The 57,671-nt window shown below is 49.3% G+C and carries 52 protein-coding genes and 1 tRNA gene (1 of these 53 running past the window's edge); 22 read left to right on the top strand and 31 right to left on the bottom strand.

Features of this window, described 5'->3' with window-relative positions; all coding sequences use genetic code 11:
* Positions 1-129: the 5' portion of an esterase FrsA gene (gene frsA / locus ACL9RG_RS17980; protein ID WP_422794071.1), read on the bottom strand. 1,119 nt of this gene lie to the left of the window's left edge; 129 of the gene's 1,248 nt are visible here — the first part of the coding sequence; it begins with the start codon at positions 127-129; its stop codon lies off the left edge, out of view.
* A gap of 341 nt (positions 130-470) precedes the next feature.
* Entirely contained in the window at positions 471-929 is a 459-nt protein-coding gene (gene gpt / locus ACL9RG_RS17975; RefSeq protein WP_422794005.1) for a xanthine phosphoribosyltransferase, read from the bottom strand.
* A gap of 405 nt (positions 930-1,334) precedes the next feature.
* On the opposite strand from gpt, the gene pepD reads away from it, so the two are divergent.
* Positions 1,335-2,795, top strand: coding sequence for a beta-Ala-His dipeptidase (pepD, locus tag ACL9RG_RS17970; RefSeq protein ID WP_422794004.1), 1,461 nt, complete (start codon positions 1,335-1,337; stop codon positions 2,793-2,795).
* 1,026 nt (positions 2,796-3,821) lie between these two features.
* Here pepD and dinB read toward each other — a convergent pair.
* Positions 3,822-4,883, bottom strand: a complete 1,062-nt coding sequence (gene dinB, locus ACL9RG_RS17965) for a DNA polymerase IV (protein WP_422794003.1) — start codon at positions 4,881-4,883, stop codon at positions 3,822-3,824.
* A 277-nt stretch (positions 4,884-5,160) separates the two neighbouring features.
* Between dinB and dpaA the strand changes: the two genes are divergently transcribed.
* Positions 5,161-5,886, top strand: coding sequence for a peptidoglycan meso-diaminopimelic acid protein amidase (gene dpaA, locus ACL9RG_RS17960; protein WP_422794002.1), 726 nt, complete (start codon positions 5,161-5,163; stop codon positions 5,884-5,886).
* On the opposite strand, the gene ACL9RG_RS17955 is transcribed toward dpaA, so the two are convergent.
* Together ACL9RG_RS17955 and lpcA are read right to left on the bottom strand one after the other, a co-directional pair.
* Entirely contained in the window at positions 5,857-6,624 is a 768-nt protein-coding gene (locus tag ACL9RG_RS17955; RefSeq protein ID WP_422794001.1) for a class II glutamine amidotransferase, read from the bottom strand. The genes dpaA and ACL9RG_RS17955 overlap by 30 nt on opposite strands.
* Positions 6,625-6,665: 41 nt before the next feature.
* Entirely contained in the window at positions 6,666-7,244 is a 579-nt protein-coding gene (gene lpcA / locus ACL9RG_RS17950) for a D-sedoheptulose 7-phosphate isomerase (RefSeq protein WP_422794000.1), read from the bottom strand.
* A gap of 295 nt (positions 7,245-7,539) precedes the next feature.
* Here lpcA and fadE point away from each other — a divergent pair, with 295 nt between their 5' ends.
* Positions 7,540-10,023, top strand: a complete 2,484-nt coding sequence (fadE, locus tag ACL9RG_RS17945; RefSeq protein ID WP_422793999.1) for an acyl-CoA dehydrogenase FadE — start codon at positions 7,540-7,542, stop codon at positions 10,021-10,023.
* Positions 10,024-10,103: 80 nt separating this feature from the next.
* On the opposite strand, the gene ACL9RG_RS17940 is transcribed toward fadE, so the two are convergent.
* Entirely contained in the window at positions 10,104-10,574 is a 471-nt protein-coding gene (locus tag ACL9RG_RS17940) for a DUF1456 family protein (RefSeq protein ID WP_422793998.1), read from the bottom strand.
* A 348-nt stretch (positions 10,575-10,922) separates the two neighbouring features.
* On the opposite strand from ACL9RG_RS17940, the gene ACL9RG_RS17935 reads away from it, so the two are divergent.
* The 3 genes from ACL9RG_RS17935 to ACL9RG_RS17925 all read left to right on the top strand — a co-directional run bounded on the left by ACL9RG_RS17935 (position 10,923) and on the right by ACL9RG_RS17925 (position 14,905).
* The gene (locus tag ACL9RG_RS17935) at positions 10,923-12,083 is read left to right on the top strand and encodes a pyridoxal phosphate-dependent aminotransferase (RefSeq protein WP_422793997.1); all 1,161 of its coding nucleotides are present in this window, start codon (positions 10,923-10,925) and stop codon (positions 12,081-12,083) included.
* Positions 12,071-12,859, top strand: coding sequence for an amidohydrolase (locus ACL9RG_RS17930; protein WP_422793996.1), 789 nt, complete (start codon positions 12,071-12,073; stop codon positions 12,857-12,859). Before ACL9RG_RS17935 ends, ACL9RG_RS17930 begins: the two co-directional genes overlap by 13 nt.
* A gap of 771 nt (positions 12,860-13,630) precedes the next feature.
* The gene (locus ACL9RG_RS17925) at positions 13,631-14,905 is read left to right on the top strand and encodes a glutamine amidotransferase-related protein (protein WP_422793995.1); all 1,275 of its coding nucleotides are present in this window, start codon (positions 13,631-13,633) and stop codon (positions 14,903-14,905) included.
* Between the two features lie 28 nt (positions 14,906-14,933).
* On the opposite strand, the gene pucL is transcribed toward ACL9RG_RS17925, so the two are convergent.
* The 10 genes from pucL to ACL9RG_RS17875 form a co-directional block, all read right to left on the bottom strand.
* A complete protein-coding gene (gene pucL, locus ACL9RG_RS17920) occupies positions 14,934-15,836 on the bottom strand; it encodes a factor-independent urate hydroxylase (protein ID WP_422793994.1) in 903 nt (300 codons plus the stop codon).
* A 3-nt stretch (positions 15,837-15,839) separates the two neighbouring features.
* Positions 15,840-16,175 (bottom strand): hydroxyisourate hydrolase, encoded by a 336-nt coding sequence (gene uraH / locus ACL9RG_RS17915; protein WP_422793993.1) that lies wholly within the window; start codon positions 16,173-16,175, stop codon positions 15,840-15,842.
* Positions 16,175-16,669 (bottom strand): 2-oxo-4-hydroxy-4-carboxy-5-ureidoimidazoline decarboxylase, encoded by a 495-nt coding sequence (uraD, locus tag ACL9RG_RS17910; protein ID WP_422793992.1) that lies wholly within the window; start codon positions 16,667-16,669, stop codon positions 16,175-16,177. The genes uraH and uraD overlap by 1 nt, the downstream gene beginning before the upstream one ends.
* Positions 16,670-16,875: 206 nt before the next feature.
* Positions 16,876-18,129, bottom strand: a complete 1,254-nt coding sequence (gene hpxK / locus ACL9RG_RS17905; protein ID WP_422793991.1) for an allantoate amidohydrolase — start codon at positions 18,127-18,129, stop codon at positions 16,876-16,878.
* A 1-nt stretch (position 18,130) separates the two neighbouring features.
* Positions 18,131-19,372 carry a pyridoxal-phosphate-dependent aminotransferase family protein gene (locus ACL9RG_RS17900; protein ID WP_422793990.1) on the bottom strand — a complete coding sequence of 414 codons (1,242 nt, stop codon included), beginning with the start codon at positions 19,370-19,372 and terminating at the stop codon, positions 18,131-18,133.
* 114 nt (positions 19,373-19,486) lie between these two features.
* On the bottom strand, positions 19,487-20,236 hold the full coding sequence (locus tag ACL9RG_RS17895; protein WP_422793989.1) for an amino acid ABC transporter ATP-binding protein: 750 nt from the start codon (positions 20,234-20,236) through the stop codon (positions 19,487-19,489).
* Entirely contained in the window at positions 20,236-20,886 is a 651-nt protein-coding gene (locus tag ACL9RG_RS17890; RefSeq protein WP_422794070.1) for an amino acid ABC transporter permease, read from the bottom strand. Before ACL9RG_RS17890 ends, ACL9RG_RS17895 begins: the two co-directional genes overlap by 1 nt.
* Before the next feature lie 2 nt (positions 20,887-20,888).
* Complete coding sequence (locus tag ACL9RG_RS17885) at positions 20,889-21,554, bottom strand: amino acid ABC transporter permease (RefSeq protein ID WP_422793988.1); 666 nt, start codon at positions 21,552-21,554, stop codon at positions 20,889-20,891.
* Between the two features lie 25 nt (positions 21,555-21,579).
* Positions 21,580-22,371: a transporter substrate-binding domain-containing protein gene (locus ACL9RG_RS17880; protein ID WP_422793987.1), complete on the bottom strand. Its 792-nt coding sequence runs from the start codon at positions 22,369-22,371 to the stop codon at positions 21,580-21,582.
* 268 nt (positions 22,372-22,639) lie between these two features.
* Entirely contained in the window at positions 22,640-23,479 is an 840-nt protein-coding gene (locus ACL9RG_RS17875) for a MurR/RpiR family transcriptional regulator (RefSeq protein ID WP_422793986.1), read from the bottom strand.
* Between the two features lie 178 nt (positions 23,480-23,657).
* Here ACL9RG_RS17875 and ACL9RG_RS17870 point away from each other — a divergent pair, with 178 nt between their 5' ends.
* The 4 genes from ACL9RG_RS17870 to hpxZ are packed head-to-tail and all read left to right on the top strand — an operon-like array spanning position 23,658 to position 27,316.
* Positions 23,658-25,244 carry a gamma-glutamyltransferase family protein gene (locus ACL9RG_RS17870; RefSeq protein WP_422793985.1) on the top strand — a complete coding sequence of 529 codons (1,587 nt, stop codon included), beginning with the start codon at positions 23,658-23,660 and terminating at the stop codon, positions 25,242-25,244.
* Between the two features lie 40 nt (positions 25,245-25,284).
* Positions 25,285-25,485 (top strand): oxalurate catabolism protein HpxX, encoded by a 201-nt coding sequence (gene hpxX, locus ACL9RG_RS17865; protein ID WP_422793984.1) that lies wholly within the window; start codon positions 25,285-25,287, stop codon positions 25,483-25,485.
* Positions 25,482-26,879, top strand: a complete 1,398-nt coding sequence (locus ACL9RG_RS17860) for an AtzE family amidohydrolase (RefSeq protein ID WP_422793983.1) — start codon at positions 25,482-25,484, stop codon at positions 26,877-26,879. Before hpxX ends, ACL9RG_RS17860 begins: the two co-directional genes overlap by 4 nt.
* A 53-nt stretch (positions 26,880-26,932) precedes the next feature.
* Complete coding sequence (hpxZ, locus tag ACL9RG_RS17855; protein WP_422794069.1) at positions 26,933-27,316, top strand: oxalurate catabolism protein HpxZ; 384 nt, start codon at positions 26,933-26,935, stop codon at positions 27,314-27,316.
* 390 nt (positions 27,317-27,706) lie between these two features.
* Here hpxZ and ACL9RG_RS17850 read toward each other — a convergent pair whose 3' ends face one another.
* The 6 genes from ACL9RG_RS17850 to ACL9RG_RS17825 all read right to left on the bottom strand — a co-directional run bounded on the left by ACL9RG_RS17850 (position 27,707) and on the right by ACL9RG_RS17825 (position 34,736).
* Entirely contained in the window at positions 27,707-28,687 is a 981-nt protein-coding gene (locus ACL9RG_RS17850) for an ABC transporter ATP-binding protein (RefSeq protein ID WP_422793982.1), read from the bottom strand.
* Positions 28,688-28,696: 9 nt separating this feature from the next.
* A complete protein-coding gene (locus ACL9RG_RS17845) occupies positions 28,697-29,683 on the bottom strand; it encodes an ABC transporter ATP-binding protein (RefSeq protein ID WP_422793981.1) in 987 nt (328 codons plus the stop codon).
* Between the two features lie 4 nt (positions 29,684-29,687).
* Positions 29,688-30,629, bottom strand: coding sequence for an oligopeptide ABC transporter permease (gene opp4C, locus ACL9RG_RS17840; RefSeq protein ID WP_422793980.1), 942 nt, complete (start codon positions 30,627-30,629; stop codon positions 29,688-29,690).
* Complete coding sequence (locus ACL9RG_RS17835; protein ID WP_422793979.1) at positions 30,629-31,588, bottom strand: ABC transporter permease; 960 nt, start codon at positions 31,586-31,588, stop codon at positions 30,629-30,631. The genes opp4C and ACL9RG_RS17835 overlap by 1 nt, the downstream gene beginning before the upstream one ends.
* A gap of 50 nt (positions 31,589-31,638) precedes the next feature.
* A complete protein-coding gene (locus ACL9RG_RS17830; RefSeq protein ID WP_422794068.1) occupies positions 31,639-33,246 on the bottom strand; it encodes an ABC transporter substrate-binding protein in 1,608 nt (535 codons plus the stop codon).
* Positions 33,247-33,542: 296 nt separating this feature from the next.
* Positions 33,543-34,736, bottom strand: a complete 1,194-nt coding sequence (locus ACL9RG_RS17825; RefSeq protein WP_422793978.1) for an SIS domain-containing protein — start codon at positions 34,734-34,736, stop codon at positions 33,543-33,545.
* Positions 34,737-35,195: 459 nt separating this feature from the next.
* On the opposite strand from ACL9RG_RS17825, the gene ACL9RG_RS17820 reads away from it, so the two are divergent.
* The 4 genes from ACL9RG_RS17820 (at position 35,196) to celB (ending at position 38,709) form a co-directional block, all read left to right on the top strand.
* A complete protein-coding gene (locus ACL9RG_RS17820; RefSeq protein WP_422793977.1) occupies positions 35,196-35,501 on the top strand; it encodes a PTS sugar transporter subunit IIB in 306 nt (101 codons plus the stop codon).
* A gap of 136 nt (positions 35,502-35,637) precedes the next feature.
* Positions 35,638-35,952 (top strand): PTS lactose/cellobiose transporter subunit IIA, encoded by a 315-nt coding sequence (locus ACL9RG_RS17815; protein WP_422793976.1) that lies wholly within the window; start codon positions 35,638-35,640, stop codon positions 35,950-35,952.
* A gap of 1 nt (position 35,953) precedes the next feature.
* Positions 35,954-37,258, top strand: a complete 1,305-nt coding sequence (locus tag ACL9RG_RS17810) for a 6-phospho-beta-glucosidase (RefSeq protein ID WP_422793975.1) — start codon at positions 35,954-35,956, stop codon at positions 37,256-37,258.
* A 95-nt stretch (positions 37,259-37,353) separates the two neighbouring features.
* Positions 37,354-38,709 (top strand): PTS cellobiose transporter subunit IIC, encoded by a 1,356-nt coding sequence (gene celB / locus ACL9RG_RS17805; protein WP_422793974.1) that lies wholly within the window; start codon positions 37,354-37,356, stop codon positions 38,707-38,709.
* A 74-nt stretch (positions 38,710-38,783) separates the two neighbouring features.
* Here the strand turns inward: celB and puuE are convergent, their stop codons facing one another.
* The 3 genes from puuE to ACL9RG_RS17790 are packed head-to-tail and all read right to left on the bottom strand — an operon-like array spanning position 38,784 to position 41,226.
* Positions 38,784-39,731: an allantoinase PuuE gene (gene puuE / locus ACL9RG_RS17800; RefSeq protein ID WP_422793973.1), complete on the bottom strand. Its 948-nt coding sequence runs from the start codon at positions 39,729-39,731 to the stop codon at positions 38,784-38,786.
* A 1-nt stretch (position 39,732) separates the two neighbouring features.
* Positions 39,733-40,491, bottom strand: coding sequence for an aspartate/glutamate racemase family protein (locus ACL9RG_RS17795; RefSeq protein WP_422793972.1), 759 nt, complete (start codon positions 40,489-40,491; stop codon positions 39,733-39,735).
* 12 nt (positions 40,492-40,503) lie between these two features.
* A complete protein-coding gene (locus ACL9RG_RS17790; protein ID WP_422793971.1) occupies positions 40,504-41,226 on the bottom strand; it encodes a GntR family transcriptional regulator in 723 nt (240 codons plus the stop codon).
* Positions 41,227-41,401: 175 nt separating this feature from the next.
* Between ACL9RG_RS17790 and ACL9RG_RS17785 the strand changes: the two genes are divergently transcribed.
* On the top strand, positions 41,402-42,907 hold the full coding sequence (locus ACL9RG_RS17785) for an NCS1 family nucleobase:cation symporter-1 (protein WP_422793970.1): 1,506 nt from the start codon (positions 41,402-41,404) through the stop codon (positions 42,905-42,907).
* Between the two features lie 131 nt (positions 42,908-43,038).
* Here the strand turns inward: ACL9RG_RS17785 and ACL9RG_RS17780 are convergent.
* A tRNA-Asp gene (locus tag ACL9RG_RS17780) sits at positions 43,039-43,115 on the bottom strand.
* A 147-nt stretch (positions 43,116-43,262) separates the two neighbouring features.
* Positions 43,263-44,006 (bottom strand): DNA polymerase III subunit epsilon, encoded by a 744-nt coding sequence (gene dnaQ, locus ACL9RG_RS17775; RefSeq protein ID WP_422793969.1) that lies wholly within the window; start codon positions 44,004-44,006, stop codon positions 43,263-43,265.
* Positions 44,007-44,076: 70 nt separating this feature from the next.
* On the opposite strand from dnaQ, the gene rnhA reads away from it, so the two are divergent.
* From rnhA to ACL9RG_RS17760, 3 genes are all read left to right on the top strand, one after another.
* Positions 44,077-44,544, top strand: coding sequence for a ribonuclease HI (gene rnhA / locus ACL9RG_RS17770; RefSeq protein WP_422793968.1), 468 nt, complete (start codon positions 44,077-44,079; stop codon positions 44,542-44,544).
* 380 nt (positions 44,545-44,924) lie between these two features.
* Entirely contained in the window at positions 44,925-47,090 is a 2,166-nt protein-coding gene (gene pqqU / locus ACL9RG_RS17765; RefSeq protein WP_422793967.1) for a TonB-dependent receptor PqqU, read from the top strand.
* Between the two features lie 274 nt (positions 47,091-47,364).
* On the top strand, positions 47,365-49,755 hold the full coding sequence (locus ACL9RG_RS17760) for a membrane-bound PQQ-dependent dehydrogenase, glucose/quinate/shikimate family (protein WP_422793966.1): 2,391 nt from the start codon (positions 47,365-47,367) through the stop codon (positions 49,753-49,755).
* Positions 49,756-49,827: 72 nt separating this feature from the next.
* On the opposite strand, the gene ACL9RG_RS17755 is transcribed toward ACL9RG_RS17760, so the two are convergent.
* Complete coding sequence (locus ACL9RG_RS17755; RefSeq protein WP_422793965.1) at positions 49,828-50,553, bottom strand: class I SAM-dependent methyltransferase; 726 nt, start codon at positions 50,551-50,553, stop codon at positions 49,828-49,830.
* Between the two features lie 41 nt (positions 50,554-50,594).
* Here ACL9RG_RS17755 and gloB point away from each other — a divergent pair, with 41 nt between their 5' ends.
* Positions 50,595-51,350 (top strand): hydroxyacylglutathione hydrolase, encoded by a 756-nt coding sequence (gene gloB, locus ACL9RG_RS17750; RefSeq protein WP_422793964.1) that lies wholly within the window; start codon positions 50,595-50,597, stop codon positions 51,348-51,350.
* Between the two features lie 69 nt (positions 51,351-51,419).
* On the top strand, positions 51,420-52,775 hold the full coding sequence (gene mltD / locus ACL9RG_RS17745; protein ID WP_422793963.1) for a murein transglycosylase D: 1,356 nt from the start codon (positions 51,420-51,422) through the stop codon (positions 52,773-52,775).
* A gap of 75 nt (positions 52,776-52,850) precedes the next feature.
* Here the strand turns inward: mltD and trpC are convergent, their stop codons facing one another.
* On the bottom strand, positions 52,851-53,636 hold the full coding sequence (gene trpC, locus ACL9RG_RS17740) for an indole-3-glycerol phosphate synthase TrpC (RefSeq protein WP_422793962.1): 786 nt from the start codon (positions 53,634-53,636) through the stop codon (positions 52,851-52,853).
* Between the two features lie 255 nt (positions 53,637-53,891).
* On the bottom strand, positions 53,892-54,689 hold the full coding sequence (locus tag ACL9RG_RS17735; RefSeq protein WP_422793961.1) for an endonuclease/exonuclease/phosphatase family protein: 798 nt from the start codon (positions 54,687-54,689) through the stop codon (positions 53,892-53,894).
* A 311-nt stretch (positions 54,690-55,000) separates the two neighbouring features.
* Between ACL9RG_RS17735 and yafC the strand changes: the two genes are divergently transcribed.
* Positions 55,001-55,909: a DNA-binding transcriptional regulator YafC gene (gene yafC, locus ACL9RG_RS17730; protein WP_422793960.1), complete on the top strand. Its 909-nt coding sequence runs from the start codon at positions 55,001-55,003 to the stop codon at positions 55,907-55,909.
* 36 nt (positions 55,910-55,945) lie between these two features.
* On the opposite strand, the gene dkgB is transcribed toward yafC, so the two are convergent.
* The gene (dkgB, locus tag ACL9RG_RS17725; protein WP_422793959.1) at positions 55,946-56,749 is read right to left on the bottom strand and encodes a 2,5-didehydrogluconate reductase DkgB; all 804 of its coding nucleotides are present in this window, start codon (positions 56,747-56,749) and stop codon (positions 55,946-55,948) included.
* 295 nt (positions 56,750-57,044) lie between these two features.
* Here dkgB and ACL9RG_RS17720 point away from each other — a divergent pair, with 295 nt between their 5' ends.
* A complete protein-coding gene (locus tag ACL9RG_RS17720) occupies positions 57,045-57,437 on the top strand; it encodes a hypothetical protein (protein ID WP_422793958.1) in 393 nt (130 codons plus the stop codon).
* Positions 57,438-57,671: the final 234 nt, after the last annotated feature.

Raw genomic sequence — 57,671 nt, 5'->3', positions numbered from 1 at the left:
ACGCTCGCCGTCGAGTGCCGTAGGAACTTGGGTAGATTGTTGATGATGAACGCGCTGAACCAGCGTAGAAGTCTCAGGGTATTTGAATCTAGGCTTGAACAGCTTTTCCGAAAGATTGGCAGGGGCCATGGCAGACATATCCTCCTTAAACCAGCAATGCAGTGGCAGACGTACCACCTACAGGGTAAGGATTATAACAAACTCCTGAAAAGCTTGTCGGCCCAAACAGTAAGGTTATTTAAAAAATCAATCTGTTGACCTTGACCTTAGACCTTGACCTTAATAGCGCATCTTATCGGCCAAAAAAGCAAAACGCCCGGCACAGCCGAGCGTTTATATGAGTCTATACCCTAAATAATTCGAGATGCAGGTAGGCGGCAACTGAACGAATCCCCAGGAGCTTAGATAACTAAGTGACTGGGGTGAGTGAAGGCAGCCAACACCCCTGCAACTTGAATTATGACGGGTATTTATTTGCCGACTAGAGGTGGGACAAAAACAACCCCCATATCCCAAGGCTGCTCAATCCAGGTATCTTGCGGAATATCAACTACGTAGTCATCAACCAACGGGCGACCTGCTGGTTTAGCGAAAATAGTCACAAAATGCGCTTTTGGATACATTTCACGAATTGCCTGAGCGGTGCCACCTGTATCAACCAAATCGTCAATAACGATAAAGCCTTCACCATCACCTTCTGCACGTTTGATAACCTTCATCTCACGCTGGTGATCATGGTCATAACTGGAGATACACACGGTATCCACGTGGCGGATGTTCAATTCACGAGCCAGCAAAGCAGCAGGAACCAGACCACCACGGCTGACGGCAATAATACCCGTCCATTGTTCTGCTGGAAGCAGGCGTGCAGCCAACTTACGGGCGTGAATTTGTAGCATGTCCCAGGTTACAACGTACTTTTCGCTCATAACGTTTCGCTCATAACTTTTAAATATGGTATCCCCTGCCGGTCTTGATGATGGCTGTAAAATTTACTTAGGGGGAAAAGGGTTGCGCGAGATTATAGAGATTCTGCCTGTGAAAAACCAGCGGTTAAACCTCCGCCATTCGGTCTTTTTGCCCGATATTTCCCTGTCTCTGACGCGCACAGGCTGGGAGAAAGTGATATTCTGTCGCCACTCTCGCCATGGTAGCCGCATCACTCAACGATGTTGAATGATGGATAGCTATGACGAGCCTTATTCACTCTTAAACTTACAGCGCTTATTAGGCTCTATATACCCAAGAAACGTCGAGAGCAGCCAACATCCCTGCCACTCGACGTATGACGGGTATAGAGCACGCCTTAATTCGGCTGTCACAGGAGACTTACAGTGTCTGAACTGTCTCAACTTTCGCCACAGCCTTTGTGGGATATTTTCGCCAAGATCTGTTCTATTCCGCATCCTTCTTATCATGAAGAAGCGCTGGCTCAGCACATTGTAGAGTGGGCACAAGCGCAAAATATCCACGTTGAACGTGACCAAGTCGGCAATATTTTGCTGCGCAAACCAGCAACGGCAGGCATGGAAAAGCGTAAGCCTGTAGTGTTGCAAGCGCACCTGGATATGGTACCGCAGAAGAATAACGATACTGTTCATGACTTTACTAAAGATCCCATCCAACCTTATATCGATAATGGCTGGGTAAAAGCACGCGGTACGACGCTGGGTTCTGATAACGGTATTGGCATGGCATCTGCTTTGGCTGTACTGGCTGATAACAGCGTTGAACACGGCCCGCTGGAAGTGTTGCTGACCATGACCGAAGAAGCCGGTATGGACGGTGCATTTGGCCTGCAACCTAACTGGCTGCAAGCTGACATTCTGATTAACACCGATTCAGAAACCGAAGGTGAGATCTATATGGGTTGCGCCGGTGGTGTCGACTTCATCACCACCCTGCCTCTGCAACGTGACGCTATTGCTGCCGGTGCCAGCCTGTTCAAATTGACCTTGAAAGGTCTGAAAGGCGGTCACTCTGGCGCAGAAATTCATCTGGGCCTGGGTAATGCCAATAAATTGCTGGCTCGCTTCCTGTGTGAGCATGCTGATACCCTCGGCCTGCAATTGTTGGATTTCACCGGCGGTACGCTGCGTAATGCTATCCCACGCGAAGCTTCTGCTATCCTGGCCGTTGCCGCAAATCAACAAAATGCGCTGCAAGCGGCAGTTAACGAATTCCTGGCAACGCTGAAATTCGAGCTGGCTGCGGTTGAGAAAAACATCACCCTGCTGCTCGAATCAACTGAAAGCAACGCGAAGGCGCTGAGCCAAGATAGCCAAAACCGCTTCCTGGCGCTGCTCAACGCGACGCCAAACGGTGTTATCCGTATGAGCGACGATGTGAAAGGCGTGGTTGAAACTTCTCTGAACCTCGGTGTCGTTAGCCTGACCGAGAAAGAAGCGGAAATCGTCTGCCTGATTCGTTCTCTTATCGACAGCGGCAAAGATTACGTGGTCAGCATGCTGACTTCGGTAGGCCAACTGGCCGGTGCGAAAACCTCGCCAAAAGGCGGCTACCCAGGCTGGAAACCAGATGCTGCATCGCCAGTCATGGCGCTGGTACGCGAACTGTACCAAGACCTGTTCAACAAGACGCCAAACATCATGGTGATCCACGCCGGTCTGGAATGTGGCCTGTTCAAAAAACCTTACCCAGATATGGATATGGTTTCTATCGGACCGACCATCACCGGGCCACACTCGCCGGATGAGCAAGTCCATATTGAAAGCGTTGCCTTGTATTGGAAATTGCTAATCGAGTTGTTGAAGGCGATCCCAGAGAAGGCTTGAGACTTACGCAAGCTAGACCGAGCTTGATGCGGTTTTTAACACCAGAATGGTGAATATTTCGGTTTACCAAGCTGGACCGAGCTTGATGCGGTTTTAAGACCAAGACGGTGAATATTTCGGTTTTCAAAGTTCTGTGATCACATCGGCCTTCGCGCCGAAACCGAGTAAAGGGTGGTCTGGCGCCACCCTTTACAATCCCGCGCCCTTTCCAACTTTGACACCCAGTCCAGTGGAGGCCATGTTTCAGCGGCTTCTGCGATAGCGCAAATTTCATCCCATCCGGGATGCCCGGCTGCGGGATTCGAGCCAATGATAAAGCTATTGTCTCTCACCTCTTACCGGTGAAATTTTGAGTGCGCTTAGCGGCTTTTAAGGTCAAGTTCAAAGGCAGTGGCAGTTAATCTTTTGAATTTAAAAAAGCTACCTGGCGCACTCAAAATTTCACTGACGAGTGGTGGAGAGACGGCGAAGCTGGCTCGAACCCGAAGGAAGGCATGGCAGAGCCATGAAATTTGCGCCTGTCGCCGTGGTATCTGAAACATAGCCTAATTGAAATCCTATATAACACCATGAAAAGGCGCAGGATTGTAAAGGAACGCGCCTTCGTTCCTTTACTCGGTTTCGGCGCGAAGGCTGCATTGAACACCGCACTTCGGAAACCGAAAAATTCACTTTGCTATCATTTTCTAAATCTTGCCGTTGATTCGAACGCTACCTGGCGCACTCAAAATTTCACTGACGAGTGGTGGAGAGATAACGTCTTTATCGTTAGCTCAAACCCGAAGGAAGGCATGGCGGAGCCATGAAATTTGCGCCTGTCTCTGTGGTAGCTGAAACATAGCCTAATTGAAATTCGATATAACACCATAGAAAGGCGCGGGATTGCAAAGGGATGCGCCCTACATCCCTTTGCTCGGTTTCGGCGCAAAGGCCGCATTGAAAACAGCACTTCGGAAACCGAAAAATTCACCGTGCTGTTTTTAAAAATTAGGCGTTTTCAAAAAACGCACGTAATCGCGTTCCCGCTTATTCATCTAATCTTAATAATAATTGCCGCTCTATTTGCGGGTCCTGCAAGGTGACATGCAAACCAACCAGACGCACACCTCGGCCACCTCGCCGTTGTTCCCAGGCTTGTCTGGCAACTTTTAATAAATCGTCTTTATTCAGCACCGGCCAAACGTGTTCTTGGGTGGTTTGTTGAAAATCGTGGAATTTCAGTTTTACACCTTGGCGGGCAATGCGTAGCTGTGGGCTGACGCGGCTGAGGCGGGTTTCCAATTCTGGATACAGCCTCTCAATCAATTCGACACAGTGTGCCCAATCGTGAATATCTTCTGCCAGCGTACGCTCAACGCCGACCGATTTTCGTAATCTGTCGGCAGAGACTTCTCGCTCATCAATGCCCTGACAACGCTCCCATAACACGCGGCCAAATTTACCAAAATTCTTCAGCAACTGAGCTAAATCATAACGCTGGACATCGCCACAGGTTTTCAAACCGCTTTCTTGCAAACGTGCGGCGGTAACCTTCCCCACGCCAGGAATTTTACTCAGCGGCAGATCCACTAAAAAATCAGCCACTTTGTCAGGCGTAATGACATATTGCCCGTTCGGCTTATTCATATCTGAGGCGATTTTGGCGAGAAATTTAATCGGCGCAATACCGGCCGAGGCTGTTAAATTTAATTCATTGGCAATAGTCTGGCGGATCTCATGGGCAATTAGGGTGGCAGATCCGTTGCACTGAACCGAATCAGAAACGTCAAGGTAAGCTTCATCAAGCGATAAAGGCTCGATAAGCGACGTGTAGCGAGAAAATATATCACGGATATGCAGCGACGCTTGTTTATAGGCCTCCATTCGACCGGGGATTACTTTTAGATGCGGGCAAAGTTTTAACGCCATTGCCGTGGACATTGCACTGTGAACACCGTAACGACGAGCCGGGTAATTGGCGGTGCTGATCACCCCACGCCGGTCTTTGCTGCCACCAATCGCCAGCGGGATTTCGCGCAGGGAAGGATCATCACGCATTTCTACTGCGGCGAAGAAGCAGTCCATATCAACATGTATTATTTTGCGCATACCCCTCCCCAAATAACTGTATAAGTATACAGTTAAAAAGGTAAATCTCAAGGTTGTGAGAATCCCCCTGATGAGCAAAGATCAATTAATTACAAAAAAACCGGAGATAGCCGATTGAATTTTGCTATTCGTGACACATTAATCCGCGTTTGAGCATTGCTAAAAAGACAATCGGTATTAATATGACTACGTTTAAATGGTTACCCGCAGTGGCTGTCTAAAGAGGCTTACGTCCTCTACGGACCAACAGTAAAAATTATAATCAGCAGGAATTAGCATGTTAAGAATCGCGTTGCTCTTTGCGATGATCCTCAGTTTGCCTGTATTTACCATGAGCACTGCCGCAGCCAGCGAGCAGGTGCCTTTGAGTCAATTAGATAAACAGCAATTATTAGGTTCACCCGTTTATATCCAGATTTTCAAACAAGAAAGGGTGTTGGAGCTATACGCCAAAATGCAGGATCAATTTCGCCTGATTGGTGCGTACAAGATTTGCGATTTCTCTGGCGGATTGGGTAATAAACGCCGTGAAGGGGATTTCAAAAGCCCGGAAGGCTTTTACAGCATCGATATCCATCATCTAAAGCCCAACAGCAAATTCTATCGGGCGATCAATATCGGCTTCCCGAATGATTATGACCGGGCGCAAGGATATTCAGGTAACTATCTGATGATCCATGGAAATTGCCTATCTATCGGCTGTTATGCGATGACAGATAGCCAGATGGCGTCTATTTATAGCTATGTGCAGGCAGCGTTTGATAATGGTCAACGTAATGTGGAGATCAGTATTTATCCGTTCCGCATGACTGAAGCCAATATGCAATCACACCGTAACTCGACGTACATTAATTTCTGGCGTCAATTGCAGCCTGGTTATCTCTACTTTGAGAAATACCACCAACCACCGACAGTATCGGTAGTTAATGGTAATTATGTGATTAACCAGTCCTCGCCACTTACGCCACCAACCTCACAGTTGGCGTTCACCGCAGTAAAATAGGGCGAATTCACCTGGGGCAATTTTGTTCCAGGTTTCGTTGCCAGTCAGTGGCTGTGTCGCAATCACGGTGACGACATCATTAGGTGTCGTCTGCTGCTGAAAATCAATCTCCACATCCTGATCTAACAAAGTTGCCTTACCGAAAGGCGCACGCCGCGTGATCCAAAATAGGTTGGTCGAACAATAGGCCATCACAAAATGCCCGTCCGACAGCAGCATATTAAATACGCCCTTTTGGCGTAATTCGTTAGCTAATGACGCAATATAGCGAAATACGGCCGGCCAATTACCCGGTGTTCTCGGGTAGCGCTGGCTTAATTTATGTAGCAACCAACAAAATGCATATTCGCTGTCGGTTTGACCAATAGGGCGTAAAGCCCCCGTTTCTAACTGTTTATAGCCGCGAAGCTGGCCGTTATGCGCGTAAGTCCAGTTGCGCCCCCATAGCTCTCGGGTGAAAGGATGGGTATTTTCCAGCGAGACTTCGCCACGGTTAGCCTGGCGGATATGAGAGATAACGGCGCAGGATTTTATTGGATAATCCTGCACCAGTCGGGCAATCGGGGAGTTAAAGCTGGGCTGTGGATCTTTAAACGTGCGACAGCCATTACCTTCATAAAAGGTAATGCCCCAACCATCTTTATGGGGGCCGGTCAGACCACCGCGTCGTACCAATCCGCTAAAACTAAAGCAGATATCCGTCGGTACATTCGCGCTCATCCCGAGCAATTCACACATTCCAGCCCTCCCCTTATTAATACCTAATCAGTTAAAACGGGTTATTTAGCCATCTCTTTTTCGATCAACAGAATCAAAATGTGGATCACTTTGATATGGATCTCTTGCACACGATCGGCAAAACCAAAATGCGGCACACGGATTTCAACATCAGCCATGCCGTCCATCTTGCCGCCATCTTTACCGGTCAAGGTAATGACTTTCATGCCCTTAGCTCGCGCCGCTTCAACAGCTTTAATGATGTTGCCAGAGTTCCCTGACGTTGAGATGCCCAGCAGCACATCCCCTTTTTGGCCTACCGCTTCCAGATAACGGGAGAAAACATACTCGTAACCGAAATCATTACTGACACAGGAGATATGGCTAACATCAGAAATAGCAATCGCCGGATAGCCAGGGCGATTTTCGCGGTAACGCCCAGTCAGCTCTTCAGCAAAGTGCATAGCGTCACAGTGTGAACCACCGTTACCACAAGAGATGACTTTGCCACCGGCTTTAAATGAATCAGCCAGCAACACTGCCGCTTGTTGGATACGCTCAATATTGACCGGGTCGTTCACAAATTTGTTAAGCGTGTCTGCAGCTTCGTTCAGTTCACTACGAATGATATCCAGGTACATGGCAGCCTCTTTATTATGTCCTTAGTACAGTGCCCTACTTGATGACGCTTTGAATAGCGCACTGTCAGCGAGAAATGTTCCGGGTGCTAGTGTAACGGATTGCAGAAAAACCGAGAAGCGCACAAGACATTTTGCAGCAGATACTTTCAAGCTCTGGTCATTCTTACGAACGAAATGTGACCTGAGTTGTAATTAAGATGTAAGCGCATTGATAAACAATTGTTCATGAACTAAAACCATAATAACCCACTCAACAGGTCAGACCTCCTATCAGATAGGAGTCAGGAGCGTTATTATGATGGTTCTTAGCATTGTTGCTTTCTTAGTTATCATTGGGGCCCTGTTCTATCACCGGGTCAATCTGGCTCTGAGCAGTCTTATTGCACTGGCATATACTGCCGCGATGGGCTTTAGCGGCTTGTGGACGCTGTGGTTGTTAGTGCCACTTGCCATCATTTTGTTGCCATTTAATGTTGCTTCACTGCGTCGTTCTTGGTTCTCAAAACCGGCATTACGGACTTTCCGTAAAGTCATGCCAAGCATGTCTACTACCGAGAAAGAAGCTATTGATGCTGGCACGACCTGGTGGGAAGGAGATTTATTTAGCGGCAAACCTAACTGGAATAAACTGCATCATTACCCGCAGCAAATCCTGACCGAAGAAGAACAACAGTTCTTGGACGGCCCGGTAGAAGAAGCCTGTCGTATGGCAAATGATTTTGAAATCAGCCATGAGCTGGCTGACCTGCCGCCAGAACTTTGGGCTTATCTGAAAGAACATCGTTTCTTTGCGATGATTATCAAAAAAGAGTACGGCGGCCTGGAATTCTCCGCTTATGCACAGGCTCGTGTGTTACAAAAACTGTCCGGTGTTTCGGGGATTTTAGCGATTATCGTCGGTGTGCCTAATTCCCTTGGCCCGGGCGAACTGTTGCAGCATTACGGCACTGAAGAGCAGAAGAACCATTACTTGCCGCGTCTGGCACAAGGTCTGGAAATCCCTTGCTTTGCCTTAACTAGCCCGGAAGCAGGTTCTGATGCGGGTGCAATTCCTGACGTTGGCGTAGTGTGCATGGGCGAATGGCAGGGAGAACAGGTATTAGGTATGCGCCTGACCTGGAACAAACGCTATATCACCCTCGCCCCAATCGCTACCGTATTGGGTCTGGCTTTCAAACTGAAAGACCCCGATCATCTGCTCGGTGATACTGAAGAACTTGGCATTACCTGTGCGCTGATCCCAACCAATACTAAAGGCGTAGATATTGGCCATCGTCACTTCCCGCTCAACGTGCCTTTCCAAAATGGCCCAACGCGCGGTAAAGACATCTTTGTGCCAATTGACCATATTATTGGCGGGCCAAGCATGGCCGGTCAGGGTTGGCGTATGTTGGTCGAATGTCTGTCCGTCGGCCGTGGTATCACTCTGCCTTCCAACGCCACCGGCGGTTTGAAATCTGTCGCCATGGCAACCGGCGCTTATGCTTATATCCGCCGCCAGTTCAAATTACCTATCGGTAAGATGGAAGGGATTGAAGAGCCGTTGGCGCGTATCGCCGGTAACACTTATGTGATGGATGCGGCCGCGACCTTGATTACCTGCGGCATTATGCTGGGAGAAAAACCGGCGGTCCTGTCGGCTATCGTCAAATACCACTGTACTCATCGCGGCCAGCGCGCGGTAATGGATGCGATGGATATTACCGGCGGTAAGGGCATTATGCTGGGTAAAAATAACTTTGTGGCCCGTGCCTATCAAGGTGCGCCTATTGCTATCACGGTGGAAGGCGCGAATATCCTGACCCGCAGCATGATTATCTTCGGGCAAGGGGCTATCCGCTGCCATCCTTATGTGCTCAAAGAGATGGCCGCAGCACAAAACAATGATTTGGATAGCTTCGACCAGCAGCTATTCGGGCATATCGGCCACGTTGGGTCGAATATGATGCGCAGCTTCTGGCTTGGCTTGACTAACGGCCGCACCAGTTCAACGCCAGTTAATGATGCAACGCGTCATTATTACCAACAGATCAACCGTCTGAGCGCAAACCTGGCACTGCTGTCAGATATCTCGATGGGCGTGCTGGGCGGCAGCCTGAAACGCCGTGAGCGTATCTCGGCGCGTCTGGGTGATATTCTCAGCCAACTGTATCTGGCAACGGCAACCTTGAAACGCTATGAGGAAGAAGGCCGTAACGAAGCCGATTTACCGCTGGTGCATTGGGGTGTGCAGGATTGCTTGCATCAGGCAGAAACGGCACTTGATGACTTACTGCGTAACTTCCCGAACGGCTTTATCGCGGGTGTCATGCGCTTTGTCACCCTGCCGCTGGGACGCGCTCAATCTGCGCCTTCCGATAAACTGGATCATCAATTAGCACGCATTCTGCAAATCCCATCGGCAACCCGCAGCCGTCTGGGACGAGGTCAATATCTAACGCCAAGCGAGCATAACCCGGTCGGTCTGCTAGAAGTCGCTTTGCAGGATATTCTGGCCGCAGAGCCTATCCATAAACGCCTGAGCGAAAAAATGGGTAAAAAATTGTCCTTCACCCGGTTGGATGTGTTGGCACAAAAAGGTCTGGAAGCTGGGCATTTGACTGCTGATGAAGCGGCTGTTTTAACTAAAGCAGAAGAGAGCCGTTTACGTTCAATCAACGTCGATGAGTTTGAGCCACATGAACTGGCAACCAAGCCGGTTCAAGCGCCAGTATCAACCGCAACACCAGCAACTGGCGACAAACAGGAGAAGAAATCGCGTCATATTGAAGTGGCCTAATTTCTTCGTCGTTTTATAAAACAAAAAGCCTGAGTGCCAAAACACTCAGGCTTTTTTACTGCACAAAAATCAGCGTATTATCAGCCTTTTTTCGGGCGAATTCGCATCGTTAATCCTTTAAGGAAATAACGCAGAACCTGATCGCCACATGGGCGGTAGTTCTTGTGCCCTTCTTTGCGGAAGAAAGCGCTTAGCTCACCTTCCGAGACTTTAAAATCTGCGGCGGTCAGAATGCTTTGCAAATCTTCGGTTTTCAGCTCGAAAGCTACACGCAGTTTTTTTAGCATCACGTTATTAGTGACACGTTTTTCAACTTCTGGTGCCGGGAAGCGATCGTCGCGCCCGCGCTTGAAGAAGACCAAGCCATTTAAAAAGTTTGCCATCACTTCATCAGGGCAAACCATATAGCCTTCTTCATCTTCTTTCTTCAGATAACGCGACATCACCGCCGGGCTGATAATGGTATCGGTTGACGCCAGGATCTCGATAAGCTTCCCCTCGCTCAAATCGAGCATATAGCGGACGCTGCGCAAGACATCGTTATTCATCATAATTCTTGTATCCCGTGTGGGTAATGTAGTGAGTAAACCTATGTCGTTTGCTTGGCGTTTATCCAGCCCACGACTTATAGCCCGGCATTATACAAGTCTGGGCGCTGGGGTCGCGCTCTTTTGCGAAAAAGATTAAAGCTTGCCCATGCACAAAATAATTGGCGTTACATCGAGACAGCAAAGAGCCATAACCAATAAAGGGGCAACCTCAATCATAAAAACTATAGCCGTTTAAACATCTACACGTCTTTGATTGCCTCATGTTAAGCGCCTGCGGTAGACTCGATAACATTGTGTCCGACACTCTCTGTCGCTGACGTCTTACCCGTTCAGGAGCCTCCCTTAGCCATGAGCACAGCAGCTTTAGTCCCGCAAAGTAAACTGCCCGCGTTAGGCACCACTATTTTCACCCAGATGAGCGCACTGGCCCAACAGCATAACGCCATTAATCTGTCGCAAGGCTTCCCTGATTTCGACGGGCCAGAGTACTTAAAACAACGTTTGAGCTGGCATGTTAACCAAGGGGCTAATCAGTACGCACCGATGACCGGCACAGCCGCGCTGCGTGAGGCCATTGCCGACAAAACCGCGCAAGTTTATGGCTATCAGCCTGATGCCAATAGCGATATAACTATCACCGCTGGGGCGACTGAAGCACTGTATATCGCCATTACCGCCTTGGTTACCCATGGCGATGAAGTCATCAGTTTTGACCCAAGTTATGATTGTTACGCACCGGCGGTTCAACTGGCGGGCGGCGTGATGAAACGCATTCAACTGCAGCCACCGCAGTTCAAAGTAGACTGGAATCAATTCGCCAGCCAACTGAGCGACAAGACTAAAGTAGTGATCGTCAATACGCCGCATAACCCAACGGCAACCGCGTGGACTAGCGAAGATGTTGAGCAGTTATGGCAGCTTATCGCCGATCGCAATATTTTTGTGATTAGCGATGAAGTCTACGAGCACATTTGTTTTGCCAAACAAGGCCACGCCAGCCTGCTGCGTCACCCGCAATTACGTCAACGCACGGTGACAGTTTCCTCATTTGGTAAAACCTTCCATATGACCGGTTGGCGCGTCGGCTATTGCGTTGCCCCTGCGATTATCACCGCGGAACTACGCAAAGTTCACCAATATCTGACCTTTTCTATTACTACGCCAGTGCAATTGGCACTCGCCGATATGCTGCGCGAACAGCCGCAGCACTGGCAGGAACTATCTGAATTCTATCAGGCCAAACGCGATCGACTGACCGAGAAACTGGCAAACAGTCGCCTGAAAGTCTTGCCAAGTGAAGGCACCTATTTCCTGCTGGTGGATTACAGCGCAGTATCCGATTTAGATGATGTTGCCTTCTGCCATTGGCTGGTTGAACATGTTGGCGTGGCGGCGATACCGCTTTCGGTATTCTGCGCCGACGCCTTCCCCCATAAATTAGTCCGCCTGTGCTTTGCCAAACAAGAAGCCACGCTGGATGCTGCCGCGGAGCGCCTGTGTCAACTTTAAACGCATCAACCTTAAAACTCTCAGTATTACAGCAGCCTTTAGTGTGGCTGGATGGTGAAGCTAACCTGCGTCACTTCGACTCGCTGCTTGCCACGTTAACAGGCCGTGATTTGATTGTGCTGCCAGAGATGTTCACCACCGGTTTTGCCATGCAAGCCCCGGATAGCGCCCTGCCGGAATCTCGAGTGATTGAGTGGTTACAACAGTGGGCCGATAAACTCGACGCAATGGTCGGCGGCAGCGTGGCGCTTGCGACTGATAAAGGCGCGGTCAACCGCTTCCTGTTAGTCGCGCCACAAGGCAAAGTGCATTTCTACGACAAACGCCACCTGTTCCGCATGGCCGGTGAGCATCACCATTACGTCGCAGGCGATCGCCGTGAAATCGTCGAGTGGCGCGGCTGGCGCATCCTGCCACAAGTCTGCTACGACCTGCGTTTCCCTATTTGGTCCCGTAATCAGCAAGATTACGACCTGGCTCTCTATGTCGCCAACTGGCCTGCGCCGCGCAGCCGCCATTGGCAGACATTGCTGACCGCACGGGCAATTGAAAATCAGGCCTTTGTCGCAGGCTGTAACCGCGTTGGCGAAGATGCGTATGGGCATCAATACTCTGGTGATAGTTTAATTCTCAACGCCCAAGGCGAAGAACTCGCAAGAGGGGCGGCAAATGAGGACGCTATCCTCAATGCGGAATTATCGCTGCAACAGCTACAGGATTATCGGGAGGCATTCCCGGCATGGCGTGACGCCGATAGTTTCACTATCAATCATTGATCAAACCTAGGCCGTGGTTTTGGCACGGCTTTAGAACAAGTACGGTGAATTTTTCGGTTTCCGAAGTTCTGTGTTCAATGCAGCCTTCGTGCCGAAACCGAGCAAAGGGATGTAGGGCGCATCCCTTTGCAATCCCGCGCCTTTTCATTGATTTATATTGTATTCCAATTAGGCCGTGTTTCAGATACCACCGCGACAGGCGCAAATTTCATGGCTCTGCCATCCCTTCCTCGGGTTCGAGCCTGCTTCGCTGTCTCTCCACCACTCGTCAGTGAAATTTTGAGTGCGCCACCGGGCTTTTTACGTCAAAAGATAAACAGTATTTGCCTTTGAACTTAGCCTTTAAAAGCCCCCCAAGCGCACTAAAAATTTCACCGGTAAGAGGTGAGAGACAATTGCTTTATCATTGGCTCGAATCCCGCAGCCGGGCATCCCGGATGGGATGAAATTTGCGCTATCACTGAAATCCCTGAAACATGGCCTCCACTGGATGCGGAGTTGAAGTGACAAAAGGCGCAGGATCGCAAAGGAACGCGCCTTCGTTCCTTTGCTCGGTTCGGGCTACGGTGCAACATTGATAACCTTACTTTGAAGAACCGAAATTTACACCGCTCTAAGGTTTTTCAAAACCTTCTGCTGTTAGTAACAGCACCTGTCCAGCTGTTACCAACAGCAAAAATTTGCTGGCTTTTTAAAGCCATTCGCTCCACCACCGAATTGTGGTGCAACTCTTGCATAAAAGATCCTGTTGATATCTGACAGAGGCTTATCATGCTGACATTAATTGCTCACACAACGCCGGAGCCGGCGTTATACGGCGCATTGGCGGCTATTTTGGCGGAACTTCGAGCCGTGCCGCTGTGCCATCTTCCGGTCAGCTTTGATGCAAAACGTTTTGCTTATGGGCGTCAATATGTCACATCTCAAGGGCAGGAAATCGCCAGCGGCCTGCTCTGGTTGGAGCGTTTGACCGGACGCGATGCAGGAAGTGAACTGCCACTCCCCGCACTGATAAACCGAGCGATGAAAGAAGATATCGTGCTACCGGTGAACGTCGATTTACACAGTACTTACTGCGATGACATTGGCCGACTTGCCGCTGAACATGGTATTGCCATTGAACGGTTACAGGTAGTCAAACGACAAGGACGTTTCCAGTTAGAAGATGGAGATAGCGGGAAAGTCCGTAGCAATGGCTGGACTCAAGACAGTTTTGGCCGTTGGATATTAGGCGCCTGGTCGCAGCCGGTGATGCGGGCGGGCAAAAAGATACGCCTGGGGTTAGTGGGGGATGTTTGTGAACATCGCGACAGTTACCCGGCCACGTTGGCGGCACTGGGCGATGCAGCCGATGCGCTTGCGATGAATATTGAGATAATCTATATCAATCCCAGTAAGTTGGGCAGCCAGCTCGAGGCGCTATTATTTGAAGTAGATGGCATTTTATTATCTGGTTTAGGTGATATGCACAGCCACAATACCGCTGGCCAACTAACCGTCGTCCACTGGGCACTAGAGACTCACACGCCAATTATGGGCATTAATCAAGGGATGCACCTGATGGTCGCCGCCTTGGGCCAACAATATTTAGGGCATCAGCGTGTCGTTATGTCAGGCCCAGCTGCGTTAAATACACTGCAAACCAGTCTACCGGTTGATGGCGGATCGCCTCGTTTGGGCAATCATCGGGTACTAACACACGGCGGCAGCCAGCTTGGGCATATTCTCGACAGCGAAATAGATTGGCGTTACAACCAACGCTGGAGTCTGAACCCCGAGCTAGCAGATGAGTTGGCATCATACGGTTTGCAGATCGGCGCCAGCAGTGTAGATGAGGGTGCAATACAAGCAATTGAGCTTAGCTCACATCCTTTCTTTATCGGCGTACAGGGTCAGCCGGAGTTACAATCTCGTCGTGAACGTCCTTCCCATCTGCTAATGGCATTTCTGAAACAATTGCGGCAAAGCAACCAAGAACAAGAGATTAACCGCGCGACAATCACCAAAGGTATGCGTTGTAAGCACAGTAGTTTCTTAATGGGGTGATAATATCTTTACCCCATTAAGGATTTGATTAACAAAAACCAGTCACCGAAACCCATGCTTTAGGCGCTAAGACCGTGCTTTCACGCTGTACTGTGGCTTCGATCAGTCCATACGGACGATCGGCGGCATAGAATACTTCGTTCGGGTTATCCAAACCGAAGGCGTCGAGATTGACGGTAAAATGATGCTTGTTCGGCATCGAAAACTTGATTTCGGTGATTTCCGGACAGGCTTCCAGTACCGCTTTTCCCATAGCATACAGCGTTTGTTGCAACGCAAGTGAATGCAGGCTGGCAAAGGTTTCCAGCAGCAACTGTTTCACTTTTACGTATGTTGCGTTGAAATCTTGTTCTGCATCGCGATAACGCCAGTGGGCGCTGACGGAAGTAGCCAAAATGCGGTCATTGGTCGGCTGCAGCGTGGTGTAGGCATCTTGCTGGAAACCGTGAAATTCTGAGCCGGTAGATTTTAGTACGACTAAGTCGGTTAGCCCGGCAATGACCCAAGTGTTGTCACCATCAATAGTGACATTGGCGGTACGGGTTTCTTGACCATTGCGCACAAAAGCGTGATCGTGCCCTTCGCCTTTAACCTGAATACGTTGCCACTCATACTGCTCTGCGGCCCAATGCCCACCAGATACGGCGGGGTAATTGCTGCTGAAATGGCGACCCAAGCGCAATAGAAAAGCTTCTGGGGATTTCACACCATCACGGGCAAATGCGTATACCGTGTTTTTTTGCGCATCTGTCGTCAGGCAGTTCGTGTTGTCACCATATAAATGCACGTCGGAAAAGTCACCGCGTAATTGTGAGGTGATATTTAAATCTTCAATTTCATGGCGCGCCGTATCACGAGTCACTTTAACTAAACGAACTTCCGCTTTACCGTATTGATTGTCACCTAAAATAATCTTGTCATGCTCGGCCATATTTCAGCTCCCGCGATATGTGGAATAAGAGTAAGGGCTAATTAATAGTGGGAGATGGTAATGTGCCTGCCCCGAAATAATGTTCACATCAATAATAGCGAGGTTATAAAGCGTCTCGCGTCCGGTTGCAGAGAAATAAGCACCGATATCGGCAGTTAAACGATAATTACCCGGTTCTATTGGATGTGGAGTTAATTGCGCAGCACGACCATCTTCATCACTGAAAACCTGATTAATAATTTGGCTACGGCCATCAATTATCTTTTCTAACAAGATACGCACTTGTGCGGCAGGTTTACCCAGTGAGGTGTCTAAAATATGGGTGGTTATTTTGCTCATCAGTCAAATAACTCCTTAAAACGTAGCAAGGTGATTTGCTGTAATTGTTCGGTGGTTTCACGCCATTCTTGTGCGGGAGTGTTATGCAAGCGCCGCTCAAGGTTTTCCAGAATTTCCGCCGATGTCCGCCCCCTGGCGCGGATGAGAAACACCCGCGCAAAGCGCTGTTCATATTGCTGATTGCCGGTTACAAGCGCCTGTTTTATGGCGTCGCCATCAAGTTCAAGCGTAGACTGCTCATGACGAGACAGCTCAGCATGCTTGCCCTCCCCCACAGCTTGCTGACCAATTCGAGGATGCTGGGCCAATGCCTGTTCAACATCGCGTTGCTGCCACGATTGACTGGCGCTTTCTGCTCGCTGTAATGCTGCGTCTAATGAAGAAAAAGGCCGTGCTTGAGCGACCTCTTCGGCCCAGCTGGCAATATCAACACAGGGACGTAATAATGCTCTCGCCTGAGATAAAGAAAGAAGATTAAATTCAGCTATATTCATTAGTGGTTTTCCTTGTGCTTTATTTAAAATATTGCAATCGCGGAACACGTTATGAAATACAAATATCCGTCATACTTGACGTTGCTTCTGCATTAGCTGCAGTTACTTACCCAAATCACTTACCACAAGATTAATAATGCAGGGAATAATCAGCGTAATATTACTGTTTATTCCCTATCAATTAAATTTCATTAATCGTTAAGTAATTAATGTTGAAAACTCAATACACTATTAATATAAGCTTGCGTCGCCAGAGTAACATCCTCGACGGTAACCGACTCATCAGGATGATGGCTGATCCCGTCTTTGCAGCGTACAAATAGCATGGCGGCTGGCCAACGCTCAGCAATAGCAATAGCATCGTGTCCCGCACCGCTTGGTAGCGCCATTGGCTGCGCTTGCAGCTTGCTAATGCCGTCAGCGAAACGCTGTTGCAGCTGCGGGTCACAGGCAGTGGCGTTGATGCTATAGAACTGCTCGGCAGTAAAGGTTAAACCACGACGTTCAGCAATAGCCTCAGCCTGTGTCAACAGTTGGCTAAGCAGTTGCTCAAGCGGTAGATCTTCCGGCCCGCGGATATCCAGCGTCAGGTTGACCTGGCCTGGGATCACGTTAACTGCTCCCGGCAAGGCTTCAATCGTGCCCACCGTGGCAACCAGATTATTTCCTGCCGCTTCGGTGTTAGTTTCGATAGCCAGTATCCATTCAGCAGCGGCCGTAAGCGCATCCTGACGTTGTCCCATCGGCACCGTACCGGCATGTCCGGCATGGCCGACAAACTGGCAATTCAGGCGACGCGCGCCGTTAATGGCCGTCACCACACCCAGCGCTAAATCTGCGGCTTGTAAACACGGCCCTTGTTCAATATGCAGCTCCAGGTAGGCACAGAAATCGTTGATATCACGCTTTGATGCTAATACGGCATCAGGATCAAGCCCAACATTGCGCATCGCCTGCGCCACGCTGATGCCCTGCGCATCGGTACGATCTAACCACTCTTGCGGCCAGGTGCCGGTAAAGGCCCGGCTGCCAAGCAGCGCGATGCCAAAACGCGTTCCTTCTTCATCCGCAAAGCCCACCACTTCGACCGCCATCGGCAGACGAATATTGTTTTGGTGCAGATAAGTCACCACTTCGAGCGCCGTTAATACGCCCAGCGGGCCATCGTAACGACCGGCATTACGCACGCTGTCCAGATGTGAACCGAGCAGTAACGCCGGTGCCGTTGGGTCTAGCCCTTCATAGCGGCCGCAAAGGTTCCCCACGCTGTCTTGCCAGACACGCATGCCCACGGCTTCCATCCACTCGGCGACGAGACGATTGGCCTGAATATGCTGCTCGGAGAGATAAACCCGAGTCAATTGACCCGGTGTTTCAGAGATCTCAGCCAGTTGGTCGCAACGCGCCATCACACGACGCCCAGCCTCTTGGGCAGCGACTTTCACGTCGAGAGCGGTCATATTATTTCGCCTCCGGCTTAGCATAGTGATCCCACGCCGCCTGGCAGCCAGCGCCGTAGGTTGACGCAAAACCGAGACGGTTGAGAACCGCTTCCAGCGCTACCAGCGTTTGCAGCACGCAATCTTTACGCGCGTTATAACCCATGGTACCGATACGCCAAATTTTACCGGCCAGCGGGCCAAAAGAGGTACCGATTTCAATTGCGAAGTCATTAAGCATCATCTGGCGTACTTGCTCGCCCGGAATGCCTTGCGGGATCACCACACCAAGCACGTTATTCATGCGGTGGTTTAAATCACCAAAGACTTCCAATCCCATACCTTGAATACCAGCCAATAGCGCATCACCGTGCAACTTATGGCGAGCGATGCCATTGTCCAATCCCTCTTCAAGAATTACTCGGGCACATTCACGCGCAGCAAACAACATGCTGGTCGCTTCGGTATGGTGATTTAATCGCTCCGGGCCCCAGTAATCCATGATCATACCGAGGTCGAAATAGTTGGAGTAGATCATCTCTTCATCACCATCGGCGTGATCCGAAGTACGGATCCCCTGCTCGATGCATTTGCGGCGACGGATCTGCTCTTCAAATTTCGGGCTAATGGTAATCGGTGAGCTACCTGACGGGCCGCCGAGACATTTTTGCAAGCCAGCAGTGACCGCATCAATTCCCCACGCATCCGTTTCCAACACGTTACCAGCAAAAGAGGCGGTGGCATCGCAGTAAAATAATACGTCGTGGCGGCGGCAAATCTCACCCAGCTGTTCCAGCGGTTGCAGCATAGTGGTTGAGGTATCACCCTGTACAGTCAGCAACCAGCGCGGTTTAACGGCTTTGATTGCATCTTCAATCTGCTGTGGGTCAAATACTTCCCCCCAAGGTGCTTCGATGGTGTGGACTTCAGCGCGGCAACGGCGAGCAATTTCCACCAACAAGTGGCCAAAGCGACCAAATACCGGCACCAGCACTTTGTCACCGGGGCGAATGCCGGAAATCAACACCGCTTCGATACCCGCGCGGGAAGTACCATCGATTAGCATGGTCCACTGGTTGTTGGTTTTAAATACCGAGCGATACAGCGCCATCACTTCATTCATATAGCCGGTCATCACCGGATCATATTGACCCAGTAATTGGCTGGACATCGCACGTAATACGCGAGGATCGGCGTTAATTGGCCCCGGCCCCATCAGCAGACGGTGCGGTGGATTGATCTGACCCAGCGTTGAAATAGACATAACAGAATCCTTCAATCAATAGAGCAAAAAATTATTCGGAATACCCAAGCAGCGTCGAGATGCAGGTCGGTGAGCGCAGCCAGCGTCCAGGCATCTTAAAGGGCGGTGAGTCGATCAGTTCGCCGCTTCATTTAAGCCGCGCACTGACGCGATAAATTGTTTCATTTCTGCGGTTTGCGGATTGGCAAACAACGCGCGGCTTTCGCCTTGTTCCCACACGGTGCCTTGATGCATAAACACCACGCGGTCGCCCACTTCGCGGGCAAAATTCATTTCATGCGTCACCAGAATCAGCGTCATGCCTTCCGCGGCAAGCTGTTCGAGTACTTTTAATACTTCGCCGACTAACTCTGGGTCCAGCGCCGAGGTTATCTCATCGCAGAGCAAAACCTTCGGATTCATCGCCAGAGCACGGGCGATAGCAACGCGCTGCTGCTGTCCACCGGAAAGGTTGGCCGGGTAGTAATCGATGCGTTCTGCCAGCCCGACTTTGGTCAGCATTTGAATGGCCAACTCGCGGCACTCGGCGGCGCTTTTACCCAACACGCGACGCGGGGCCAACATGACGTTTTCCAATGCGGTCATATGCGGGAACAGGTTAAAGTTCTGGAAGACCATGCCGACCGAGCGGCTGATTTCTCGCGCCTGCGAATCGCGGCTGGTAATCGTCATGCCGCCAAGCTTAATGCTGCCGTCCTGATATTCTTCCAGCCCATTCATACAGCGCAGTAAAGTACTTTTTCCTGAACCACTGCGCCCAATGATGCAAATCACTTCGCCAGCATCAATGTCTAGATTCACGCCTTTCAATACGTGATTCTGGCCGTAGTATTTCTGCACTTGATTGATGGTAATAAGCGGCATTATTTCTTCTCCCCTATTAATTTTCTCTCCAGATAATGGCTGTAGAGAGAAAGCGGATAACACATCAGGAAATACCCAAGCGCCACCAATGTGAATACTTTAAACGGCTGATACGTCACGTTATTGAGCATGGTTCCAGCTTTGGTCAATTCGATAAAACCAATAATCGAAGCCAGTGCGGTGCCTTTAATCACCTGAACCGAGAAACCGACGGTCGGTGCAGTAGCAATGCGCACTGCCTGCGGAGCAATCACTCGCCACAAGGTTTGTCCGAAGGTCAGCCCCAGGCAGCGCGAAGCTTCCCACTGGCCTTTTGGCAAGGCATCAATACTGCCAGACCAGATATCAACCAGATAAGCGCTGGCAAACAGGGTCAATGCCACTGAAGCCGCAGTCCACGGGCTGACATCGATGCCAAATAATCCCAGACCAAAGAAGGCCAAAAACAGTTGCATCAGTAGCGGCGTACCCTGAAATACTTCGGTATAGACGCGCACAATCCGCATTGGCCAGCGACGACGTGTCAGGCGCATTAATAGCAGCGGCAGGCTGACTATCGTGCCGCCGACAAAGGCCACCAGCGATAACAGCAATGTCCAGCGAGCAGCTAACAGCAAATTGCGCACAATGTCCCAATCGGTGAAGGTCATCATTAGCGGGCTCCTCCAAAGTAACGGCGTCCAGCCAGCAGTAACAGTTGACGCATCACCATCGACAACATCAGGTACAGCAAGGTCGACACAAAATAGACCTCAAAACTGAGGAAAGTACGTGATTGAATCAAACTCGCGGCGAAGGTCAGTTCTTGATAAGAGACCTGTGATACCACCGACGATCCGAGCATCACGATAATGCATTGGCTAACCAGCGCCGGATAAATACGTTGCATTGACGGCGGTAAAATCACCTGGAAAAAGGTGCGAGCACGGCTAAGTCCTAATACACGAGCGGCTTCCCACTGCCCTTTCGGCGTGGCTTGAATACCTGAGCGAATAATTTCAGAACTATAGGCACCGAGGTTTATCAGCATAGCAATCAGTGCGGCTTCACCCGCGGTGAGCTTCACACCTAAGCTTGGTAAACCAAAAACAATAAAGAACAACTGCACCACAAAAGGCGTGTTGCGGATAATCTCGACATAAACGCCCCAAATACGGCGCAGCGTGGCATTTTTACCACTGCGAATAGCGGCACCGGCAATACCGATGGCGATGCCGCCCACCGTAGCCATGGCCGTCAGCTCAATAGTGGCCCACAAACCAGCCAGTAGCTCCGGCATATAAGGCCACAACGCGGCAAAGTTAAGCTGATAGGTCATGTTGACTCTCCATCACTCAGGACGCTTAAGCGCCCATGTTGGCTGGCAGTGGTGCTTTCATCCATTTTTGTGACATCGCATCCAGCGTCTTATCTTTAATGCCTTGATCGATCAACGTATTCACTTCATCTTTCAACGCGGTTTCACCTTTACGCAGGCCGATATAGCACGGTGAATCTTTCAACATCACTTTAGGCACCGGTGCTTTCTGTGGGTTTTGCTGCGCCACAGCCGCGACAACTAAGTTACCGGTTGCGATAAATTGCACCTGCCCAGACAGATAAGCGGCTAAGGTGGTGTTGTTGTCTTCATAACGCTGAATAGTGGCATCTTTTGGCGCAAGGCCCGTCAACACCAGATCTTCAACCGCACCACGAGTCACGCCAATGGTTTTGCCAGACAAGCCAGCTACATCACTTAAGTGTTCAGTTTTGCTACCAAAAATCCCCAAGAACAGCGGCGCGTAAGCATTGCTGAAATCGATAATTTTTTCGCGCTCGGCATTTTTACCGAGGCTGGAAATGACCAGGTCCACTTTATCGGTTTGCAGGTAAGGAACACGGTTAGCACTCGATACCGGCACTAACTGCAACTTAAGTTTCATCTTATCAGCCAGATAATGGGCCATGTCGATGTCGTATCCTTCAGGTTGCATATCAGTACCCACAGAACCAAACGGTGGGAAGTCAGATGGCACTGCAACCCGCAGTACACCGCGCTGTTGAATATCCTTCAGCTGATCGGCCATGACTAACGGAGCCTGAATCATCAACATCGCTGCACCAACCCATGCCAACAAACGCTTATTCATTTTCATCAAAGTGACTCCAGTTAACTAATTTATGAAACGATAGATTCTTTGGCAAGACATTCTGCAACTAATGTGCCAAAACCAATAAAAGGCAAAAACTTGCTAAAAATGCTCATATACCTGAGCGTTTCGGCAGTTCTGACGAGGTATTGAGAAAATAGATGCCCCGATGCAGGGCAAAGACATTGCGACAGAGGCAGGAGAGAGGCACCAATATTGTGCATTAGCACTATATTGGTGCCTTGTTGATACCGGATGAGTGAAAAAAATAATCTTAACGCTGTTCCAGTTCGTCCAAATCACCGTACAGGTCAGCAATTTGATGAATTCGCTGGCGACCAGAAGCCAATATTTCATGCAGCAGTGCATTGCTGATTAAGTTCACCAGACTCATCGCGCCCGAATAAGAGTCAAAGGCAGACACGCTATCCAGCGATGCTGCTAAGTGCCAGCGGGCCAAGGGGATTAATGATTGCGCCTGCGGCTCGCAGATTAATAATACCGGTACGCCACGCTGCTGAAGGTCGGCAAGAATGGCGCGCGTCGCACGAACCCGGCGGCGAAAAGCGACAAAAATCACGACATCATGGGCGGTTAAATCCACTAAATCTTCGGCCAGCGTCTGCCCCGGTTGTGGGATCATCACCACACCGGCTCGCACCTGAATTAGTTGCTGACGCAGATGCAATGCGACGGGATAGCTGTTACGGAATCCCAATAGGCGGACTTGTTTAGCCTGGCTTAACGCCGTAATCACGGCCGCAAATTGTATGCTATCAATCTGGTTAATCCACTGTGTAAGGTTGGCCATTTCCTGTTTGTAATGACGTGAGAGCAAGGTGTTGCCCTGTACCGCATCACGGCTGTCAGTCAGCGGCATACCGCTTTGGCGTAACGTACGCACTTCGTCACGCATATCGCGATAACTCGGGTAACCAAGGCGTTTAAACAAGCGACTAACCGTGGCTTTCGATACCCCGCTGAGTCTTGCCAGTTCGGCGCTGTTGTAGCTCATCAGTTCGTCGATATGGTCAAAAATAAAATCAGCGACCTTCTGCTCTTGTGGCGTCAGTTCAGCGTAATATCCACGAAGGCGCTCATCAATTTGTTTCATTTTCTGACTTCCTGTAACTAACGTTTCAGCGGAACATAACACGCGCTGGGGGAGATAATACAAGTTTATTTCTACCATTTATCATCACAACAGTGCAGATGTGGAACGCCTCTTGCTTACTAAAACCAAGCTCACTGAAAACCGCGTTAAAGAATATTAAAGAAAATAAGGACTCGTCATGATCAACAGTAATAGTGCCCCACTGGGAATGGCCGTCACCCCGCATCATCTGGCTAGCCAAAGTGCTTTAGCAGTACTGCGCGAAGGCGGAAACGCCATTGAAGCGATGGTTGCCGCCGCCGCCACTATTGCCGTGGTCTATCCGCATATGAATGGCTTGGGTGGCGATGGTTTCTGGCTTATCGTGCCACCAAAAGGAGAGCCAATAGCGATTGATGCCAGCGGTGCGGCAGGCTCACAGGCCACGCTGGCGCTTTACGCTGGAGAGAAACAAATTCCTTATCGCGGTCCTAAAGCGGCGCTGACCGTTGCGGGTACTGTTGGCGGTTGGCAAGAGGCGCTGAAAGTGTCGGCCGAATTGGGCGGTGAACAAAAGCCGCTCTCGCGTTTGCTATGTGATGCATTGCGTTATGCCGCAGATGGTTTCCCGGTTACCGCCTCACAAGAAGCCGCCACGCGGACTAAACGTCATGAGATGGAACACATCCCGTCATTTGCCGACGTATTTTTGCCTAATGGCGATGTTCCACTGACCGGTCAGCGTTTTACCCAGCCTCGTTTAGCACAAACGCTGGCGCAGCTATGTTCCGAAGGGTTGGATAGCTTCTATCGCGGCAATTTGGCAAACGCCATGGCCGCTGATATGCAGGCGCTGGGCATGCCACTAACCCGTGAAGATTTAGCCAATTATCACCCGCAGCGCCGAGTGCCGCTGCGTCTAAAACATAGCAAAGGCGAAATTTTCAACCTAACGCCCCCGACGCAAGGGCTGGTTTCTCTGGCGATCCTCGGCTTAACCGACCGCCTGCCTTTAGAAACCATGGATGAGAGCGCGACCATTCATAGCATTGTCGAAGCGACCAAACTGGCCTTTGGCTTGCGCGATCGCTTTATCACCGATCCGCGACTGATGACGCAAAATGCGCAAGATCTCTTAGATCCACAATACCTTGATGTACTGGCAACCCGCATCAATCCACACCACGCCGCCGACTGGGGCAAAGGCAAAGGTCCAGGTGATACCGTGTGGATGGGGGTCATGGATAGCAGCGGACTGGCCGTCTCCTTTATACAAAGTATTTATCACGAGTTTGGTAGCGGCATGGTGCTACCTGGCAGCGGCGTGATGTGGCAAAACCGCGGAGCATCTTTCAGCCTCGATGCCGATCATCTGCTGGCATTGGCTCCGGGTAAACAACCTTTCCATACCTTAAACCCTGCGGCAGCAAGACTGTACGACGGGCGCACTATGGTTTATGGCTCAATGGGCGGTGACGGCCAGCCACAAACTCAAGCCACGGTATTTATCCGCCACGTAGTACAGGGTAAACCGCTACAAGAGTCGATCAGCGGCCCGCGTTGGCTATTAGGCCGTACCTGGGGCGACAGTAACGATAGCCTCAAACTAGAAAGTCGTTTTAGCCACAGCACGCAAGAAGGTTTGCGTCAGCGCGGCCATGACGTCGAGCTATTAACCGATTTTAGTGAAGCAGTCGGTCATGCAGGCGCCATCATTCATCACACCAACGGTATGTTTGAAGGTGCCTTTGATCCACGCAGCAACGGCAGTGCCGCCGGTTTTTAAAACAGATGCCTGTTAAATTTTACAGAAAACGAGAGAAACCATGAACAAAGATCCCTCTGCGCTCCCTAAGGATTGGGCCGCCTATATCAGCCAGATGGAGTCCGTATTGGCGCTTGAGCTTGACGATTCACGCCGACAAGAGTTGTTGGCACAATTTACGCGTATTGCCCAAATGGCGCAGCCGTTGATGGATTTACCACTGGACTCACGTCTGGAAATTGCCGGGGTGTATCACGTATGAGTTCATTTTCCGATTTGACCATTAGCCAGTTGCAGTTGGCGCTAAAAACCGGTGAGTTTTCTGCCACCGAAATTGCCAACCAGACCCTTGATAACATTGAGAAGGCTGACCCGGTAATCAATGCCTTCACCCATGTTACGCGCGATCGCATGCTCAGCGAAGCCAGTAAAATAGACCGCCTGCGCGCCAACGGTGCCGCCCTGCCGCCGTTGGCAGCGGTGCCTTATGCGGTGAAGAATCTGCTGGATGTCACCGGTCAAGTCACGCTGGCCGGAGCCAGTCTCAATAGTGGCAATGCGGTGGCAAAACAAGATGCTTATACCGTTGCCCGTTTGGCAAGCCAAGGCGCAATGTTGTCCGGCATGCTGAATATGGATGCTTATGCGTACGGCTTTACTACCGAAAACAGTCATTATGGTGTGACGCGTAATCCGCGCGATACCCAGCGCATCGCCGGAGGATCATCCGGCGGTTCAGCCGCCGCCGTTGCGGCAGGCTTGGTGAACTTTAGCCTCGGCAGCGATACCAACGGCTCAATTCGTGTTCCCTCTTCATTAACCGGAATTCTGGGGCTAAAACCGACCTTTGGCCGTATTTCTCGCAGCGGCAGCCAGCCGTTTGTTGCCAGCTTGGATCATATCGGCCCATTAGCCCGTTGCAGCAGTGATTTGTCGTCGGTTTATGATGCGATGCAAGGCAGCGATACCAGCGATGCTTTTCAGGCTGATAAACCGGTCACCGAGACGTTTTCACATTTAACTCGCGGCCAGCAAGGATTACGTACCGCAGTACTCGGCGGTTATTTCTCGACCTGGAGTGATGATTACGCCAAAGAGGCGGTAAAACGCGTTGCCAAAGCGTTAGAAGCGCAAGAAGAAGTAGAAATGCCGCAGGCCGAACTGGCCCGCTCGGCAGCCTTTATCATTAGCGCGTCCGAAGGCGGGAACCAATATCTGCCGAAACTGCGTAGCATCCCAGAACAGTTCGAGCCGTTATCGCGTGAACGCCTGCTGGCAGGTGCGATGATCCCCTCGGCTTGGTATGTCCAGGCCCAGCGCTTCCGTCATCATTTCCAGCAGCAAATCTTACCGATGTTTGACCGTTGGGATATTTTAATTGCCCCTTCGACGCCTTGCCAGGCGACGTTAATTGGTCAGGACACGATTCATATCAACGGTACGGATTTACCGACTCGCGCCAGCATGGGTATGCTCACCCAGCCGATTTCATTCCTCGGATTACCGGTCGTGTCTATTCCCATCGAGATTAACGGCGCACTGCCGATTGGCGTGCAGTTGATTGCTCCGCCATGGCGCGAAGATTTGTGCTTGCGCGCCGCCTGGGCACTGGAAGAACAAGGTTTGGTTAAGGTGAAGAGTTCACTGATTGGTTAACAGATCAACACCGGTAAGGTGAGCTTACCGGTGATAAAACTGAGAGAAAGATGATGAAAACCGAAAATATCGATCGCCCCGCCATTTTAGCCGAAGTAAACGCGGCGTTTTATCGCTACGAGCAAGCGTTGATTACCAATGATATCGCCGTATTAGACGAACTGTTCTGGCATGACAAACGCACCGTGCGCTTAGGTGCTGGTGAGAACTTATACGGTATCGATGCCATCCGTGAATTCCGCGCCTCCCGCCCATCCCAAGGCTTAGACCGTAAACTCGCTAATACCGTCATCACCACCTACGGCGACGACATGGCGATTGCCAGCACCGAATTCACCCGCGAAGGCAGCGACAAAATCGGCCGCCAAATGCAAACCTGGGTCAAAATGCCCAGCGGCTGGAAAATCGTCGCTGCCCACGTCAGCCTAATGGTGTAAAAGATCGCAACCTTTGAAGTTAAGCCTTTGACCTCAGATCTGTTGACTTCAGTCCTTGACCTCAGATCTGTTGACCTTAAAAGCGCATCTTGTCGGCCAAGCGAATGAATGAGGCTAGGGGAAATCCGTCAAGGACGACGGATTTAGGCTGAGCCGGGCAGGACGCCCGTCTCAGCCGACCCGTCAGGCCGAAGTAGAGAGTGCGGGCAGTCGCGCAGCGACCCGACAAGCTAAGCACAGGCGTTGGGTGCAGGGGCTTTCGCCGAAAAGCCCTTGCCGGTCGCGTTCGGCAGCGCTGACATATAATAACGTATTGATAAGCGACCGAACCTGCGCCAGAACCACATAAGCCCTAGCCAAAGACACGCTATGCCTAAGCGAACAGGCTATTCAAACCAAATGACAGGCCACGCGATGCCCTGCTACATCGCCCCCACCGTCTACCTCCCGTAATATGGGGACTTCCCGCCGACAGCGCTCGGTCGCCAACGGACAACGCGTATTAAACCGACATCCCGTCGGTGGCTTTGACGGGTCAGGGATTTCGCCCTGCGCCATCGCCACCGGCCCGCTGTCAGGGTCCAGTGTGGGTACCGCTGCCAGCAGTGCCTGAGTATAAGGATGCAGCGGCTGGCGGAATAAACTATCGCGATCGGCAGTTTCTACAATTTGCCCGAGATACATCACAGCAACGTCATCACACAGATGTTCCACCACGCCAAGGTCGTGCGAGATAAACAAGAAGGTCACACCGTGATCGTCGCGTAAATCAGAGAACAGGTTAATAATTTGCGCCTGAATCGACACATCCAATGCCGAGATCGGTTCATCAGCAATAATGAAATCAGGGTTGAGGATTAGCGCGCGGGCAATACCGATACGCTGACGCTGCCCACCGGAAAATTCATGTGGGAAGCGGTTGTAGTGCTGTTCCGACAGCCCACAGATTTTCATCACCTCAATGACTTTGCTGCGCAGTTCTGCCACTGAACATAGCTTATGTTCTAGCATCGCTTCGCCAATGGCATCCCCTACCCGCATTCTTGGGTTAAGCGAGCTGTAAGGGTCCTGAAAGACCAGCTGAATTTTTGGACGCAGCGCTTTCAACTGCTTAGGTTTAAGTGAGGATAACTCTTCACCGCGGAATTTAACGCTACCCGCCGTTTTCTCATACAGCCCTAATAGCGTTCGGCCAACCGTGGTTTTCCCACTGCCGGATTCCCCCACCAGCCCAAAGATCGAACCTTTGCGGATCTTAAAGCTAACGCCATCAACGGCACGCAGTTGTCCGGTCTGCTGACCGAACAAGCCATCCTGGATCGGGAAGTATTTTTTAAGGCCATCGACCTCAATCAAATAGTCTTTATTCATCGCAATTTATCACCGTAATTCTGGCTCAGCCGTCAGTCCGCTATAGAAACAGGCCGCCTGACGATGCTGCCCGATAAGTTGCGGAATACCCTGACGACAGTGCGCGGTCGCTTTGCTACAACGATCGGTAAAAGCACAATACGCGGGCAATGCCGCCAAATCTGGCACTTGGCCAGGAATAGAATACAAGCGGCGGCGACGTTCGCCAGGTACCGGACGCGAAGCGATCAATCCTTGAGTATAAGGATGCAGCGGATGACGTAGCACGTCGGCGGTAGGCCCCTGCTCAACAATTTTACCGGCATACATCACTACGACATGATCGGCCATTTGCGCGATCACCCCAAGATCGTGAGTGATCAGCATTAGCGCCATATGTTGACGTTGTGCCTGCTCGCGAAGCAGCGTGAGGATCTGCGCCTGCACGGTGACATCCAGCGCCGTGGTTGGCTCATCGGCAATCAGCAGTTTTGGCTGACAACTTAACGCCATTGCAATCATCACTCGCTGTAACATGCCGCCTGAAAGCTGATGCGGATAGCTGTTCATCAGGCTATCGGCACGCGCCAATCCAACCTCACTGAGCAACGCGATAGCCTTGTTCCAGGCCACTTTAGGCGTATCGCCTACGTGACGAATCAAAGGTTCCACCAGCTGCTCGCCGATAGTCAGCACCGGATTAAGTGCACTCATCGGCTCTTGAAAAATCATTGCCAACTGGTTGCCGCGTAAATCCGCCATGTCTGAAGGGCGCAATGCCAGCAAGTTTTGCCCGGCGAACAGAATTTCTCCGCCGTCAATACGTGCGACTTGCGGCGGTAATAAGCCCATCAATGACATCGCGGTAACGCTTTTGCCACAGCCAGACTCGCCAACGATGCCAACAGTTTGGCCGGGCATCACCTCGAAACTGACATTTTGAACCGCACGTACCCGCCCTTGCTCACTGGCAAACGACAGTGACAAATTATTAAAACGGACTAAAGGTTGCGTCATCGATTTAGCCTCGCTTCATTTTCGGGTCAAGGGCATCGCGCAGGCCGTCACCGAGCACGTTGATGGCGACCACCGTTAAGAAGATAGCAATACCCGGTGGCATCCACAGCCACGGACGGCGCTGGAAATCGATCAGGCTATTAGCAGCATCCATCATATTGCCCCACGAGGCCGATGGCGGTACCACGCCAAGCCCGAGATAGCTAATCGCCGATTCGTTGAGGATGGCATTGGCTACGGCAACGGTCGCCATCACCACTAAAATTGGCACGGTATTGGGCAACAAATGGCCGAAAATACGGCGGTGCGATGATAGCCCGAGCACCTGGGTTGCCAGCATAAAATCACGCTCGCGTAGTGAGAGGATCTGCCCACGCACCAACCGCGCCAGCTTTGGCCATTCCAGCAGGCTAAGCATTAAAATCACCATATACACGCGCGAGTCCGGCGAGAAATCCAGCTCGGCCAGCATCGCGCCCATCACCACCAGCAACGGCAAGCTGGGGATCGTCATCATTAAATCGGCGGCACGCATGATGATTTTGTCAGTCATTCCACCGACATAACCGGATAACGCGCCAAGCAGGTAGCCCAGCGTCACCGACAGCAACATGGTTAACAGGCCAATCACCAGCGAAATACGCCCGGCCAGCAATAAGCGAGTGTAGATATCTCGCCCCAGAAAATCCGTGCCTAACCAGTGCTGAGCATTAGGCGCTTTGTTGATCATCAGCGCATCGGTCGCTTCATCACGCCACGGCGAGAACATCGGGCCGAAAATACACCACAGCGCCATGACCACCAGCAAAATCAGACTGAACATCGCCATACGATTGCGGAGCAATGCCTTCCAGGCTTGATGCAGCGGTGACGGCGTGACCTGAGCCAGGGCTGGGATTTGCGCTTTACGCAGACGGCGCTGGTTTGAAAAGAGAGAACCTAACATTACGACCTCACCCGAATTCGCGGATCTGCCCAGGCGTACAGCACGTCGGCAATTAAATTACCCAGAATGGTCAACACCGCCAGAAACAGCGTAAAGCCCATCAGTACCGGGTAGTCGCGTGCAGCCAGCGAATTAATATGAATATGACCGGCACCCGGCCAGTTAAATACCGTCTCGGTGATAATCGCCCCGGAGAACAACCCCGGTAATTCAAAACCTAACAGTGTAATGATGGGCAGCAAGGCATTACGTAGCGCATGTTTGAGGATCACCGTACGCTCACGCAACCCTTTGGCACGCGCGGTACGCACGAAGTCCATCTTGATAACATCCAGCATGCTGGCGCGGAAATAACGGGTCAGGCTCCCTGCCTGTAGCATTATCAGGACAATAACCGGCAAGATAAGATGCGCGCCAACTTCCATTATCCTGGCCCAACCCTGCGCATCGCTGCCGGTGTTGGTCATACCGCCGACCGGCAACCAGTGCAAATCTACCGCAAACCATTTAATCAGTAACAGACACAAGAAAAAGGTCGGGAAAGACATGGCGGCAAAGATCATCACGCTGACAATGTGGTCAAACAGCGAATAAGGCTTTAACGAGGAGATGACGCCAACGGCCAGCGCAATCCCCCAATAGAAGATCATCGCAATCGAGGCCAGCAGGAATGAGTTCCAGATGTACTGATTTAATAGTTGGCTAACGGGAATTTGGTATTGCAACGAGAAGCCCAGATTGCCCTGTAATAATTGGCTCAGCCAGTGCCAATAGCGAGTCAGTAAAGGCTGATCCAGACCATAAATCGCTTTGAGTTCAGCAGCGCGTTGGGCGGTTAGTGTGACGTTACCGTCAATAAAATCACCGGGAGTCAGAGCAAACAGCATGAAGATCAGTAGCGAGGTTAGAAATAACATCGGGATGGTTTGCAACAAGCGTCGCAGAATAAAATTTCTCATGGCTTTTTCATCACGGCTGCCGTCATTACCGGCAGCCGCTGGTTCTCTTATTATTTAACGACTTTCACTTCTGGCAGGCTGCCGGTCAGACCGTTATAGATGTCTGGTTTGAAACCACTAACCCGGGCGCTGCTGGCCGATAAAATCTTACGGTAGCCAAGCAAAATGACCGGCGGATCGTTCGCCAGCACTTGGTACAGTTCATGATAAATCGGTTTACGTTTTTCCACGTCCAGCTCGGCATTGCCTTTATTAATCAGTGCATCAACCTGTGGGTTGTTATAGCCGCCCTGTTTGGCCGCTGCGGTGCTGTAGAAATCCCAGACGCCATCGTGCGGATCGTTCAAGGTACTGGTGCTAAACGACGCCAGGTCATAATTTCCGGCCTTGCGTTGTGCCATCAGCGCGTTGAAATCAACAACCTGTGGTTTCAGCAAGACACCAATCTGGCGGTAGTTCTCTTTGGCGATAGGGATAAGCGCATCGTTAAGCACTTTCTTACTCAGCAGCAGCATCAACTCCAGGCGTTTACCGTCTTTCTCACGGATGCCGTCAGCACCGACTTTCCAACCGGCATCGTCGAGTAATTTCTTGGCCTGTTCTGCATCGTATTTATAGGGGTTAACGCCCTGATCGTTGTAAGCCCAAGAGATCGGTGCGATAGGCTCGTTAGCCACCTGACCATAACCTTGATAGACCACATCAATGAGTTTCTGACGATCTAAACCGTAGATCAGCGCCTGACGAACTTTCACATCCTGTAGTGCAGGACGGCGGACGTTAAATTCAATTTTGCTGTAGTCGCTGGAACCGTACAGGTTGATATTAGCGAAACCGAGCAGTTTAAGTTGTTCGATATCATCAGGACGCGATGTGAAGCTGTCATAATCGCTTTCACCGGTCTGGAACAACTGGAAGTTGGTCGACGGGTTAGTTACGCGATAGATAAAGCGCGGCGTTGGCGGCACGCCTTTGTAGTAATGCTCATTAGCGTGGAAACGGATCTCCTGACCCGGAATGTATTTTTCATACACATAAGGGCCATTACCCAGCGGTTTACCGTTCAAGGTGCGCAGATAATCGAGGTTGCCGCGGCTATAGCCTTTACCGTAATAAGCTTTCGACAGGATCGGCCCGCCGATGGTTTGCAACGTCGTCGCACCCGGTTCGGTGGTGGTCACTTGTAGCGTCAGGGGATCAATCACTTTCAGACCGCTCACGCTGTCGGCTTTACCGGCTTTGTACGCCTCTCCACCGGCAATATGCGCCAGAGAAATATCGATAACGTCACCATCATACTTCGGGTCAGACAGCACGGTCAGAGTGAAAGCGACATCTTCAGCGGTCAATGGAGAACCATCACTAAAGGTCAGGTTTGGACGCAGTTTGATGGTATAGGTTTTGCCGTCTGGCGATACCGTCCAACTTTCTGCCAGCCCCGGCACAGATTCACCGTGGCTATTCAAATCAATCAAACGGGCAAAGATGACGTTAGTGACGTTCTCATCCCAACCGTTAACAAAGAAGTAGGGGTTGAAAATACCCTGTGGCTCAGAAATACCGGCAACGATGGTGTCTTTACGTAATTTAGCCGCAGCCGGGATCTGGCTGGCGTCGGTCGCTGGCGTGATCCCATCTTTGAGCACATCATCGGCCATCGACAGTGACGAGAACAGCAGCGATCCGCACAACAGTGCAAGTTTTAACGGCGTGAAACGCGGCAACCCGCGAGCGGTAGAATAGTGCAGAGACTTGGCCAAAAGACGTTCCTCATCAGGGTGTTTGCAAAATTTTAACAAAACGTGACAAAGAGTAAGGTTTCAGTTTTCGTGTGTCTAACAACGAAAAAGTATGTCTTATAGCGAATTTGTTTTGACGATTTTATACGGGGTTATCTAAGGGGAACTCCCGCAATGAGAGGCGTAATATCGAGTTAGAAAGCGACCGCCACGCGCTACTCTTCCAGAGATTGCAGTGCGCCAGCCAGTAATGTTTTACGCGGCTCACCAGCGGATTGAGCTATTTGCGCTAAGAGCAAGTCAACGGCCAGCATCATGCCATAACGCCCGTCAGCAACCAGCATCGGTGTATCGGTTGGTTGAAGTGATAGGGTGATATCAGCGTGCTGAGCCAGTGAAGATGCCGCGGGGGTCAAGGCTACCACCTTCACACCACGCGCACGCGCCTGATTTGCCACGTTGAGCAAGACGGCGTTTTCACCTTTGGCCGATAGCAAGAGCAAAACATGGGCAGAACTGAGCGTTGAAACGGTGATACTCATCAGTTCCGGCTCTTGATAAGCCACAGCAGCATAGCTACTTCGCACTAATGTATGTTGTAACTGCTGGGCTAATAGTGACGCACTGACGCCCTGGCTAAACACAAACAATCCGCCGCTGGCCTGATTAATCGCCTCCCCGGCATCAACAAACTGCTGTTCATTAAATTGCTGCAATTGAGCTTGCAGATAATGATGCAATTGGTCGATTTTTTGCTGCCAACGAGAGGTATTAGCCGCCGTTGGAACCTGAAGATAACGTGAACCTACCGCACTGGCCTGTGCCAGTTTCATACGCAGGTCACGAATATCGTCACAACCAACAGATTTAGCAAAGCGTGTAATGGTGGCAGGACTCACCCCCGCCTGAGCCGCTAATTGCTCAATAGTCGCAGAAGAGGCAAAAGACACATCGTCTAATATCGCCTGTGCCACTTTGGCTTCCTGCTGACTTAGCTGCGTAAGCTGAGCGCGGATTTGATAGATAATGTCACCAATATCTTCAAAACCGACAGACTTAGCAAAACGGCTAAGGCGTTCTGGCGTCATCCCAGGTAGGTTGCGCATCGACGATAGCGATGCAAAAGCAACATCCATCCCGCCAAGAATGGGGCTGGCTACTGAGGCTGGCGCCGGTTTTTCATCAACAACCTGGCGGCGCATGTGGGCGATAAAGTCGTTAATATCCCGACATCCCAGAGATTTGGCAAAATGACCGACCGTTTCGGTACTCACGCCGGCATGTGCGGCTAACTGTTCAATGGTGGCGCTGCTGGCAAAGGAGACATTATCCAATATTGTCTGTGCGACTTTCGCTTCTTGCCGGCTAAACTGGTGCCGCAGGAACTGAATCTGATACAGAATATCCATAAGACAGCAACGCTCCTTTGGTTGCAGCAGCTACAACGCTGTTGTTAATTGAAAAAAGGTTAATCGGCCAATAGGTTCATCAGAGAATAAGTTAATCAGCAAGAAGAGTTAACCTCGTCCCACACGAAGGGGCTAATGATGACCAGCCTAACAAATTGAAAAAAATTTTCAACGCGTTTACTCACACTCATAAGCACAAAAAATAAATCATTTAAAATCAATTGTATAAAACAAACCAATAATGATTAATTTGAAATAAATTATCTTAATTTAGTGTTGGATCACATTGATGAAAAAAATTTTCATCAATGATTTCACGATAACCAATTGTTTTAAATGAGTTTGTTATTTCCCCATAATTAAAACATATGGCGCAACCTATTTACTTCGTTTAATCACTCCTGTTTTATTATTCAACACCCCCCATTGGGCCTCCACCAAATAATAGGGAATTTTATTATGCAAACGATCGTCCTTTGCTGCGCAGCCGGAATGTCTACCAGTATGCTGGTACAGAAAATGCAAACTGAAGCGACTAAACGCGCTTTAGATATCCATATTAAAGCGGTACCTGTCGCTGAATTCGAGCGAGTCATTGAATCGGCCGATATCGTATTACTTGGACCGCAAGTAAAATATGAACATGCGCGTTTGTCTGAAATTGCCTCCCCATTAGGTAAACGCGTTGAAATTATCGATATGATGGATTACGGCACTATGCGCGGAGATAATGTACTGAACAAAGCACTCAGCCTGATTAATTAATTTACCCTGCAACTTCATTGCAGGTAAATATCAAATCGATGTTGGCCGTGAAGAGTATTTTCACACGGTAGAGGTTATTTATTCTAAAAACATAAATAGCGCTTATAAACATTAATAACTTCGGATATTAAGATCTATGGATATTGAAAATAATGTAATGGAGTTATTGGTTCAGGCTGGGAGTGCACGTAGCACAATATTATCGGCGCTACAGCTGGCTCGCGCAGGCGATCATCAGCAAGCAACGCTGATGATGAACGAGGCGAAAACAGCTATTAGCGCCGCGCATCGTATGCAAACAGAATTAATCAGTCTTGATGAAGGAGCGGGGAAAATACCGGTCAGTTTAATTTTAGTTCACGCCCAAGACCATTTAATGAATGCCATGTTAATTCAGGACTTGGCAATCGATATGCTGGAACTTTACCGTCGCCTACCGCGAGGAGAATAGCATGACAAAGATCACCGTAATTGGTGGGGGCAGCAGTTATACCCCAGAATTAGTTGATGGCTTGATTCGCTACTTTGACGATATTGCATTGACTGAATTAGCACTGGTTGATGTGGAATCGGGTCGGGATAAAGTGAATATTATTGCCGACTTAACCCGCAGAATGTTCAAACGAAATGCTAAAGAGCAGGTCAAGGTAACGGTGCATTTCGAACTGGAAGCTGCGATTCGCGGCGCCAGTTTTGTGCTGACTCAGTTACGCGTTGGTCAGTTGGCTGCCCGTGCCGCCGACGAGCGATTAGGATTAAAGTTTAATTTATTAGGCCAGGAAACTACCGGCATCGGTGGCTTTGCCAAGGCACTGCGTACTATTCCGGTGATGCTCGACGTCGCGCGAACGGTAGAAAAAGCTGCGCCAGAAGCCTGGATTATTAACTTCACCAATCCTGCCGGGATTGTGACCGAAGCCGTCAGCCGTTACAGCAAAGCGAAGATTATCGGCCTGTGTAATGTGCCGGTCACCATGCACCATATGATCGCCAATATGCTTGACGCCCCCTTTGATCAAGTCGATTTACGCTTCGCCGGGCTTAATCATATGGTCTGGGTGCATAAAGTCACGTTGCGAGGTAAAGATGTGACAGCACAAGTCATTGACTTGCTCTCCGACGGCGAAAAAATGTCGATGAATAACATCAAAGACATTCCGTGGCCTCCGGCGTTTCTTAAAGCACTCGGGGCGATCCCCTGCCCTTATCACCGCTATTTCTATCAGACCGCCGCCATGCTGGAAGAGGAAATTGAAGCCGCAGCAGAACGCGGCACTCGCGCTGAGCAGGTGATGAAAGTTGAGGCGGAACTGTTTGAGCTTTATGCCGACCCACAACTCGACCATAAACCTGAACAGCTTAATTTCCGCGGCGGCGCCTACTATTCGGAAGTGGCGGTTGAGCTTATTCGCGCTATTCATGGCAATTCTGGCAAAGTCTTGGTGGTTAATACGCCGAATAAAGGCGCGATTCAAGGATTGCCGGACGATGCGGTGATTGAAACCAACTGTGTGATTGATGCGCAAGGCGCACATCCTTTAGCCTTTGGCCCATTGCCAACGGCAATGAACGGCCTGACTCATCAGGTTAAAGATTTCGAACGTTTGACTATCGAAGCGGCCGTTAAGGGTTGTAAAGAGAGTGCGTTATTGGCTTTGGTCGTCAATCCATTAATTGGCAATTTGGCGGTTGCTGAACAAATGCTGCAAGAAGTATTAAGTCAAAATAAACAATATCTACCGCAGTTCCAAGACTAACCATCATATAAAAATATTATACCCAATAGAATTCGAGATGCAGGTAGCGTCACCCCTGCATCTTGCAAAATAATAAATAGTAGACAGGAGGCTGTATGGTTAATATCAATAATATTATCGAACGTCATGTATTACCGGCAGCATTAAAGATTGCCGGGCAGCGACATATTCTTTCCGTGCGTGATGGCATTATTCTTAATATGCCATTTATGTTAATCGGTTCATTCTTTTTAATCTTTGCTTATTTACCATTCCCAAGCTATGCCAATTTTATGGGGGAGTTATTCGGGGCTGCCTGGCGGGATAAATTACTTTATCCGGTAAAAGCGACTTACGATATTATGGCGATTATCTCCAGCTTTGGTATTGCCTATCGCCTGGCAGAAAAATATCGTGGGCTGGACCCGCTCAGTACCGGCGCGGTTTCGTTAGTCGCTTTCATGTTGACCATTCCGCAACATACGCTATTTACCCCCGTTGTTGGCGCAGAAGCGATGATGGTTAAAGGCGTATTACCGATTAATTTCATCGGTAGCCAAGGATTGTTTGTGGCGATCATTGTCGCACTGCTCTCCACCGAGATATATCGCTTCGTTCATAGCCGCGATCTGGTGATCAAAATGCCAGAAGGTGTACCACCAGCCGTCGCAAAATCTTTTATTAGCCTGATTCCTGGGTTCTGCGTACTGGCCGTGATTCTGACATTGCGCCTGATTGTTGAAGCAACGCCTTTTGGTGATATCAATACGATGATCGCCACAGTGATCGGAATTCCGATGCACCATATTGGCGGCACCTTACCGGGGATGATCTTCTCGGTGATCCTAATTGGCATACTGTGGACACTCGGCCTGCACGGTGATGCTATCGTGCTGGTCTTTATTCAGCCAATTTGGCTGGCGAATATGTCGGAGAATCTGACAGCCTTTCAGAATAACCAACCCATTCCGCATATTATTACCCAGCAGTTTTATGATTTATGGATAGCACCTGGCGGTACCGGCGCGTTATTAGGTTTGGTAATTTTTATGCTGATCCGCGCCCGCAGCTCACAAATGAAACAACTCGGCAGAATTGCCGCGCCAGGCTGTTTGTTTAATATCAGTGAACCGATGGTGTTTGGTATTCCGCTGGTGATGAATCCGTATTTCTTCCTGCCGTTTATTTTGACACCAGTAGTATTAGTGATTGTCACCTATAGCGCGATGGCCACGGGTCTGGTTAGCCCACCGGTGGGGATTGCCCTGCCCTTCACCACACCGATTTTTATCAGCGGTTATCTGGCGACTGGCGGTCATATTTCCGGCACGGTGATTCAAGTGGTTAATTTAGCGATTTCGATGCTGATCTATTATCCATTCTTCCGCATTTGGGATCGCCAAAAACTACGAGAAGAACAGCACAGCCGTGAACAAGCAGCGCAGGCGAACCAAGCAGAAACCTTGGCATGAAGTTATAACAATACCGCCAGCCAAAGAGCCGGCTGGCGGTGATGCAACAACGCTAATAACCCGTTGTTAAGAAGTTAGGCCGGGTGATGTTTTACCCAGTGGTCAGCAATATCTTGACGTTTACAGACCCAAACTCGCTCGTGTGATTCAACGTAATCGAGGAAGCGCTGTAAAGCGCGGAAACGCCCCGGACGCCCCAAGATGCGGCAGTGCATACCGATGGACATCATTTTTGGTGACGTTTCACCTTCGGCGTATAACACATCAAAACTGTCTTTTAGATAAGTGTAGAACTGTTCACCGGTGTTAAAGCCCTGTGGCGAAGCAAAGCGCATGTCGTTCGCTTCAAGCGTGTAAGGGATCACCAGATGGGATTTCACTTCACCAGAGGCGAGTTTGACTGGCATCCAGAACGGCAGATCATCACCGTAATAGTCGCTGTCATATTGGAAACCGCCGTGTTCCACCACCAATTGACGAGTGTTTGGGCTGTCTCTGCCGGTATACCAACCCAGCGGTTTGTTACCCATTAAATCTTCAATCACCGCCACAGCACGACGCATCTCCTGCGCTTCTTGTTCAATAGGCATGGATTGATGATGTGTCCAGCGCCAGCCGTGGCTGACCACATCGTAATCTGCTTGCTTGATAGCGTTGACTATCTCTGGGTTGCGCGCCAACGCCATGGCTACACCAAAGACGGTTAAAGGTAAACCGCGGCGCTGAAACTCTTGATGAATGCGCCAAAACCCGGCGCGTGAACCGTATTCATACAGTGAATCCATCGACATATGACGATCGGGGAAACTGGCAGCGCCGATGATATCGGATAAAAACTGCTCAGAACCTGCATCGCCGTGCAACACGTTATTCTCACCGCCCTCTTCGTAATTAAGGACAAACTGCACCGCAATACGTGCATTGCCCGGCCAATTAGCATGAGGAGGACGCCCGGCGTAACCAATCAGGTCGCGGGGATAGTTTTCGGTAAAACGGTAATCAACTTTTGCATCAACTGACATATTACTTTCTCACATTCAAACCATTAAAGCGCCCGGACAGCGGTTTCTCAATCGGGAAATCCAGATCGCCATGCTTACTGGTGGTCAATTGCAGCGCACTTAGCGATTCGATTAAACGCACCGCCGCGCTGACGCCGTCGATCACCGGAATACCGAGTTCTTGCGTCAGCTCTTGTGCCAAATCCGCCATACCGCCACAGCCAAGTACAATCGCGCCGCTGCCGTCGTTATTTTTGGAACGAATACACTGCTCGCGCACTTTTTGCTGCGCCACACCGCTGCCATCTTCAAGTGACAATACCGGTAAATCGATGGCGTGCAGTGCCGCACAATGACGCTCAAAACCATATTGATGCAGCAAGTGGCGGGCAATCACTAAGGTGCGCGGCAATGTAGTCACAATGGAGAAGCGCGTCGCCACCAGCGTTGCCATGTGCATCGCGGCTTCGGCAATACCAATCACCGGTTTGCTGGCTAACTCACGCGCGGCTAGCAGGCCAGGGTCACCAAAGCAGGCGATAATATGGCCGTCAACACCGGCTTCCCGGCCAAGCTTGACCTGTTCTAGCACACCAAGCGTGGCAATGGCTTCGTCAAAATGACCTTCTATTGACGGCGCGCCTTCTCGTGGGCAAACCGCAATAATTTCCGTACCGGACGAGGCAACCTGACGAGCAGTCGTTGCCATCACTTCAGTCATCGCCAGACTGGTATTAGGGTTGATAAGTTGTATACGAAGAGGACGATGTATTGAGGACATCAGGATGGCTCCTTAAAGACTAACGCGTGGGGTTGATTTAAAGATCTCTTCAAATGCCGTCGGCGTGCCCTGATGTGGATCAAAACGCAGGCTGGCAAGAATAGCATCAAAATGTTCGGACATACGGCAAGAAAGCGCGGCGCTATCGCCCCGTTTTAGCACATCCAGCAGATCGTCATGATCGTGACAACGGCAGCCTTGTTGCCAAGGTGCACCCCAGGCAGCAATCACCAGCGAAGAGCGCAACGTTAATTGAGAAACGGTTTCGGTCAGGACTTTGTTGCCCGATATTGCCTGTAACTGGACGTGAAATGCAGCAGACAAGCGGATCGCCGCGGTGCCGTCATGGTTATCATGAGCCTGTTTTTCCTGTTCGAGGATCTTGCTTAATGCTTCTATGTGCGATGGCCGACACTGTGCAATGACCTCCGACATATTGGTGCATTCGAGGATCTTTCTGGTCGCCATAACATCGCGAGACTCGTCAGCATCTGGCGTCGCTACATGTGCACCACGTTTGGGCAAGTGTGTGACTAATTGCACCGCAGCAAGGCGTTGAAGCACCCGTCTGATCCCTGTGCGACTGACGGCAAACACGTCGGCCAATGCTTCTTCAGGAAGTTTACTACCTGGCAATAACTTGCGTTCAACGATCGCTTTTACCAGCGCCGTATAGATAGGATCGTCCTTATCCTCCGTAAAGTAAGCCGTATTCAGCCCATTCCAACCGGTCATTATCGCTGCTCCGTATACCCTTTGATTTGCTAATCGTACACATGAAAAACATTTTTTGTATACAAGAAATGAATTTTGGCCTAATTCCTGCACTACCTGAACTGAACGTATTTTTGGATGACCTTTTTTGGGTCTCCCTTTTATGACCAACAGTGTTACGACAGGAGCACGATTTATGCCAAACCAGGAAATCAACTCCGCTGCGACCTCTGAACTCAGCGCCGGCATCATTAAGCCGGGCTATAGCCCAAAGCTCTGCAACGACGACTTAGCCCCAACCCGCGATCAAAACTGGAGTTGGTATAATATTTTTTCATTCTGGATGTCGGATGTGCACAGCATGGGCGGCTATGTCGTTGCGGCCAGCTTCTTCACATTAGGTCTGGCAAGCTGGCAGGTTCTGATCTGTTTGCTGTGTGGGATTTGTATTGTGCAATTTTTTGCCAATCTGATCGCTAAACCAAGTCAGCAGGCTGGCGTGCCTTTTGCCGTTATCTGCCGCCAATCTTTCGGCGTATTCGGTGCCAATATTCCGGCGGTTATTCGTGGGATCATTGCGCTGGCTTGGTACGGTATTCAAACCTACCTGGCGGCCAATGCCATGATGATCGCATTGCTGAAATTCTTCCCGGCACTGAACCCAATGACGGTGCCAAACTGGCTGGGACTTTCTGAGCTGGGTTGGATCTGTTTTGGCGTGATGTGGGTATTGCAGGCGATGGTGTTCTGGCACGGCATGAATTCGATTAAGCGTTTTATCGATGTTGCAGGACCTGCGGTGTATCTGGTGATGCTGATGTTAGCAGGCTGGATTGTATATAAAACCGGCTTTAGCAATATCTCTTTCACCCTGGCGAGCAAAACCCTGACTGTTGGACAACAAGGTTGGGAGATGTTGACCGCGGTTGCGCTGATCGTCTCTTATTTCTCCGGCCCGCTGCTGAACTTTGGTGACTTTTCTCGCTATGGTAAAAACATGGGTGAAATCCGCCGTGGTAATCGCTGGGGCTTGCCGTTTAACTTCCTGCTGTTCTCCATTGTAACGGTCGTGACGGTCTCTGGTACCCAATCGCTGTTTGGCAGCATGATCACCGATCCGATTGAAACCGTGAGTCGTGTAGGTAACAGCGTGGCGGTAGCATTAGGCCTGTTGACTATGATTACGGCGACCATCGGTATTAATATCGTAGCGAACTTCGTCTCACCAGCGTTTGATTTCTCTAACTGTTCACCACAAAAAATCACTTTCCGCACCGGTGGAATGATTGCGGCGGTTGGTTCAGTACTGTTGACACCTTGGAACCTGTTCCACTCTCCAGAGCTGATTCACTATACGCTGGATGTGTTAGGCGCCTTTATCGGCCCAGTATTTGGTATTTTGCTGACGGATTACTACCTGATCAAACGCGGTCATCTTGATGTCGATGCGCTGTTTAACGCCAAGCCTGGCGGCCTGTATTGGTACAACAATGGCTTTAACCCGAAAGCGATTCTTGCACTGGTACCTGCGGTGTTGATCGGCTTAGCGATTAGTTTTACACCTAGCCTGAGCGACGTGGCTAACTTCAGCTGGTTCATCGGCGTGTTGCTTTCAGGTGCGTTCTATCGCTTCCTGGCTCGCCAGGATAGTAAAGCTAAAACGACGGTATCTTTTTCCAGAGTAGAATTAAGCAAAGAATAATTTCTGGGGAAAACTGAGTGAAAGCCATCGGCGAAAGTCGGTGGCTTTTTTTTTGCATAATGTAAGGAAAAAACATTCATTATGAAAACGACGAAGCCCTGAGTTATCGCTAACTCAGGGCTTCTAAATTTTGGCGGTGTGGACGGGACTCGAACCCGCGACCCCCGGCGTGACAGGCCGGTATTCTAACCGACTGAACTACCACACCGCTGTGTTTTGTTCCGGTTAAGAACGAGGTGAATATTAAGGTTCGGCGTCAGTTACGTCAATGCTTTTTCAGACATTTTTTTCCGCTTGCGCAGTTTTAGCGCACTTGGATTAAATTAGCAGCAAAGACGACGAATAATCATCCACTTCATGACTCAGTCGCCGGACGCCACAGGCAGCTACCGCCTTTTTTCATCACCAGATCTAAACGAGCTTCATGGGCGGTGAGTTCATCATTATTTGCCATCAACACTTTCAATCCCGATGCCGGACGCACGATACGTTGGATGTCCTGACTATCTCCGCCAACATTCTGATCGCCTTCATGGGAAAACGACATCGTCGTCTGCCCACCGGTCATCATTAGATAGACTTCGGCAAGGATTTCGGAGTCAAGTAATGCGCCGTGCAAAGTACGTTTGCTGTTATCTATCAGATAACGGTCGCTTAAAGCATCAAGGCTATTACGCTTGCCAGGGAACAGGCGGCGTGCCATTTGTAAGGTATCGGTAATCTGGCAAAAGGTGTCGGTCTTAGGCAAATCGCGCCCAAGCATGCCAAATTCGTAATCCATAAAGCCGATATCAAACGTAGCGTTATGGATGACCAGCTCGCCACCGCGAATATAGTCGAGAAAATCATCGGCTATGTCAGCAAAAGTAGGCTTATCCGCCAGGAATTCATCACTGATACCATGAACGCCAAAGGCTTCCGGGTCGACCAGCCGATCGGGTTTGAGATAAACGTGGAAGTTACGGCCGGTCAAACGGCGGTTAATCACTTCTACGGCACCAATTTCGATGATGCGGTGCCCTTCATAGTGGACGCCCAGCTTGTTCATACCGGTGGTTTCGGTATCGAGTACTATTTGTCGGGTTGGTGTAGTGATCATATTGCAGTGCTCATCGCGCTCGTTTATGTCAGACTTAAACTTTATATTCTGATGGAAGAGTCTACCAGAGATGCAGAAACAGGTAGAAATTTTCACCGACGGATCTTGCCTTGGCAATCCGGGACCCGGTGGTTATGGCGCAATTTTACGCTATAAAGAGCACGAAAAGCCCTTCAGCGCCGGTTATCGGTTAACCACCAATAACCGAATGGAGTTGATGGCAGCCATTGTGGCACTTGAGGCATTGAAATCGCCTTGTAAGGTGACACTCAGTACAGACAGCCAGTACGTACGCCAAGGTATCACCAGTTGGATTCATAACTGGAAGAAACGTGGCTGGAAAACTGCCGATAAAAAACCGGTGAAGAATGTCGATTTATGGCAACGTCTTGATGCCGCGATTCAAAGCCATGATTTGAATTGGATGTGGGTTAAAGGCCATGCCGGCCATCCAGAAAATGAACGCTGCGATGAATTAGCCCGTAATGCCGCTGGCAATCCAACATTGGAAGATGTCGGCTATCAGCCGGATAAATAATTTTATCTGGCTATTGTTTGCAGATATTCCACGTGTAACGTGATTTGCGTTAACCACCTGATTTACCGCCTGGCTCGTCTTAAAGGGCGGTAATTATTTCTCCCAGCGGCCCCCTCCCCGCTAATAGAAAATCGTCTCTAGAATAAAAATCCGCAGCGGGTTTAATTCAAGCCCAAGATGGCTCACCAAATAAATAATATCCCACTCTCTCTGTGCTTATTTGCTGAATATTTTTATCGCTATTTACTTGATAAAAATGAAGATGAGTTCTAGGTTTAATAAAGGTTTTTCGAATGAAATTTCACCACTGAAGGTGATATTCACGCTCTCTATCTTCATGTACTGAGCTGCATTTCCATGGAATCATCGAACTCAAAATAATGACTAAAATATCCACTACCGCCTTGTTTATATTGCCTTTAATTCAGCCAGTCTCAATCAGTTATGCCCAGTCATCTACGATAGAAAAATCAACGATAGAAAAAAAAGATAAATCAGCCTCGTCTTCCGACTCTACGATGCTAATTATTAAACACCGTGATGGCTTGTCAGAATTAGATACGCCCGCGGCCGTTAGCATAGTCAATGGTGATGACCTGCGTAATGCAACACCGCAAGTTAATTTATCAGAAAGTCTGGGCAGCGTGCCGGGACTGCAAATTCAAAATCGCCAGAATTTTGCTCAAGATTTACAGCTATCGATACGTGGTTTTGGTAGCCGTTCAACTTATGGCGTCCGTGGAATACGTATGTATGTTGACGGTATTCCAGCCACGATGCCCGATGGTCAGGGACAAACCTCGAATATTGATATCAATTCAGCCGACAAAGTTGACGTGTTGCGCGGCCCCTATTCGGCGCTGTATGGCAATGCATCCGGTGGTGTGATCAATGTTGATACACAGACAGGCTCGCAACCTGATACTTTGCAAGCGGGTACTTACTTCGGCAGTTACGACTCTTGGCGAAACAGCATTAAGGCCACGGGAGCGACGGGCGATGGGACTCACGCGGGTGATGTAAATTACGCTATTTCTGCATCGCGTTTTACCACTCAGGGTTTTCGCGATCACAGCAGCACTCGGAAAAATCTCGGTAACGGTAAGTTAGGCGTACGTATTGATGATGTCAGCACACTGACGCTGATGTTCAATAGCGTCTCAATTGATGCTGGTGACCCCGGCGGTCTGACGCAATCTGAGTGGAAAGATAATCCGCGTCAATCACCGCGTGCCGATACGTTCAATACTCGAAAAACTATCGACCAAACTCAGGGCGGATTACGTTATCAACGGCAAATGAGTGATAGCGATGAATTGACTCTGATGACCTATTACGGCGAACGACGTACCACACAATATCAATCCATTCCTATCGGCCCACAGCTTAATCCCACCCACCCGGGTGGTGTGATTGTGCTTAATCGAAAATACCAGGGTATCGATGCACGCTGGAAACATCAGGACAGTATTGCATCAATTCCAGTCACGCTGATCGGCGGGTTGGATTATGAAACCATGACCGAGCGGCGTCAGGGTTTTGAGAACTTCTATCACCAAGGCAGCCAAATTAATTACGGCGAGAAAGGTGACTTACGACGCAATGAAAAAAATCGTATGTGGAATCTCGACCCCTATTTGCAAACAACCTGGAACTTGACCTCTAAATGGTCGCTCGATGCAGGGCTGCGTTATAGCACGGTCAATTTCAACTCGGAAGATTATTACATTACCTCAAAAAATGGTGATGACAGCGGGAGTGAGCGCTACCGTAAGCTGCTGCCAATGGGGTCACTAAACTATGCGGTAGACTCAGCATGGAATGTGTATCTCTCCGCTGGCCGTGGCTTTGAAACGCCAACGATTAATGAACTCTCTTATCGCCCGGATAATCAACCGGGGCTGAATATCGGTCTGCATCCCTCCACCAGCGATACCGTAGAACTTGGCAGTAAATGGCGTGTAGGTAACGGTTTGGTGACGGCTGCGCTATTCCAGACCAATACCGACAATGAACTGGTCGTTGCGACCAGCACTGGTGGACGCACGACCTATACCAACGCAGGGAAAACCCGCCGTCGTGGCCTTGAACTCTCGCTTGATCAACAGTTTGCCTTAGATTGGCGTCTGAAAATGGCCTGGACACTACTTGATGCCACTTATCGCAATGAAACCTGCGGTGCTGGTAGCTGTGTTCCTGCAGGTAACCGCCTGCCGGGTATTGCCCGAAATATGGGCTATGCTTCATTTGGATGGCAACCAGAACAGGGTTGGCACGCAGGAGCAGACGTACGCTATATGGGAGATATACAGGCCAATGACCAAAATAGTGCTCAAGCACCTGCTTATACGATAGCTGGCCTCAATACCGGTTATCGCTACGATTGGGGCAATTGGTCAATGGATGTATTTGGCCGGGTAGACAATTTATTCAATCGCCAATATGTCGGTTCGTTGATCGTTAACGAAGGTAATAGTCGCTATTTCGAACCTGCCCCCGGCAGGAATTGGGGCGGTGGTGCAACGGTAAGCTATCGCTTTGAGTAAATAGACTTTGGATAACGTTAGATATTGATAAGTCATAGCACCAAGAGATAGTAAGCAGTCACTTCCATATGATTTAACACATAAAATCATCATTAATCAGTAAGGACTTACTGACTAATGAAACAGAACCAAGCGCAGTCCGTCTGAATAAATAGCCACAGAGCCGCTCACAAACGGCTGCGCGAGGAAGGGCACACCGAAAATCATTCGGGTGTTTTTAGGCTTAGCCACAAGGCAACGCCAACGATCATTTTAATTTGGTAGGGTTAACAATATGAAAAATGGAACGTCGATATCGCGAATACTCGCGGTACTCACGGCATTATTTGCCGCATTGAGCGGAGCATATTTGTTAGTTGGGGGTATATGGCTGGCAAAAATTGGCGGTTCACTGTACTACATCGTCGCAGGTGCGGTACTGCTGGTGACCGCTTGGCTGCTGTACCGCCGACGCGCTTCTGCGCTGTTGTTATACGCCATCTTTCTTCTCGGTACGACCATCTGGTCTGTATGGGAAGTGGGTACTGACTTCTGGGCTCTAACACCGCGTCTGGATGTCATCTTCTTCTTCGGCCTGTGGATTTTCCTGCCGGTGGTTTATCGCACGCTAACGGCTAAAGGCTCAGCCGCACGCGGCACGCTTGGCGTATCACTGGTTATCACGGTGGCGGTATTGGCCTACGCGGTATTTAACGATCCGCAGGAAATTAACGGCACGTTGCAAGCCGCACAGCCAGCAGCAGATAAAACCACCTCGGATATCCCAGATGGCGATTGGCCGGCTTATGGTCGTACTCAAGCAGGGACTCGTTACTCACCACTGAGCCAAATCAACGATAAAAACGTCGGTCAGTTAACACAAGCCTGGTCCTTCCAGACCGGTGATGTGAAAACAGATAATGATCCAGGCGAATTTACCAGTGAAGTGACGCCGTTGATGGTCCGCGATACGCTTTATCTCTGTACACCGCATCAGAAATTGTTTGCTCTGGATGCGGCGACGGGTAAACCTAAGTGGAAATTTGATCCTTATCTGAAATCAAATCCAACCTTCCAGCATGTCACCTGTCGTGGCGTGTCATATCACGAGACACCGGCCGCTGCCCAAACCAATGCCAGTAATACGGCACCAGCACTATGCGCACGTCGTATTCTGCTGCCGGTAAACGACGGTCGCTTGTTTGCTCTCGATGCTGAAACAGGAGAACGTTGCCCTGATTTTGCAGATAAAGGTGAACTGAATCTGCAAAGCAACATGCCTTATGCAACGCTGGGACACTATGAGCCTACCTCTCCACCTATCGTGACTGACAAGGTGATTGTTATTGCCGGTGCGGTGACAGATAACTACTCAACTAAAGAGCCTTCTGGCGTTATTCGTGGTTTCGATGTTAACACCGGTAAGTTGTTGTGGGCATTTGATCCAGGCAGCCCAACGCCAAATACCATCCCGGATGATGAGCATCACTTCACCCCAAACTCGCCTAACTCTTGGGCACCAGCCTCTTACGATAAAAATCTTGATATCGTTTATCTGCCAATGGGTGTGCAAACGCCAGATATCTGGGGCGGCAACCGTACCCCGGATATGGAACGTTACGCCAGTGGTATTCTTGCCCTGAATGCTTCAACCGGTAAACTGGTCTGGTTCTATCAAACCGTGCACCACGACTTGTGGGATATGGACGTACCAGCTCAGCCAACACTGGCGGATATCACGGATAAAGATGGCAACAAAGTACCGGTGATTTATGTTCCGACGAAAACCGGTAACATCTTTGTGCTCGATCGCCGTGATGGCAAACTGGTTGTTCCAGCACCAGAAAGACCGGTTCCGCAAGGCCCGGCCAAGGGCGATCGCCTTTCTCCTACCCAACCGTTCTCTGAGTTAACCTTCCGTCCCGAAGCGAAGTTAACCGGTGCGGATATGTGGGGAGCGACGATGTATGACCAATTAGTTTGTCGCGTTATCTTCCAAAAACTGCGTTATGAAGGCACCTTCACCCCGCCATCAGAACAAGGAACATTGGTATTCCCAGGAAACTTGGGCATGTTCGAATGGGGCGGTCTCTCCGTGGATACCGAACGTCAAGTCGCTATTGCCAACCCGATAGCTTTGCCGTTTGTCTCTAAGTTGATCCCTCGCGGTCCAGGCAATCCAATCGAGCCAGATGCTAATGATAAAGGCGGCAGCGGCACCGAATCAGGTATCCAACCACAATATGGCGTACCTTTCGGCGTAACGCTCAATCCGTTCCTGTCACCATTTGGTTTGCCATGTAAGCAACCGGCCTGGGGTTATATTTCGGCGGTTGATCTGAAAACCAATGATATCGTGTGGAAGAAACGCATTGGTACCGTGCGCGACAGTTCACCACTGCCATTACCATTCAAAATGGGAATGCCAATGCTCGGCGGGCCAGTGTCTACCGCAGGCAATGTATTCTTTATCGCGGCAACAGCAGATAACTACCTGCGCGCATTTAATATGAGTAATGGTGAAAAACTGTGGCAAGCACGCCTGCCAGCGGGCGGACAAGCTACGCCAATGACTTATGAAGTGAACGGCAAGCAATATGTCGTGATCTCTGCCGGTGGCCACGGGTCATTTGGTACTAAGCTTGGCGATTACATCATTGCTTATGCGCTACCCGATACTAAATAATCACGTTAAATAGTAGAAAAAGGCCCATGATTTCATGGGCCTTTTTATGTATGCGATTAATCCATCTCAACACTATTCATCATGTTCCTGGCGATAGCTTTTGCTCGCTCCCACCGGCTGAGCAATAGTTTGCCGACGGGCGCTGACTTTCTTAGCGCTCGGCGTTAAGGGCAGCGTCCTTTTACGGGCGATAATGACCGTCATGCAACCTAAAGCAGGTAAATGGGCATTAAGTAACTTGCCGCCATGTAAGCACCAAGGAAGCACCTGAAAACGTGATTTATACATCACTTCATAATTTAATAGCCCCAGCCAGTCCAGTAGACGCGTTTGCGTAAACATTCTGCTGTTATAGGGGCTGCGCTTGCGAACAAAAGGCACTAATCGGCCAAATCCCAATAAGCTCATCGGATTAAAACCGCTTAGAATCAACCAGCCATCATCAATTAGCACTCTATCGACTTCACGCAATATACGGTGCGGATCACGTGCGTAGGCTAAAGTGTGGCAAAGCAGGCAGGCATCTATCGATTTATGTTCGAAAGGTAAATTCTCAGGGTTGCCGAGCACTTGCAGGTTTTCTCCCTCAAGGGCAACATTGACCTGATGAGATATTGGGCAAGCATCGGTAGCGATTTGCGCGCTGAGGTGACCGATTTTCAATAGATGAAAACCATAAAGTTTGCTCAGCCAAGGTTGCAGCTCTCCCTCAAGTGCAACACGATAATTGTCGCCACGCGGAATATCAGACCATGCCGCAGGGTTGGCGATAGATTTTCGGGTACGAGCTGATTGCATTTTATTCACCATCTTTCAAGCAATTGCTTAAGAGGAGTTTTATGAATCTTATCAGTATTCCAGCTATGCAGGATAATTACATTTGGTTGCTTGATGACCAAAATGGGCATTGCGTCATTGTTGATCCCGGAGAAGCACAGCCAGTCTTAGCATTCCTTGCGGATAAAAAACTGACGCCAACGGCGATTCTTTTGACCCACCATCATCATGATCATGTCGGTGGTGTAAAAGAAATTGTTAGCCATTTTCCCCAGCTAAAAGTGTATGGTCCCGAGGAAACACGAGACAAAGGTGCTCAGATTATTCTTAAAAATGGAGATATCGCTCAAATTGGCGGGCTGGACTACCAAATTTTTGCTACTCCGGGGCATACATTAGGCCACATTTCATACTATAGCGCGCCTTACCTTTTTTGCGGCGACACGATGTTTTCCGCAGGCTGTGGACGCTTGTTTGAAGGAACGCCAGAGCAAATGTATCAATCCTTTCAATGCTTAGCCGAACTTCCTGACGACACATTAATTTGTGCCGCCCATGAATATACTCTCTCAAACCTTAAGTTTGCGCGCTCAATTTTACCAGAGGATTCTGATATTGCAGCACATGAAATTAAAGTGCTTCGAATGCGTGAAAAGGGACAATCTTCCCTACCAACAACCTTGGGTTTAGAACGTAAAATCAATCTATTTTTACGATGTCATGACATTGATTTACAAAAGAAATTAAACAAAAACACCCCTATTACGAAGCTCTGGGAAGTTTTTGCTGATTTACGCCATCGCAAAGATAGCTTCTAAACCTAAAGGTTGCCTTTTTTATTAGATCAAAGTATTATCGCTCGTCTTTTAAGCAACTATGACACACACATGAAGGCTAAAGCGATAATACTCGCCTCCGTGTTGCTCGTCGGTTGCCAAGCGTCCAAGCAGGATGTGAGGGTACCTGAACAGCATGCACAGAGTTTGTCTTCAGCAAGTCTAAGTGAAGCGGGAGAATACACAGACGGTAGCCGAGAGGCCTCCGCACAATGGCTAAAAAGCGATGACACCGCGGCTCAAGCCAATCTGTGGAACTTCATTAGCAACGAGCTGAAGATGAAGGTTCCGGATAATTCCCGGATCCGTGAACAAAAAACAAAATACCTTAGAAATAAGAGCTATCTCCACGATGTGACTGTACGGGCAGAGCCGTACATGTACTGGATCACAGAGCAGATTAAGAAACGTAAGATGCCGATGGAACTGGTACTGCTACCCATAGTGGAGAGCGCTTTTGATCCCAAAGCAACCTCAGCTGCTAATGCTGCTGGGTTGTGGCAGATAGTGCCAAGTACGGGACGTAACTATGGTTTGAAACAAAATCAGTGGTACGACGGTCGCCGCGATGTTGTGGCATCGACAACCGCTGCGCTTGATATGATGCAACGCCTGAATGGCATGTTTGGCGGCGATTGGTTATTAACTATCGCAGCTTACAACAGCGGTGAAGGTCGCGTGATGCAGGCGATTAAACAGAATAAAGCTAAGGGTCGACCAACCGACTTTTGGGCATTAGCGCTTCCTCGTGAAACGTCTATCTATGTTCCAAAAATGCTCGCCTTAAGTGATATTCTTAAAAACAGTAAGAAGTACGGAATTAAGCTACCGAAACCTAACGACGATCGTGCCTTGGCGCGTGTTGAAGTGGGACAACAGATGCAGTTAACTCAGGCAGCTGAGATGGCAGGCATGTCGTTGAACAAGCTTAAATCCTTTAATACTGGCTATAAGCGTAATGTTACGGCTCCTAACGGCCCCCATTACATTGTTTTACCTAAAGCACATGCAGACCAACTGAAAGATTCTCTGGCTGATGGCGACATCATTGCGGTCCAAGAAACAAAATTGGCCGACAACAGAAAATCAGGTGCATCGTCTTACAAGGTTCGCTCCGGCGATAGCTTGTCTACGATTGCAGCGAAGCTTAATGTAAAACCAGGTGATTTAAAGCGTTGGAACAATTTACGTTCTGCGAGTCTGTTGAAAGTTGGCCAAACTCTGCAAGTCGCTGACAACAGTAGCATTACCTATCAAGTACGCAAGGGCGACTCATTATCGAGTATTGCGCGCCGACATGGTGTGAATATCAAAGATGTGATGCGCTCAAACGGTGGTTCAGAGACCTTACAACCGGGCAAAAAGCTCACGCTATTTGTTCACGGTAACCAGAACTCGGATACCTAAAATTGCTGTACGTAAATAGCCTATAAAAAAAAGCACCTTCGGGTGCTTTTTTGTTTTCTCAGAGTACTATCTGCCTTAGAAAAACATTCTCGCCAGTTCAGCACCGGGATCTTCTGCACGCATAAAGGCTTCGCCAACCAAGAAGCTATTAACCTTCGCTTCACGCAAGCGAATGACATCTTCTCGCGTTGCAATACCCGACTCGGTAACCACCATACGATCTGACGGCAACTGAGCTAATAGCTTGATGGTTGTTTCAATCGTCGTTTCAAAAGTACGCAGATTACGGTTATTCACGCCAATCAGCGGCGTGGTCAATTTAAGAGAGCGCTCTAATTCATCAGCGTCGTGTACTTCCACCAGCACAGACATACCAAGCTCATGCGCCTGCGCTTCTAAATCACGCATCTGGTTATCTTCTAAAGCAGAAACAATCAGCAAAATGCAGTCTGCACCCATCGCGCGAGCTTCAAGGACTTGATAAGGGTCAACGATAAAATCTTTGCGCAGCACTGGCAGTTGGCAAGCAGCACGGGCCTCAGACAAATAGGCGGCGCTCCCTTGGAAGAATTGCACATCAGTCAGTACTGATAAGCATGCAGCGCCACCTTTTTCATAAGATGATGCAATCTCTTTCGGTACAAAATTAGGGCGTATTAAGCCTTTAGACGGGCTAGCTTTTTTCACCTCCGCAATCACCCCAGCTAAGCCAGCATCACACTTGTTACGCAGCGCCGCAACGAAATCACGCAGATCTTGTTGACTGGCTTGTTCCGTGAGCTGACTAACTGAAACCACTTTTTTAGCCGTGGCGATTTCTTCATGTTTCACTGCGATAATTTTGCCTAAAATATCAGACATCGGTCTCTCCAAATTCAAGTAGCGGTACTTTGGTGTTGTTATGTAATCAATGGTGCCGAGTACGCTCGTTAGCAAATCACTGCACCTGATATAATGCGCTTCCAGTATGCTTTTTATCGTGCGCAATACATTGTTAAATACGTAACATATCAATTCAAGGTAACTTTCTTTCGCCGTGGCTTCACACGGCGACAATATGGATAACCTACTGGAAAAACCGTTAATTAACCGGGTGGTTTGCGAGGGAGAGATAGGTCAGATGGTCGGTTGCTGAGCCAGAAACTCTACGAGCAATGGATTATGATCGGAGGCTTGAGTTTCCATGACTGATGCATTCTGCACGTTGAGGTCACGATAGAATATAAAGTCTAAAGGCTTACCAAAAGCCCGACGACGCAGATCTGAAGGAAAACGGACTTCACGCAGCCAGATATTACTAGCAAAACTAAATAGCGCATTGATACGCTGACGACTCCAGGCGTTAAAATCCCCCGCCATAACAACAGGCCCCTTATGATTGGCGATTTGCTCACCAATTGGGTCCAACTGTTTACTATACACATCAACGCCAATACTAAAGTTCACGGCATGGATGTTTACCACCATCAACAAACGCCCGTCAAGAAGTGGATAAACGGTTACCAGAGCTGATTTAGAAAGCCTGAGTAACGGTTCTTTCTCTCGTAACGGACAGCAATAAACAGGATGAGCAGCTGACAATGTCATAACGCCAGAGGGATGCTGGGGTAATGCGACTGCAGGGACCTGATCGGCTGCGAGGTAGTTCGATGTGGCAAAGCGAATGAGTTCTGGCGTGGTTTGCGCTTCTTGCAACAATACCAGCTGCGCGTCTTTACCAAAGCTTTGTAGTACAGAAAGCCAATCAGCGCGCTGTTGCTTAAAGATGTTCCAAACCATGATACGTAAGATGTTTGAATTAGGTAACGCAGCGCCAGGGGGTAATCCTGGTCCTTGGTGCGCAAATGCGCCAGGAAAGATTCTTTCAGCCGGTTGTCCTGCAACATACCTCATTGCATAGGTTCGTTTCGCCACGCTAATCGCCCACTTATTCGTTTAAATACGTCAATATATAAGATCACGCCGCCAAGATTTTCCTAACGGCCGAACGATCAGTATACGCCCCATGTTACGAACGCCAAATTTGTTTACATTGGTATACAACAAAAGCATTTTTGGGATCGTAAGCCTTACCCATAACCAATCATTTTCAAGGTAACACTTAAGACATCTGAGTTTTTTATCAGACATCAATATCACTTGTGGTGAGTAGAAATCGCTAATTTGATTTGCTTAAATGATGAAATAAATCAGAATAGATAATTATTTATGCTTAGGTAGCAATAATGAAAGCAAGTTCAGAAGAGTTAATGACCTTTGTGGCCATTGTTGAAAGCGGAAGCTTTAGCCGCGCAGCAGAGCATCTTGGCCAGGATAATTCGGTCGTCAGCCGCACGCTGAAAAGATTAGAGCAAAAACTCGGGATCAGTTTGTTAAACCGTACTACCCGTCAAATTAGCCTGACCCACGAAGGTGAGCGCTATTTCACTCGTGTGCAGAAGCTATTACATGAGATGGCCGCGGCAGAAAATGATCTGCTTGAACATCAAAATAGCCCGCAAGGGTTGTTGAGAATTGATGCCGCCACCCCCGTAGTTTTGCATGTCCTTGCACCTCTATTGCAAGAATTTACTCTGTTGTATCCCCAAATAACGCTGTCGCTTTATTCGTCGGAGAGCAACATCAATCTGATCGATCGTAAAGTTGATGTCGCTATCCGTATTGGTCAATTAGAAGATTCCAGTCTGCGCGCTCGCAAGCTGCTACTGAGCTATCGTAAAGTACTCGCCTCCCCCGCCTATATAAAAAAATGGGGTAGGCCGAAAGATGTTGATGATTTAATGAATCACCGTTGTCTGGCGTTTAATGAAGTGATGGCACTAAATAAATGGCCATTGTTATGTAGTGATGGTCAGCAGCTAACAATTACCCCTTTTATGTGTGCCAATAATGGTGAAACCCTGCGCCAGCTTTGCCTTGAAGGCAATGGTATCGCTTGTCTGTCTGATTTTATGATTGATAAGGATATCGAAAGAGGCGATTTGGTTGAGCTTCTGCTGCCAGATGTGATGCGTATCGCGATGCCGATGCATGCGGTTTATTACAGCGATCAGGCTGTCAGCTCACGCATTCGCTGCTTTATTGATTTTCTCAGCCAACGGCTGGGGGAAGAACCTGGTTCCGCCAAGGGGTGAAACCAGGTTAATGCTCAAATCAGCTTAACTAAAGGCTTAGTCCCACTCAGGGGCCAAACCTTCAGGGCTGACCAAACGTCCATTACGCTCAAGCTGCGCAATTTGCTGCATATCTTGTTCGCTGAGTTTCAATTCTTGCGCCAGAAGATTACTTTCGAGGTTGGCACGCTTAGTCGACGATGGGATCACCGCATAACCGAGTTGCAGCGCCCAAGCTAATACGACTTGTGCAGGTGTCGCCTGATGACGTTTTGCTATGTCGATGATAACCGCATCTTTCAAGGCTTCACCATAAGCGAGCGTCATATAAGATGTGATCGCAATCCCGTGCTGACGAGCAAATTCAACGACCTTATGGTTTTGTAAGTAAGGGGAAAGCTCAATCTGGTTAGTCGCAATAGCGTCAGCCCCAACAGCATCAATGGCTTGTTGCATCAACTCGACAGTAAAGTTGGAGATGCCAATATTGCGTGTCAGCCCTAGCTGTTGCGCCTTAATCAGTTCTCTCATGCTCTCTGCCACGCTCACTTCCGCATTTGGTGATGGCCAATGGATCAAGGTCAGATCAACATAATCAGTTTTTAGATCGACAAGGCTTTGCTTCAGGCTATCGATTAGTTTTCCCGCCCCCAGATTCTCGATCCAGATCTTAGTAGTAACAAATAACTGCTCACGCGCTACACCGCTGTTAGCAATCGCAGTACCGACATCCGCCTCATTGCCATATATTTGCGCAGTATCAATCGCACGATAACCCAGCTCCAATCCGGCGGTAACAGAATCAATAACAACCTGGTCTTTTAAGCGGAAAGTACCAAGGCCAAATACAGGTAAGTTCATAATCTCTCTCTTATTTAACGGGTTATATTGCAACCAAGAAGTCAGTTGCTGAATGAGAGAGTATGAACGCTGAGTTAGTGGATAAAAATCGCCTGTTTGCCAGAATACTTTTGATAAATTCGCAACAATCGCTGATGATGGCTCACACAACAGGATAGGTATTGCAGGGTAAATAATAACCAAATGACTTCCCTGCTAAGTTTATTAGTTTTCTGGCCGATATATTACTATTAAGTCGATTTAACCTATCAACCATTGGTTATTAAAAGTTAAACCATTTATCAGAGAATAAGCGATGAAACACGCTAAAGTTATGCTTACGCTAGTGCTTTCCACTGCATTATTGGCTGGATGCGCGAACAAATCCGAACCAATTCATAATGTAATGGAAAGTATCGCAGCAAGTCACACCAAGCAAGAAATGCAAAAAGCGATAGTTATCGCCGGTAGCCAGCAAGGATGGATAATGAGCTCACCAGAACCAGGTTTGGTGACAGGAATGCGTTCAACAGATAAGTACAGTGCGCAGATAAAAGTTACCTACTCTGAAAATTATTTTACTATTCACTATGTTAACAGCACAAATCTCGATGCCCGTGATGGTTTCATACATAAAATGTATAACCGTTGGATTTCAGATCTAGACCAAGACATCAAGGTGCAACTTAGCATACAAGATCAGCAATAAGTTTTAAGCCGTTAAAACCGTGTTTCATCTCTCTGAAGCACGGCATCCCCAACAAAGAGCGGATCATTCATATCAGAGTATAAGTCTTATTATTTTTATCTTATAAATTAAAAATTTAAATGCAAAAAACCCTGAATCTTTCGATTCAGGGCTATGCAATAAGTGGCGGAACGGACGGGGCTCGAACCCGCGACCCCCTGCGTGACAGGCAGGTATTCTAACCAACTGAACTAC

Origin of the sequence: Rouxiella sp. Mn2063 (assembly GCF_049319665.1) — a bacterium.
In the GTDB taxonomy this organism is placed as follows: domain Bacteria; phylum Pseudomonadota; class Gammaproteobacteria; order Enterobacterales; family Enterobacteriaceae; genus JBMOUD01.
This window is presented reverse-complemented; position numbering and strand designations above follow the sequence as displayed.

Coding starts and splice junctions, on each gene's coding strand:
- yafC (WP_422793960.1), top strand. CDS start 55,001: ATGAAAGCAAGTTCAGAAGAGTTAATGACCTTTGTGGCCATTGTTGAA.
- ACL9RG_RS17830 (WP_422794068.1), bottom strand. CDS start 33,246: ATGGCCGATGATGTGCTCAAAGATGGGATCACGCCAGCGACCGACGCC.
- hpxK (WP_422793991.1), bottom strand. CDS start 18,129: ATGACCGCTCTCGACGTGAAAGTCGCTGCCCAAGAGGCTGGGCGTCGT.
- ACL9RG_RS17790 (WP_422793971.1), bottom strand. CDS start 41,226: ATGACCGGTTGGAATGGGCTGAATACGGCTTACTTTACGGAGGATAAG.
- ACL9RG_RS17815 (WP_422793976.1), top strand. CDS start 35,638: ATGGATATTGAAAATAATGTAATGGAGTTATTGGTTCAGGCTGGGAGT.
- ACL9RG_RS17860 (WP_422793983.1), top strand. CDS start 25,482: ATGAGTTCATTTTCCGATTTGACCATTAGCCAGTTGCAGTTGGCGCTA.
- ACL9RG_RS17870 (WP_422793985.1), top strand. CDS start 23,658: ATGATCAACAGTAATAGTGCCCCACTGGGAATGGCCGTCACCCCGCAT.
- mltD (WP_422793963.1), top strand. CDS start 51,420: ATGAAGGCTAAAGCGATAATACTCGCCTCCGTGTTGCTCGTCGGTTGC.
- opp4C (WP_422793980.1), bottom strand. CDS start 30,629: ATGTTAGGTTCTCTCTTTTCAAACCAGCGCCGTCTGCGTAAAGCGCAA.
- ACL9RG_RS17795 (WP_422793972.1), bottom strand. CDS start 40,491: ATGTCCTCAATACATCGTCCTCTTCGTATACAACTTATCAACCCTAAT.
- gpt (WP_422794005.1), bottom strand. CDS start 929: ATGAGCGAAAAGTACGTTGTAACCTGGGACATGCTACAAATTCACGCC.
- ACL9RG_RS17820 (WP_422793977.1), top strand. CDS start 35,196: ATGCAAACGATCGTCCTTTGCTGCGCAGCCGGAATGTCTACCAGTATG.
- ACL9RG_RS17810 (WP_422793975.1), top strand. CDS start 35,954: ATGACAAAGATCACCGTAATTGGTGGGGGCAGCAGTTATACCCCAGAA.
- ACL9RG_RS17900 (WP_422793990.1), bottom strand. CDS start 19,372: ATGTCTATTTCAACGCTGGGTCAGATCAATCCACCGCACCGTCTGCTG.
- ACL9RG_RS17825 (WP_422793978.1), bottom strand. CDS start 34,736: ATGGATATTCTGTATCAGATTCAGTTCCTGCGGCACCAGTTTAGCCGG.
- ACL9RG_RS17785 (WP_422793970.1), top strand. CDS start 41,402: ATGCCAAACCAGGAAATCAACTCCGCTGCGACCTCTGAACTCAGCGCC.
- ACL9RG_RS17875 (WP_422793986.1), bottom strand. CDS start 23,479: ATGAAACAAATTGATGAGCGCCTTCGTGGATATTACGCTGAACTGACG.
- ACL9RG_RS17940 (WP_422793998.1), bottom strand. CDS start 10,574: ATGATGAATAACGATGTCTTGCGCAGCGTCCGCTATATGCTCGATTTG.
- ACL9RG_RS17880 (WP_422793987.1), bottom strand. CDS start 22,371: ATGAAAATGAATAAGCGTTTGTTGGCATGGGTTGGTGCAGCGATGTTG.
- pucL (WP_422793994.1), bottom strand. CDS start 15,836: ATGGCCGAGCATGACAAGATTATTTTAGGTGACAATCAATACGGTAAA.
- ACL9RG_RS17845 (WP_422793981.1), bottom strand. CDS start 29,683: ATGACGCAACCTTTAGTCCGTTTTAATAATTTGTCACTGTCGTTTGCC.
- ACL9RG_RS17760 (WP_422793966.1), top strand. CDS start 47,365: ATGAAAAATGGAACGTCGATATCGCGAATACTCGCGGTACTCACGGCA.
- trpC (WP_422793962.1), bottom strand. CDS start 53,636: ATGTCTGATATTTTAGGCAAAATTATCGCAGTGAAACATGAAGAAATC.
- ACL9RG_RS17835 (WP_422793979.1), bottom strand. CDS start 31,588: ATGAGAAATTTTATTCTGCGACGCTTGTTGCAAACCATCCCGATGTTA.
- ACL9RG_RS17890 (WP_422794070.1), bottom strand. CDS start 20,886: ATGACCTTCACCGATTGGGACATTGTGCGCAATTTGCTGTTAGCTGCT.
- ACL9RG_RS17755 (WP_422793965.1), bottom strand. CDS start 50,553: ATGCAATCAGCTCGTACCCGAAAATCTATCGCCAACCCTGCGGCATGG.
- pqqU (WP_422793967.1), top strand. CDS start 44,925: ATGACTAAAATATCCACTACCGCCTTGTTTATATTGCCTTTAATTCAG.
- puuE (WP_422793973.1), bottom strand. CDS start 39,731: ATGTCAGTTGATGCAAAAGTTGATTACCGTTTTACCGAAAACTATCCC.
- lpcA (WP_422794000.1), bottom strand. CDS start 7,244: ATGTACCTGGATATCATTCGTAGTGAACTGAACGAAGCTGCAGACACG.
- rnhA (WP_422793968.1), top strand. CDS start 44,077: ATGCAGAAACAGGTAGAAATTTTCACCGACGGATCTTGCCTTGGCAAT.
- ACL9RG_RS17885 (WP_422793988.1), bottom strand. CDS start 21,554: ATGACCTATCAGCTTAACTTTGCCGCGTTGTGGCCTTATATGCCGGAG.
- hpxZ (WP_422794069.1), top strand. CDS start 26,933: ATGAAAACCGAAAATATCGATCGCCCCGCCATTTTAGCCGAAGTAAAC.
- dinB (WP_422794003.1), bottom strand. CDS start 4,883: ATGCGCAAAATAATACATGTTGATATGGACTGCTTCTTCGCCGCAGTA.
- dkgB (WP_422793959.1), bottom strand. CDS start 56,749: ATGAACTTACCTGTATTTGGCCTTGGTACTTTCCGCTTAAAAGACCAG.
- dpaA (WP_422794002.1), top strand. CDS start 5,161: ATGTTAAGAATCGCGTTGCTCTTTGCGATGATCCTCAGTTTGCCTGTA.
- fadE (WP_422793999.1), top strand. CDS start 7,540: ATGATGGTTCTTAGCATTGTTGCTTTCTTAGTTATCATTGGGGCCCTG.
- ACL9RG_RS17895 (WP_422793989.1), bottom strand. CDS start 20,236: ATGCCGCTTATTACCATCAATCAAGTGCAGAAATACTACGGCCAGAAT.
- celB (WP_422793974.1), top strand. CDS start 37,354: ATGGTTAATATCAATAATATTATCGAACGTCATGTATTACCGGCAGCA.
- uraH (WP_422793993.1), bottom strand. CDS start 16,175: ATGAGCAAAATAACCACCCATATTTTAGACACCTCACTGGGTAAACCT.
- ACL9RG_RS17955 (WP_422794001.1), bottom strand. CDS start 6,624: ATGTGTGAATTGCTCGGGATGAGCGCGAATGTACCGACGGATATCTGC.
- uraD (WP_422793992.1), bottom strand. CDS start 16,669: ATGAATATAGCTGAATTTAATCTTCTTTCTTTATCTCAGGCGAGAGCA.
- ACL9RG_RS17935 (WP_422793997.1), top strand. CDS start 10,923: ATGAGCACAGCAGCTTTAGTCCCGCAAAGTAAACTGCCCGCGTTAGGC.
- ACL9RG_RS17925 (WP_422793995.1), top strand. CDS start 13,631: ATGCTGACATTAATTGCTCACACAACGCCGGAGCCGGCGTTATACGGC.
- dnaQ (WP_422793969.1), bottom strand. CDS start 44,006: ATGATCACTACACCAACCCGACAAATAGTACTCGATACCGAAACCACC.
- ACL9RG_RS17720 (WP_422793958.1), top strand. CDS start 57,045: ATGAAACACGCTAAAGTTATGCTTACGCTAGTGCTTTCCACTGCATTA.
- gloB (WP_422793964.1), top strand. CDS start 50,595: ATGAATCTTATCAGTATTCCAGCTATGCAGGATAATTACATTTGGTTG.
- ACL9RG_RS17850 (WP_422793982.1), bottom strand. CDS start 28,687: ATGAATAAAGACTATTTGATTGAGGTCGATGGCCTTAAAAAATACTTC.
- hpxX (WP_422793984.1), top strand. CDS start 25,285: ATGAACAAAGATCCCTCTGCGCTCCCTAAGGATTGGGCCGCCTATATC.